At 37.3% G+C, this 57671-nt stretch carries 45 protein-coding genes, 1 other RNA gene and 13 pseudogenes (2 of these 59 only partly in view); 30 read left to right on the top strand and 29 right to left on the bottom strand.

The window, feature by feature from the left end; all coding sequences use genetic code 11:
• Positions 1 to 353, top strand: the 3' portion of a protein-coding gene (gene gstA, locus V3224_RS03780; protein WP_334468618.1) for a glutathione transferase GstA. Its footprint begins 202 nt before the window's first position; 353 of the gene's 555 nt are visible here — the last part of the coding sequence; its start codon lies off the left edge, out of view; it ends in the stop codon at positions 351 to 353.
• Between the two features lie 127 nt (positions 354 to 480).
• Here the strand turns inward: gstA and pdxY are convergent, their stop codons facing one another.
• From pdxY to anmK, 4 genes are all read right to left on the bottom strand, one after another.
• Positions 481 to 1344 (bottom strand): pyridoxal kinase PdxY, encoded by an 864-nt coding sequence (gene pdxY, locus V3224_RS03775; protein WP_334468617.1) that lies wholly within the window; start codon positions 1342 to 1344, stop codon positions 481 to 483.
• A 163-nt stretch (positions 1345 to 1507) separates the two neighbouring features.
• On the bottom strand, positions 1508 to 2782 hold the full coding sequence (gene tyrS / locus V3224_RS03770; RefSeq protein ID WP_334468766.1) for a tyrosine--tRNA ligase: 1275 nt from the start codon (positions 2780 to 2782) through the stop codon (positions 1508 to 1510).
• 114 nt (positions 2783 to 2896) lie between these two features.
• Complete coding sequence (gene pdxH / locus V3224_RS03765; protein ID WP_334468616.1) at positions 2897 to 3550, bottom strand: pyridoxamine 5'-phosphate oxidase; 654 nt, start codon at positions 3548 to 3550, stop codon at positions 2897 to 2899.
• Positions 3551 to 3585: 35 nt separating this feature from the next.
• Positions 3586 to 4698, bottom strand: coding sequence for an anhydro-N-acetylmuramic acid kinase (anmK, locus tag V3224_RS03760; protein WP_334468614.1), 1113 nt, complete (start codon positions 4696 to 4698; stop codon positions 3586 to 3588).
• Positions 4699 to 5024: 326 nt separating this feature from the next.
• Between anmK and V3224_RS03755 the strand changes: the two genes are divergently transcribed.
• Positions 5025 to 5492 carry a glycine zipper 2TM domain-containing protein gene (locus tag V3224_RS03755; RefSeq protein WP_334468612.1) on the top strand — a complete coding sequence of 156 codons (468 nt, stop codon included), beginning with the start codon at positions 5025 to 5027 and terminating at the stop codon, positions 5490 to 5492.
• A gap of 98 nt (positions 5493 to 5590) precedes the next feature.
• Here V3224_RS03755 and slyA read toward each other — a convergent pair whose 3' ends face one another.
• Complete coding sequence (gene slyA / locus V3224_RS03750; protein WP_026823660.1) at positions 5591 to 6025, bottom strand: transcriptional regulator SlyA; 435 nt, start codon at positions 6023 to 6025, stop codon at positions 5591 to 5593.
• Positions 6026 to 6930: 905 nt separating this feature from the next.
• Between slyA and gloA the strand changes: the two genes are divergently transcribed.
• Both gloA and rnt read left to right on the top strand, forming a co-directional pair.
• Positions 6931 to 7338: a lactoylglutathione lyase gene (gene gloA / locus V3224_RS03745; RefSeq protein ID WP_334468605.1), complete on the top strand. Its 408-nt coding sequence runs from the start codon at positions 6931 to 6933 to the stop codon at positions 7336 to 7338.
• Positions 7339 to 7456: 118 nt separating this feature from the next.
• Positions 7457 to 8098, top strand: coding sequence for a ribonuclease T (gene rnt / locus V3224_RS03740; RefSeq protein ID WP_032114934.1), 642 nt, complete (start codon positions 7457 to 7459; stop codon positions 8096 to 8098).
• A gap of 72 nt (positions 8099 to 8170) precedes the next feature.
• Here rnt and V3224_RS03735 read toward each other — a convergent pair whose 3' ends face one another.
• On the bottom strand, positions 8171 to 8518 hold the full coding sequence (locus V3224_RS03735) for a Grx4 family monothiol glutaredoxin (RefSeq protein WP_334468602.1): 348 nt from the start codon (positions 8516 to 8518) through the stop codon (positions 8171 to 8173).
• Between the two features lie 243 nt (positions 8519 to 8761).
• Here V3224_RS03735 and V3224_RS29740 point away from each other — a divergent pair, with 243 nt between their 5' ends.
• Positions 8762 to 8851 (top strand): hypothetical protein, encoded by a 90-nt coding sequence (locus V3224_RS29740; protein ID WP_442889808.1) that lies wholly within the window; start codon positions 8762 to 8764, stop codon positions 8849 to 8851.
• Here the strand turns inward: V3224_RS29740 and V3224_RS03730 are convergent.
• Positions 8848 to 9822 carry an IS701 family transposase gene (locus tag V3224_RS03730; RefSeq protein ID WP_334468600.1) on the bottom strand — a complete coding sequence of 325 codons (975 nt, stop codon included), beginning with the start codon at positions 9820 to 9822 and terminating at the stop codon, positions 8848 to 8850. The genes V3224_RS29740 and V3224_RS03730 overlap by 4 nt on opposite strands.
• Positions 9823 to 9891: 69 nt before the next feature.
• Here V3224_RS03730 and V3224_RS03725 point away from each other — a divergent pair.
• Positions 9892 to 9993, top strand: a pseudogene (locus tag V3224_RS03725) (superoxide dismutase [Fe]); the annotation flags it as partial.
• Here the strand turns inward: V3224_RS03725 and V3224_RS03720 are convergent.
• The gene (locus tag V3224_RS03720; protein ID WP_032115191.1) at positions 9983 to 10951 is read right to left on the bottom strand and encodes an IS110 family transposase; all 969 of its coding nucleotides are present in this window, start codon (positions 10949 to 10951) and stop codon (positions 9983 to 9985) included. The pseudogene V3224_RS03725 and the gene V3224_RS03720 sit on opposite strands and share 11 nt — an antisense overlap.
• A gap of 160 nt (positions 10952 to 11111) precedes the next feature.
• On the opposite strand from V3224_RS03720, the pseudogene V3224_RS03715 reads away from it, so the two are divergent.
• Positions 11112 to 11576 (top strand): annotated as a pseudogene (locus tag V3224_RS03715) (Fe-Mn family superoxide dismutase); the annotation flags it as partial.
• A gap of 224 nt (positions 11577 to 11800) precedes the next feature.
• On the opposite strand, the gene V3224_RS03710 reads toward V3224_RS03715, so the two are convergent.
• Positions 11801 to 12562 (bottom strand): hypothetical protein, encoded by a 762-nt coding sequence (locus V3224_RS03710; protein ID WP_334468598.1) that lies wholly within the window; start codon positions 12560 to 12562, stop codon positions 11801 to 11803.
• Between the two features lie 485 nt (positions 12563 to 13047).
• Between V3224_RS03710 and pykF the strand changes: the two genes are divergently transcribed.
• Positions 13048 to 14460, top strand: a complete 1413-nt coding sequence (gene pykF, locus V3224_RS03705; RefSeq protein WP_334468597.1) for a pyruvate kinase PykF — start codon at positions 13048 to 13050, stop codon at positions 14458 to 14460.
• Positions 14461 to 15022: 562 nt separating this feature from the next.
• The gene (locus tag V3224_RS03700) at positions 15023 to 15259 is read left to right on the top strand and encodes a major outer membrane lipoprotein (protein WP_129109293.1); all 237 of its coding nucleotides are present in this window, start codon (positions 15023 to 15025) and stop codon (positions 15257 to 15259) included.
• A 179-nt stretch (positions 15260 to 15438) separates the two neighbouring features.
• On the opposite strand, the gene V3224_RS03695 is transcribed toward V3224_RS03700, so the two are convergent.
• The 10 genes and pseudogenes from V3224_RS03695 to V3224_RS03650 form a co-directional block, all read right to left on the bottom strand.
• Positions 15439 to 16359, bottom strand: coding sequence for a L,D-transpeptidase family protein (locus V3224_RS03695; RefSeq protein ID WP_334468595.1), 921 nt, complete (start codon positions 16357 to 16359; stop codon positions 15439 to 15441).
• Positions 16360 to 16439: 80 nt separating this feature from the next.
• Entirely contained in the window at positions 16440 to 16868 is a 429-nt protein-coding gene (gene sufE / locus V3224_RS03690; RefSeq protein WP_334468593.1) for a cysteine desulfuration protein SufE, read from the bottom strand.
• Positions 16869 to 16899: 31 nt separating this feature from the next.
• Positions 16900 to 18156, bottom strand: a complete 1257-nt coding sequence (gene sufS, locus V3224_RS03685) for a cysteine desulfurase SufS (RefSeq protein ID WP_334468591.1) — start codon at positions 18154 to 18156, stop codon at positions 16900 to 16902.
• A 1-nt stretch (position 18157) separates the two neighbouring features.
• On the bottom strand, positions 18158 to 19477 hold the full coding sequence (sufD, locus tag V3224_RS03680; protein ID WP_334468764.1) for a Fe-S cluster assembly protein SufD: 1320 nt from the start codon (positions 19475 to 19477) through the stop codon (positions 18158 to 18160).
• On the bottom strand, positions 19452 to 20198 hold the full coding sequence (gene sufC, locus V3224_RS03675) for a Fe-S cluster assembly ATPase SufC (RefSeq protein ID WP_334468589.1): 747 nt from the start codon (positions 20196 to 20198) through the stop codon (positions 19452 to 19454). Before sufC ends, sufD begins: the two co-directional genes overlap by 26 nt.
• 44 nt (positions 20199 to 20242) lie before the next feature.
• Positions 20243 to 21742, bottom strand: a complete 1500-nt coding sequence (gene sufB, locus V3224_RS03670) for a Fe-S cluster assembly protein SufB (protein WP_334468588.1) — start codon at positions 21740 to 21742, stop codon at positions 20243 to 20245.
• 12 nt (positions 21743 to 21754) lie between these two features.
• Positions 21755 to 22126 (bottom strand): Fe-S cluster assembly scaffold SufA, encoded by a 372-nt coding sequence (gene sufA, locus V3224_RS03665; protein WP_180817619.1) that lies wholly within the window; start codon positions 22124 to 22126, stop codon positions 21755 to 21757.
• Positions 22127 to 22499: 373 nt separating this feature from the next.
• A complete protein-coding gene (locus V3224_RS03660; protein ID WP_334468586.1) occupies positions 22500 to 22862 on the bottom strand; it encodes a hotdog fold thioesterase in 363 nt (120 codons plus the stop codon).
• Positions 22859 to 23533 (bottom strand): annotated as a pseudogene (locus tag V3224_RS03655) ((Fe-S)-binding protein); the annotation flags it as partial. The pseudogene V3224_RS03655 and the gene V3224_RS03660, both read right to left, overlap by 4 nt.
• 197 nt (positions 23534 to 23730) lie before the next feature.
• Positions 23731 to 26118, bottom strand: a pseudogene (locus tag V3224_RS03650) (FAD-binding and (Fe-S)-binding domain-containing protein); the annotation flags it as partial.
• 214 nt (positions 26119 to 26332) lie between these two features.
• On the opposite strand from V3224_RS03650, the gene V3224_RS03645 reads away from it, so the two are divergent.
• From V3224_RS03645 to V3224_RS03625, 7 genes and pseudogenes are all read left to right on the top strand, one after another.
• Positions 26333 to 27595, top strand: coding sequence for an IS701 family transposase (locus tag V3224_RS03645; RefSeq protein ID WP_334468584.1), 1263 nt, complete (start codon positions 26333 to 26335; stop codon positions 27593 to 27595).
• A 2-nt stretch (positions 27596 to 27597) separates the two neighbouring features.
• Complete coding sequence (ydiK, locus tag V3224_RS03640; RefSeq protein WP_334468583.1) at positions 27598 to 28509, top strand: AI-2E family transporter YdiK; 912 nt, start codon at positions 27598 to 27600, stop codon at positions 28507 to 28509.
• A 254-nt stretch (positions 28510 to 28763) separates the two neighbouring features.
• Positions 28764 to 28872: antisense sRNA RprA (gene rprA / locus V3224_RS03635), an RNA gene on the top strand.
• Between the two features lie 882 nt (positions 28873 to 29754).
• Positions 29755 to 29877 carry a hemin uptake protein HemP gene (gene hemP / locus V3224_RS29735; RefSeq protein WP_442889851.1) on the top strand — a complete coding sequence of 41 codons (123 nt, stop codon included), beginning with the start codon at positions 29755 to 29757 and terminating at the stop codon, positions 29875 to 29877.
• Positions 29878 to 29955: 78 nt separating this feature from the next.
• Positions 29956 to 30189, top strand: a complete 234-nt coding sequence (locus V3224_RS03630; protein ID WP_334468581.1) for a hypothetical protein — start codon at positions 29956 to 29958, stop codon at positions 30187 to 30189.
• A gap of 11 nt (positions 30190 to 30200) precedes the next feature.
• A pseudogene (locus V3224_RS29730) lies at positions 30201 to 30437 on the top strand (TonB-dependent receptor plug domain-containing protein); the annotation flags it as partial.
• 257 nt (positions 30438 to 30694) lie between these two features.
• On the top strand, positions 30695 to 31018 hold the full coding sequence (locus V3224_RS03625) for a hypothetical protein (RefSeq protein ID WP_334468579.1): 324 nt from the start codon (positions 30695 to 30697) through the stop codon (positions 31016 to 31018).
• A gap of 39 nt (positions 31019 to 31057) precedes the next feature.
• Here V3224_RS03625 and istB (V3224_RS03620) read toward each other — a convergent pair whose 3' ends face one another.
• Together istB (V3224_RS03620) and istA are read right to left on the bottom strand one after the other, a co-directional pair.
• Positions 31058 to 31846, bottom strand: coding sequence for an IS21-like element helper ATPase IstB (gene istB / locus V3224_RS03620; RefSeq protein WP_334468577.1), 789 nt, complete (start codon positions 31844 to 31846; stop codon positions 31058 to 31060).
• Positions 31843 to 32867: pseudogene (istA, locus tag V3224_RS03615) on the bottom strand (IS21 family transposase). Before istA ends, istB (V3224_RS03620) begins: the two are co-directional and overlap by 4 nt.
• A 307-nt stretch (positions 32868 to 33174) precedes the next feature.
• Here istA and V3224_RS29725 point away from each other — a divergent pair.
• The 7 genes and pseudogenes from V3224_RS29725 to V3224_RS03585 all read left to right on the top strand — a co-directional run.
• Complete coding sequence (locus V3224_RS29725; RefSeq protein ID WP_442889849.1) at positions 33175 to 33468, top strand: TonB-dependent receptor domain-containing protein; 294 nt, start codon at positions 33175 to 33177, stop codon at positions 33466 to 33468.
• Positions 33375 to 34145 carry a TonB-dependent receptor domain-containing protein gene (locus V3224_RS03610; RefSeq protein ID WP_334468575.1) on the top strand — a complete coding sequence of 257 codons (771 nt, stop codon included), beginning with the start codon at positions 33375 to 33377 and terminating at the stop codon, positions 34143 to 34145. The genes V3224_RS29725 and V3224_RS03610 overlap by 94 nt, the downstream gene beginning before the upstream one ends.
• Positions 34146 to 34693: 548 nt before the next feature.
• Positions 34694 to 35164, top strand: coding sequence for a ChuX/HutX family heme-like substrate-binding protein (locus V3224_RS03605; RefSeq protein WP_334468573.1), 471 nt, complete (start codon positions 34694 to 34696; stop codon positions 35162 to 35164).
• 158 nt (positions 35165 to 35322) lie between these two features.
• Positions 35323 to 35457 (top strand): hypothetical protein, encoded by a 135-nt coding sequence (locus tag V3224_RS03600; RefSeq protein WP_334468571.1) that lies wholly within the window; start codon positions 35323 to 35325, stop codon positions 35455 to 35457.
• Between the two features lie 49 nt (positions 35458 to 35506).
• Complete coding sequence (locus V3224_RS03595; RefSeq protein WP_334468570.1) at positions 35507 to 35986, top strand: ChuX/HutX family heme-like substrate-binding protein; 480 nt, start codon at positions 35507 to 35509, stop codon at positions 35984 to 35986.
• Positions 35964 to 36335, top strand: a pseudogene (locus tag V3224_RS03590) (IS701 family transposase); the annotation flags it as partial. The gene V3224_RS03595 and the pseudogene V3224_RS03590, both read left to right, overlap by 23 nt.
• A 200-nt stretch (positions 36336 to 36535) precedes the next feature.
• A pseudogene (locus V3224_RS03585) lies at positions 36536 to 37135 on the top strand (transposase); the annotation flags it as partial.
• Positions 37136 to 37267: 132 nt separating this feature from the next.
• On the opposite strand, the pseudogene ppsA reads toward V3224_RS03585, so the two are convergent.
• Positions 37268 to 39220 (bottom strand): annotated as a pseudogene (ppsA, locus tag V3224_RS03580) (phosphoenolpyruvate synthase); the annotation flags it as partial.
• A gap of 435 nt (positions 39221 to 39655) precedes the next feature.
• Here ppsA and ppsR point away from each other — a divergent pair.
• The 5 genes and pseudogenes from ppsR to istB (V3224_RS03555) all read left to right on the top strand — a co-directional run bounded on the left by ppsR (position 39656) and on the right by istB (V3224_RS03555) (position 44922).
• A pseudogene (gene ppsR, locus V3224_RS03575) lies at positions 39656 to 40495 on the top strand (posphoenolpyruvate synthetase regulatory kinase/phosphorylase PpsR).
• A 138-nt stretch (positions 40496 to 40633) separates the two neighbouring features.
• Positions 40634 to 41680, top strand: coding sequence for a 3-deoxy-7-phosphoheptulonate synthase (locus V3224_RS03570; protein WP_032114916.1), 1047 nt, complete (start codon positions 40634 to 40636; stop codon positions 41678 to 41680).
• Positions 41681 to 41970: 290 nt separating this feature from the next.
• Positions 41971 to 43253: pseudogene (locus V3224_RS03565) on the top strand (helicase HerA-like domain-containing protein).
• Positions 43254 to 43532: 279 nt separating this feature from the next.
• Positions 43533 to 44174: a helix-turn-helix domain-containing protein gene (locus V3224_RS03560; RefSeq protein WP_334468565.1), complete on the top strand. Its 642-nt coding sequence runs from the start codon at positions 43533 to 43535 to the stop codon at positions 44172 to 44174.
• Entirely contained in the window at positions 44161 to 44922 is a 762-nt protein-coding gene (gene istB / locus V3224_RS03555) for an IS21-like element helper ATPase IstB (protein ID WP_334467847.1), read from the top strand. Before V3224_RS03560 ends, istB (V3224_RS03555) begins: the two co-directional genes overlap by 14 nt.
• A gap of 65 nt (positions 44923 to 44987) precedes the next feature.
• Here istB (V3224_RS03555) and V3224_RS03550 read toward each other — a convergent pair.
• From V3224_RS03550 to V3224_RS03535, 4 genes and pseudogenes are all read right to left on the bottom strand, one after another.
• A pseudogene (locus V3224_RS03550) lies at positions 44988 to 45369 on the bottom strand (lytic polysaccharide monooxygenase).
• 475 nt (positions 45370 to 45844) lie between these two features.
• Positions 45845 to 47422 carry a glutamine-hydrolyzing GMP synthase gene (gene guaA / locus V3224_RS03545; protein ID WP_334468563.1) on the bottom strand — a complete coding sequence of 526 codons (1578 nt, stop codon included), beginning with the start codon at positions 47420 to 47422 and terminating at the stop codon, positions 45845 to 45847.
• Between the two features lie 64 nt (positions 47423 to 47486).
• The gene (gene guaB, locus V3224_RS03540; protein WP_334468762.1) at positions 47487 to 48950 is read right to left on the bottom strand and encodes an IMP dehydrogenase; all 1464 of its coding nucleotides are present in this window, start codon (positions 48948 to 48950) and stop codon (positions 47487 to 47489) included.
• 209 nt (positions 48951 to 49159) lie between these two features.
• Complete coding sequence (locus tag V3224_RS03535; protein ID WP_334468201.1) at positions 49160 to 50134, bottom strand: IS701 family transposase; 975 nt, start codon at positions 50132 to 50134, stop codon at positions 49160 to 49162.
• A gap of 608 nt (positions 50135 to 50742) precedes the next feature.
• Here V3224_RS03535 and V3224_RS03530 point away from each other — a divergent pair.
• On the top strand, positions 50743 to 51165 hold the full coding sequence (locus V3224_RS03530; RefSeq protein WP_334468562.1) for a hypothetical protein: 423 nt from the start codon (positions 50743 to 50745) through the stop codon (positions 51163 to 51165).
• Between the two features lie 74 nt (positions 51166 to 51239).
• On the top strand, positions 51240 to 52589 hold the full coding sequence (gene xseA / locus V3224_RS03525) for an exodeoxyribonuclease VII large subunit (protein WP_334468560.1): 1350 nt from the start codon (positions 51240 to 51242) through the stop codon (positions 52587 to 52589).
• 71 nt (positions 52590 to 52660) lie between these two features.
• Here xseA and V3224_RS03520 read toward each other — a convergent pair.
• The 3 genes and pseudogenes from V3224_RS03520 to V3224_RS03510 form a co-directional block, all read right to left on the bottom strand.
• Positions 52661 to 54752 (bottom strand): annotated as a pseudogene (locus V3224_RS03520) (S9 family peptidase).
• Positions 54753 to 55032: 280 nt separating this feature from the next.
• Positions 55033 to 57312 (bottom strand): NADP-dependent malic enzyme, encoded by a 2280-nt coding sequence (locus tag V3224_RS03515; protein WP_334468558.1) that lies wholly within the window; start codon positions 57310 to 57312, stop codon positions 55033 to 55035.
• A 315-nt stretch (positions 57313 to 57627) separates the two neighbouring features.
• Positions 57628 to 57671, bottom strand: the final stretch of a protein-coding gene (locus tag V3224_RS03510; RefSeq protein ID WP_334468556.1) for an IS701 family transposase. Its footprint extends 931 nt past the window's final position; only the last 44 of its 975 coding nucleotides appear in the window; its start codon lies beyond the right edge, outside the window; it ends in the stop codon at positions 57628 to 57630.

Here is a 57671-nt window from a genome sequence, read left to right as displayed (position 1 = left end):
TTATTTTGCAATATATTGCCGATCAAGCCGCTGACTCAAATGATAAATTAATCGCGCCAATGGGCAGCTTGCAACGTTATCATCAGCTCGAATTGGTTAATTACATTGCAACAGAATTACATAAAGGTTTTAGTCCGCTATTTTCACCTTTAACACCGGATAATTACCGTGAGATTGTGATAAAATCCTTGATCACTAAATTTAGCTATATGGAAAATTTGTTGGTTAAGTGTAAATTTATCAGCGGTGAACACTTTACTATTGCTGATGCTTATTTATTTACTATTTATCGTTGGGCTACGGTAGTTAATATTGACCTCAGCCAATATCAACATCTAACACAGTATGTTTAAGAAAAAATTAACCAACGTAAAAGTGTACAGGAAGCATTAACTACTGAAGGTTTAATCTGATTTTAGCCTTGTTTGTTGCTCTTCAGCTTTGATTTAGCTTGAAGAGCAATGTCCTGCGATAAAATGCTTAATCAAGCTGTACCGCTTTAAAGTGATAAGCTGGATTTACCATTTTATCTTGCGCAGCAACCAGGTGTAATTCATATTTATACATTGCTTTCGTCTTTAACACCACTTCATAAACCGCTGCCGCTACATGCTCTAATGCACTAGATAACGATTTGCCGTTTAATAAATTGACCAACATTAAGCCGCTGGTGAGATCGCCAACCCCAACCGGCTGCTGTTTACCAAAATCAATAAGTGGCCGACTGATATGCCAGCAATGCGCTTTGGTCACTAATAGCATCTCAAAACAGTCGGCATGATAACCGGCACGACTGAGATGTTTTACTAAAACCGTTTGCGGGCCTTGTTGACACAATTCTCTCGCTGCTAATAGCGCTTGTTCAACATTAGTAATTGATTTTCCAACTAATGTTTCCAGCTCTAATAGGTTAGGCGCCATTATGTCGCAGATAGGTAAAGCTTCATGACATAAAAACTCAGCCACACCCGGGGCAACAATACAGCCTTTTTCAGCATGTCCCATTACTGGATCACAGAAATAGCAAGCAGCAGGGTTACTTATTTTTATCTGTTTAACAATATCAACAATCGCTTTACCTTGTTCGGCAGAACCAATATAACCCGTCAGAACCGCACCACAATGTTTTAATTGGTGGATCTTAGCAATTCCGTTAACAATATCTGTTAAATGTTCAGGGGGCATAACACTACCTGTCCATTGTGGATATTGTGTATGATTAGAAAATTGCACCGTATTCAAGGGCCAGACATCAATTCCCATCCGTTGCATGGGAAAAACCGTGGCACTATTACCCGCATGGCCAAAAACAACATGCGACTGAATTGATAGAACACTTTTCATATATCACTCATTTTATTTTTGATAATACTCGCTGTTACAAAACAAAGTCGTTACTTTCTAAACAAGCAATTAACACATTAGTAACTAATCTAATAAATACCAATAAGTTAATCGCTATGTTAGACAAAACTTATAGTGATTAAATTTACCCTACTATGCCCCATTATTGCCAATTAACTAAGCAGTAATGTTTTTTACCACGCCTGATCAAAGAATAACGGCCAAATAGACGATCTTCCGCAGTAAAAACATATTCAGTATCAATACATTTCTTACCATTAATTGCGACCGCATTTGAGCTTATCATCGTTCTTGCCTGACCACGTGACGGAACCAATTTCGCCTCGACTAATGCCTGCTGTAAATCTGCCCCTAAATTTAATTTGATCATAGGCATGCCATCTTGCGCCAACTGAGCAAAATCAGCTGCAGTTAATGCAGCAATCGTATCGGAAAATAAGCTTTCAGTGATCCGTTTGGCAGCCTGTAAGCCCTCATCGCCATGTACTAACTGGGTAACTTGCTCCGCTAATACATACTGTGCTCGTGGGGCTTTACCACTGTTTTGATCCTCACTTTGCAAGGCGTCAATTTCTTCAATTGGCATAAAGGTAAAAAACTTAAGAAAACGGTACACATCCGCATCAGCAGTATTAACCCAAAATTGATAAAACTTATATGGGCTGGTTTTTTGCGGATCTAACCAAACCGCCCCCGCTTCGGTCTTGCCAAATTTAGTTCCATCAGATTTAGTAATTAACGGCACCGTCAAACCAAAAACCTGTTTTTGATGTAAACGTCGAGTGAGATCAATGCCTGAAGTAATATTGCCCCATTGATCAGAGCCGCCTATCTGTAATTCAACATTATGTTGGTGACAAAGGTTGGCAAAATCATAAGACTGAAGCAAATTATAGGAGAACTCAGTAAAAGAGATGCCTGCATCATCGCGCTCAAGTCGTTGTTTAACAGCTTCTTTATTGATCATTTGATTAACAGAAAAATGTTTACCGATATCGCGCAAGAAGGTCAAGACATCCATTTGACCAAACCAATCATAATTATTAACTACATTGGCACTATTTTTACCACAATCAAAATCAAGAAATGGCGAAACCTGTTGACGAATTTTTTCTACCCATTGCTGCACTGTTTCATTGGTATTTAATTTACGCTCAGTGGCTTTAAAACTTGGATCGCCAATTAAACCTGTCGCCCCACCCACTAAAGCTACTGGTTGATGTCCCATTTGCTGGAAACGCTTTAAACATAGCAAAGGAACCAAATGCCCTAAGTGCAAGCTATCAGCGGTTGGATCAAATCCACAATAGAGCGCTACTGATCCCTGGGATAGTTTCTCTATTAATGCCTTTTCATCCGTCAGCTGAGCTATTAAACCCCGCTCTTGCAATTGTTCAATTAGGTTCTTGCTAACCATCAATAACTCCATCAATTTTTTTATTTCGTCGATTTTGTGGATAAATAATATAAATAAGCGCAATAGAATAAAACGCGAGTCAAATAAGTGCCAGTTAAAAATCATTTTTTCCGTTTATGGCGCCAAGCGATCAATTTGCCAATGGTCATGTTGCCATTGATACAAAAATCGATCATGTAGCCGTTTAGTGCCACCTTGCCAAAATTCAACACTGTTAAATCTGACGCGATAGCCGCCCCAAAAACTAGGTAAGGGAATTTCACCATTTTTAAATTTTTGTTTTAATTCAAAAAATTTATTTTCTAATAGACTTCTAGCCGAAATTTTTGCTGATTGTTGTGAAGCCCAGGCCGCTATTTGACTATCTTTTGGTCGACTGTGAAAATATTTTATTACCTCAAGTGGAGTGAGTTTTTCTGCCACACCCAAGAAGCAAACCTGACGCTCTAACTGATACCAGGGAAATAGTAAACTGACTTTATTGTTATGAGCGATATGTTGTGCCTTACGACTAGATAAATTAGTATAAAATATCAGTCCATTTTTATCATAATGTTTAAGTAATACAATGCGTTGGTATGGTTGTCCATCGCTGTCTACGGTTGCAACAGACATGGCTGTTGGATCGGCTAATTTTGCTTCATAAGCCTGCTTTAACCAACGCTCAAACAATACTAATGGCTGGTGGGTTAAATCCTTACGTCTTAAACCACCTTGGGTATATTCCCGTCTTAAACTAGCAATATCCAACTGAATTTTTTCTAACATTTTTTTGCCTCTGTCTTGTTACGATAGATATCATGTTATTCACTATTGGCCGGATAAATTGCGCCTAATACTGTTTCCTGGTTAGCGCCAGTAACAGAGGGTAAATTGCCTGGCAAACCCGATAAGGTACGAGCCGCTAGCCAAGCAAAAGCCAAAGCTTCGACATTATCTCCACTCAAACCATATTTATCTGTTGATGCCACCACAATATTGGTTAACAATTCGCTTAACCTTGCCATAAGATAGCTATTTTTAGCTCCTCCACCACAAACCAACAAACAATCCGCTTTGTCATAAAGCAAAACCTGATCAAAGATTGAACGGATGGTTAATTCTGCCAAAGGGGCCTGTATATCCTGGGCTGATAAATTTAAGTATGATGTCAGATATTTTTGTAACCAAGCATAATTGAAATATTCTCTACCCGTACTTTTGGGCGCTGGCCGCTTAAAATAGGGATCCGCTAGCATTTCAGCAAGCAGCGACTTATTAACCCGCTCTGAGCGCGCCCAATCGCCTTTATTATCATAAGGTTTATTTAAATGTTGATTGGCCCAGATATCCAACAGCATATTTCCAGGTCCGGTATCATAGCCTTTAATTATTGAATTCCCAAATAAAGTAGTGAGATTAGCGATGCCACCTATATTTAAAATAATACGATTTTGATCAGGATGACTAAGTACCTTGTGATGAAAAGCAGGTACTAAAGGTGCACCTTGCCCACCATACGCCATATCTCTACGACGAAAATCGCCTACTACGGTGATGTTAGTTAACGCAACAATTCTATTATTATCGCCTAATTGCAGAGTAAAAGGCCGTTGACCAGTAGGTTGGTGCCAAACTGTTTGCCCATGACACCCTATCGCGGTAATATCTGTGGCCGATAATAATTGCTGTTTTAATAGGTTATTGATCGCTTCACCATATAACGAGCCGAGCTGATAATCAATTTCACCTATTGTTGCTAAGGTGACCGCCTGACCTTGACATATAGACAAGACTTGATTTTTTAATTCAGTGGGAAAAGGAAAGGAAATCGCACCTAGCTGAATCACATTTTTGTCATCAATCTCTGCCAAAACAACATCAACCCCATCGAGACTGGTACCTGACATCACCCCTATATAGCGACCTGCTTTCATGTTTGACCTCTGATTATTTTATCTATACTTCGTTTTAGTCATTCAATATACTTATTGGCATAGTTTTTTACTTCAAATATTTAACTCATTGAAATAAAACAAAAAAGTAACAGTTTAAAAATATTTAAATTAAAAATAAATTAATTAAGCTGAATTTATTACTTTAAGAAAAAATTATTAATGTTTAGACTATATTTAGATTGTAGAAAGTAAATTAATTTTACTATTTGTCTGATTATCCAGTTCGTTTATATACAATAAATTATGATATTTGTGTATTCATGATTATTATTACACTGTAAATCAGATTTCCAAAAGGAGTAATCATGTTAAAGCAAGTTCTCGTCGGTATTTTTACAGTAACATCTTTATCGGGCTGTATAAATACAGGTAGTCTTTCTGGGGACACTTATACCGCATCTCAAGCTAAACAAGTACAAACTGTGAATTATGGTACCGTTACTCGCGTAACCCCGGTTAATATTCAAGCTGGTGGTGACGAAAACATCATAGGAGCACTGGGTGGTGCTGTTCTGGGTGGGTTATTGGGTAATACGGTTGGCGGGGGCACAGGAAAAACCCTTGCAACGGCAGCCGGTGCGATCGGCGGTGGTGTTGCCGGTCAAAATGTTCAAGGAGCACTTAACAAAACAAAAGGCGTTCAACTGGAAATCAGGTTGGATAATGGCCGAATTATCTCTGTGGTGCAAAAAGGTGATCCAAACAGCTTCCGTAATGGCCAGCGTGTATCTATTATAGGTAGTGGAAATAACATTACTGTTTCACCTCGTTAATTCAACTTAAATAGCATACGCGACTAGATTTAGATAATTAGCCGCGTATGCATTATATTATAATGCCATTTGTTCTTTTTTTATTACGCTATCATTTATTACGAATGATTATGTAACCGAATAATATTTTGCTCGAGTTTTAATATCAATGAATAAAGTGTATTTAATTCATCATGTGTAATACCTCCTAATATCTCCTTTCGGGTTTTTTCAATTACATCATCAACCTGTTTAATAAATGGCATCGATTCTTCTGTTAATTTAATTCTTTTTGCTCGTCTGTCGTTGACACAGGTGTGACGCGTGATCAATTTCTTTTCTTCTAATTGATCGAGAGTTCTAACTAGCGATGGTTGTTCAATACCTATTGCTTTAGCCAATTGAATTTGTGATTGATCAGGTGGTAACTGGCTAATGTTATATAAGGTTACCCAATGAGTTTGGGTGAGCTTTAATGGTTTCAGACGATGATCAATCAATGCCCGCCAGACTCGAACTAAACGCGCAAGATCAGTTCCTATTTTTGATTCCAATTGTTCCTCCTTAAAAATAGAATACCATCTACATCTATAATTATTAAATTGCCAATTAATATCCCAGAAACATATATCCATTTCTATTCACTAAGATATTAATATAGAAATAGGTAAATATTTATATTTATATTTATATTTATATTTATATTTATATTTAGCATAATAATATATAAACTTATATTTCATTATAAGTATATTAAGTTGACTTAATTAGTGTTCTAATCATTACCCACTTATTTACTATATAAAACAAAAGGCTATTAGTTAAATATCCTTATAAGAATAGCCTTCATCTAAATTCTATTCTATATGTTTTTATATTAATATTATTTTTAATTTGCAAAAAATAGACAATAAAAAAATAAAAATCATTATAAAACAAGTTATTATAAATATTCTTAAAAGCATTTATTCAGCTATACTTAGATACTAAGTCTATATTGATTTTTAATAAATTACCTGAAAGTTGAAAAAACTAATAAAACAACATTATATCTTAAATAAATAATACCAAATAAAATAAGCTAATAAGTCAACAAATAATTTAAAAATAAAAATTATAGCAAGGTAATAAATTAATACATCGACTATTAGCAATAATAAAAAAACAATTGTTATGCATTACTAATGCATAACTTGTAAATGAAAAATATCCGTTCAGTTTACAATATTATGATAACAAATAGCTTATAACAACATCAGCGATTAGTTATAATTGAATAGCTACTATAAAGTTAACTGAACGATATTTTCAAGCCGTCAACAGTTGACACTAAAGTAACGCAATCAATTATATTGTAAATTTTAATTAATAAACCAACTATATAAATTGAAATAATAGTCATGTTCACGTTATATTAATATCAGTAATGAATGGTTTTTAAACTTAAAAAGAGGCTTATATGCGCTTACTTCATACCATGTTACGGGTTGGCGATCTGCAACGCTCAATTCATTTTTATACTGAAATATTAGGTATGCGTCTATTACGCACAAGTGAAAATCCTACATACAAATACTCCCTCGCCTTCGTCGGCTTTGATGATGAAAGTAAAGGTGCCGTAATCGAATTAACCTATAATTGGGGTGTTGAGCATTACCAGATGGGTACCGCCTTTGGTCACATTGCATTAGGTGTTGATAACGTTGCAGATACCTGTAGTAGCATAAGACGAGCAGGCGGCAAGGTGACGCGCGAAGCAGGCCCCGTAAAAGGTAGCTCAACGATTATTGCATTTGTGGAAGATCCTGATGGCTATCAAATTGAATTGATTGAAAATAAAAATTCCAGTAATGCTTTAGGTAACTGACGCTTTTCGTCATTGATCGAGCATCTATCCATACATTTTCTATACTTAAGCCAATTTTATGCATTTTAGCCAAAATTTGGCATAATATCTTTATTCTCAAGTATAAAGTCTTAAGCAAATGTCTAATAAAAAAAATGGTGTTAACACGCTGGCAAAGCGTTTTCGAGGTTATTATCCTGTCGTTATCGATGTAGAAACTGGTGGGTTTAATGCACAACAAGATGCGCTATTAGAAGTTGCGGCTATGACGCTAAAAATGGATCAAGGGGGTTGGTTAGAGATTGATGAAAAACTCCATTTCCATGTTGAACCTTTTGCAGGAGCAAATATAGAAGCAACTGCACTGGCTTTCACTGGCATCGACCCAACTAATCCTTTACGTAACGCTGTCGATGAGTATACCGCTTTACATGCAATTTTTAAGATGGTTAGAAAAGGCATTAAAAATAATGATTGCAATCGGGCAATTATTGTTGCCCACAATGCCAACTTTGATCATAGTTTTATTATGGCTGCCGCTCAACGAGCAAATCTAAAACGTAATCCGTTCCACCCTTTTGCGACTTTCGATACCGCAACCCTCAGCGGGCTGGTTTTTGGTCAAACAATTTTAGCTAAAGCTTGTTATACCGCAGGGATCCCTTTTGATGGTAAACAGGCACATGGCGCTCTTTACGACACCGATAGAACGGCATTACTGTTTTGTGAAATCGTCAATAAATGGAAAAAATTAGGTGGCTGGCCATTAATAACCGATTAATGATCAAAGGCAGTGGTAACGCATAATTTTACTGCCTTCTAATTAACTATTTATTTTGTAAGGGTTATTTAGCTACTCACTGCCAGGCTGTTCTGAAGTGCGATACTTATCGGCAGTGGCGGTGATCAATTCCTGTAATTTACCCTGCTGATACATTTCAATAATGATATCGCAACCACCAATTAGCTCACCATCAACCCATAACTGAGGAAATGTTGGCCAGTTTGCATACTTAGGTAACTCACTACGAATATCAGGGTTTTGCAAAATATCTACATAAGCAAAACGTTCACCACAGGCAGAAAGAGCTTGAACCGCCTGGGCAGAGAAACCACAGCTTGGAAATTTAGGGGAGCCTTTCATGTATAAAAGAATTGGATTTTCTTTTACCTGGTGTTCAATTTTTTCTATTGTCGTCATTGTTACTTCCTTAAAAACTAAATCTATTATTTTGCACTACGCGAACATAACATTGATATAGAATACCATTTTCTATCAATACTTGATAACCATTTGCGGCTATCTTTATTATGTTCAATCGTATTTAATAAAAATTGATTAACATAATTATTAAGTTATCTATATAAAAAATGATAATTTCAATATGTTTATATTTTGTATTTTTCAACTGGTTGCGCGATACGAATAAAAAAGGAGTCTGTAATGTCTTTCCAATTACCACCATTACCTTATGCTAAAAATGCTTTAGAGCCCCATATTTCTCAAGAAACCACGAGTTTCGCACAAAACTAATTTGGGTACGCTAATAAAACACGGATTTGCTCAGTAATAGCACTTTTGATTACGTCCCAATTTTGTTGATAAAGGGTTATTTTTTCAGATATACGACGTTTATGTTGTTCAAACCACGCAGAAATAGCGAGAAAAATATGATTTCTTTGCGCTCGGCTCGTGCGAGCCTGACAGCGTTCAATACCACAGTTTTGTTTAACTTCTCGATGATAAACTTCAACAGACCAACGGGCATCCATGATAGATTGGACGTATTGACGGGTGGGATTCTCTTTGTTTGTTACTATGTAATCAATACGGCCGTTTTTGGCTGTAAATTTGAAAACGGTTACCCAACCATATCCTCGCAAGTGTATTGACGTTCCTTCTTCTGAGATGTCTAACTTGTTCAGTTGTTTGTTATGGTTAACAATCCTATTTTTCCTCAGCGTGTTTACCCAGATCCAACCATGAGAGCGAATTGATTTCAGGTTATCCAGGCTAGAATACCAAGCATCCATCACTACGGCTTCTGGCATGATCCCTCTTTTTTTAGCAAGAGTGAGCATTTCGGAAAAGTGCGTGTTTTTTGTTTTTCCATCAGAATCTTTATCATAAATACGATAATTGATAGGAATTGATTCAACCTTCGTCAGATCATGCCAAAGCAAATTAACTAAACCTATGCCAGCAATAACCTCATGTTCATTACCTGAATATTGATAATGGACCATCTCTATTTTTTTACTACGTGTTTTGGCAATCAATGTATCATAGGCAATTAGTACGCAAGGGCTTTTTTTGTCTATAGAAGGTTCAACTAATCGCCATAGGTCTTTAGGTCTAAAACATCTACTTTTTAGCCATCGGCTAACAGTGTCATGAGATAAAGGCGATGGGCTTACTTCTGATAACGCTAAACCAGAGTATCTTAAACTGCTTACTTGTAAGAATGTTTTATAGATATCTTTAATACATGGATAACCCGACAAAATATGAACACCCTGATTTTTTCTTGTTTTTAAATTTATACTTCTTTTTTGGAGATTGCGAAACTCGTGGAAACGTTAGAATACCATTATGGCAAACACCATAGCACTTATGTCAATAATCTAAATAATTTAATTAAAGCAACTGTCTTGAACAGTATATTTATGGAGCAACGTTATGATACGACTCATCCCATTCTTGGTTCTTTCTGAGAATCGCATTCAGGATAGTCAGCAGTTTGCGCATACAGGCAACCAGCGCCACTTTTTTGGCTTTTCCTGCTGCAACCAGCCGTGTGTAAAATGCTTTTATCACCGGATTGAAACGAGTTGCAACCAGTGCAGCCATGTACAAAGAGGTTCGAACTCCGGCCCGACCGCCAAAAATGGTTCGTCGGCCACGCATGGTTCCCGAGTCTCTATTAACAGGAGCTACCCCAACCAGTGCACTGATCTCCCTGCGCGAGAGTTTCCCTAACTCAGGGACTTCTGCCAGCAATGTAGCAGCAGTCATCATACCAATGCCTTTGATAGTACTTAGCCGCTCTGCAAGCTCGTTGAAATGATCCGTAATATGCTTATGCATATCCTCGTCAATCCGTTTAAGTTCATTTTCTAGTGCATTGATGATGTTACTGATGCTTTTTCTGTTTTGCGGGTGAGATGGATGCATCCGGTTTCTTTCAGCTACAAGCATTGCAATCAGCTGCCGTCTGCGCACCACCATAGCAGCAAGAATCTGACGCTCTGCATCAGGAATAGCCTGGATAAAACGTGACCGCTCAGGATGGCGGTTAATGACATCAGCCATCTGAGCTAAAACTCTGGCATCTATTCTATCAGTCTTTGCCAGATAGCCCATGGATCGAGCAAAGTCTCTGGCTTGCCTGGGATTGATAACGGCAACATCAAAACCTTCAGCCTGAAGAGCGCATGCAATCGCTGCCTCGAGACCACCTGTAGCTTCCATCAGAATCAAGGCTATGTTGTTCTTTTTCAGTTGATAAATGATGGTATCGAACCCGTCAGGGTTATTGCTGACTCTGAACTGCTCAATGTTATTGGTGCCTGCAATATCCAATGAAGCTTTAGAAACATCAATTCCTACACAAATTGGATTTAGCTGACTCATATTACCCATCCTTGCAAATACGTTATGAATTACGGACAACTGTTCGGGTTTCAGATGAGTGGCTAAGTGTATGCATCATTCGCTTTGCTACGGGCTATAAACCCCAGGGACAATCGGATTACATACACCTTGCCAAATCTAATCGCTATTATTATAACCAAATTTCAAGATACAAGGGACTAACTTTGAGGGTAAATCATTAGAAGAAATTATAACAACCGCCCAAGGAGGCATATTTAATAATGCCGCCCAAGTCTGGAACCATACCTTTTATTGGCACTGCTTAGCGCCTAATGCTGGTGGCGAACCAACAGGTAAAATAGCTGAGGTCATTAATCAACATTTTGCCGATTTTGAAAAATTTAAGCAGCAGTTTACCGATGCGGCGATCAAAAATTTTGGTTCCAGCTGGACATGGTTAGTCAAACAGGCAAATGGAAAGCTTTCCATCGTCAATACTTCTAATGCCGCAACACCAGTCAGCGGTGATGATAAACCATTACTGACTGTTGATATATGGGAGCATGCTTACTACATTGATTATCGTAATGTACGAGCGGAATACTTGACAAACTTTTGGTCGCTGGTTAACTGGCAATTTGTCGAACAAAATTTGTTGCCATAATTTAATGGATATGATTTGAAAAAGTGTTAAAAATTAAACAGCCATAACAGACTCCTGGCTATGGCTGTTATTAAATATTGTCACGAACAGCAATTACATAATTAATATTAAATAACATCGTAAATTACATTATTTATAATACTGGGTTAGTAAATAAACGAATTTTATTATTAATCTAGCCACTGCATCACTGTGAGTTTTTCTCTTAATTATTTGTATATTGCTCAGTTAATTGATGGATCAACATCTTCAATTGGCGCTCTAGCTAAAGAAATGCTTTCATTTGGCATTTCAGCTTCATCATTAACAGTAAGCGCTGAATTTTGCCTTAAAGTTGCCCGATATTCGGCTGCTCTTATGGCAGGAAGATTGGCTTCTTTAAAATCTTCTTGCTCTCTTTCTCTTATCAACCTATCAAAGTCATTAACATTGAAAGTAGAATTTGTGCCATTTTCTTCGCTATTTAACCATGAAAATTCACTTCTTGCTGCTGACTGAGAGGCTTGCCCTCCCTCTAATTGAGTTATATATTGCCTAACATCCTGAAATTGTTCTGCAGAGGCTCTTTCTAATTCAGGTAGCTGAAAATTGTGCTCACTGAGCGGTGAAAGGCTATGATGAACAGCATTCCCACTAGCACTTAGAAAAGTCTCTGATAGCGAATAAGTCGAAATTTCAGGATCGACATCGATAGCCATGCTCAACGTCATATTCGGCACGCGTTGATCATCATCAGATCTAATATTAGTACATTGCATTGATAACATTCGGTGGTTTGTACTTGTCGATTGGGCCGTACCCAAACCTGTTTCGTTATTGATTGCGGCCGACTGCCACTGGATATGATTATTACTAACTGTTCTGATCTGCTGTCCTAGTTGGGCGCCAATTGGTTGCGATGAAGAAATAGTAATATCACCTACCTCACCAATCTGAATAGCTGTTACGCGGTTATGCGATTGAGTATGATTAATCTGATTAAACATCAATATCCTCCTTGATTTACTTATAAATATTTAGCTAAATCCAATTTTAAAAAAATTAAATATCAAATATTTGCTTTTATTTAAGATATAATAATGTTATTCCCTTTCCAGTATACAAATAAACAGTTAGTTTATCAGTCAAATTTTATCATTTAAGATAAAATCCAACGACACTGTTATCTGCTAGTAAATATTGTGGTGATTAGCATATGTTTATATTGGTTTCTCGTTGATAGCATGAATAGTAATAACTACAATATCATAATAAGTTATATATCATTCAAATGATGCAACTGACAATATAGTGGCCAGTTGCAATAATAAGGCATGATATTTATACTTGTGCCACTTACTTTATCGTTATTAAATACCAGTGGATTTTTAGCTATTCGTTACGGCGTATAACCTATATCAAAACAAAAACCTGATATAAACACCGCAATTAATTAATAAAATACTGCTATAAAACCTGTAGATTAATTGTCATGAAAAAAACCAAAATTGTTTGTACTATCGGCCCTAAAACTGAATCTGAAGAAAAACTCTCGCAATTACTTAATGCTGGCATGAATGTCATGCGGCTAAATTTCTCACATGGTGATCATGAAGAACATGGTCAACGCATTAAAAATCTACGTGCTGTCTGTAGCAAAAAAAACCAACAGGCTGCGATATTATTAGATACAAAAGGACCAGAGATCCGCACAATGCGGCTTAAAGATGGCAACGATGTATCGCTAATCGCTGGACAAAATTTTACCTTTACCACCGACACCTCAGTGATTGGTAATCAAGATCGGGTTGCTGTGACCTACAACGGTTTACCTGATGATCTTAAACCAGGTAATACTATTCTGGTTGATGATGGCTTAATTGGTATGGAAGTTTTATCCGTTACCGCTAGTGATGTCATCTGTCGAGTACTTAATAATGGCGATTTAGGTGAAAATAAAGGCGTTAATTTACCTGGCGTTTCAATTGGCTTGCCGGCACTGGCGGAAAAAGATAAACAAGATCTGATTTTTGGTTGCCAGCAACGCGTTGATTTTGTTGCTGCTTCCTTTATCCGTAAACGCGCTGATGTAGAAGAAATCCGTGCCCATCTAGCGCAGCATGGTGGTAAAAATATCCAAATAATCTCTAAAATTGAGAATCAAGAAGGATTAAATAATTTCGATGAAATTTTAGAAGCCTCTGATGGGATCATGGTGGCACGTGGTGATCTAGGCGTCGAGATCCCAGTCGAAGAAGTTATCTTTGCGCAAAAAATGATGATCGAAAAATGCGTAACTGCCCGTAAAATTGTCATTACGGCCACCCAAATGTTAGATTCGATGATCAAAAATCCCCGCCCTACTCGTGCTGAAGCCGGTGATGTTGCTAATGCTATTTTGGACGGTACAGATGCCGTTATGCTATCTGGTGAAAGCGCGAAAGGAAAATATCCTATCGAAGCGGTAAAAATTATGGCGGCTATTTGCGATCGTACCGATCGTGTTATGCCAAGCAGCATTGATGATAGTAAAATAAACCAAAAATTACGCATTACTGAAGCAGTTTGTCGCGGTACGGTTGAAATGGCGGAAAAGTTAAACTCTCAATTGATTATTGTGGCAACCTATGGCGGTAAATCAGCAAAATCAGTACGTAAATATTTTCCAACAGCACCGATCCTTGCTTTAACAACTAATGAAGAAACTGCCCGTCAATTATTATTAGTTAAAGGCGTTATTCCGCAATTAGTCAAAGAAATTGCCTCTACAGACGATTTCTATCGTATTGGTAAACAAGTTGCCTTAGCTAATAATATGACCGAAAAAGGTGAAGTTGTTGTTATGGTTTCAGGTGCATTAGTACCAAGTGGTACAACAAATACCTCATCTGTCCATATCTTATAAATATTCTATTAGCCAGAATAAATTCCTCCAAATAAAATAGCGGGGAATTTATTTTTTCTTTTTTTAATAAAGAAAATTAGAGCGCTAATATCTAATATTGGTAATTTATAATCAAAAAACCTATTAATCATTTTTGCCATTTAGCATTTATTTAAGACGCATTCTATTAGCCAAAAATTAATATTTCCAGCCCAAAAGATCATCATCGACATGTTATTTAAAAAATAACTGTTATTGCATTAATTTTATTTTATATTTGCAATAAAAAATAATTGACAAAATAACGCCATGAGATAATTAAAAATTGCTGTTTACTCAAGCAAAATGAACAAAAAACAAACAAATTTATTGTCTTTTCTTAATTTTATTAAACAACTTGTCAGATTTTAAGTAGAAAATATTCTAATTAAGTACTAGCATAAGAATAAGTAAGTATTCTACCTGAATTTGAAAAAGATCTAATAATTCAAAGTTAGAGACAGAAATTTATTATCTGTTTCACCAGGAATGTGCAATACTTACCTTGCTACTTGGAGATTAACTAAATCTAGAGGGTAATATAATGAAGCGTACTAAAGTTGTACTGGGCTCTATCGTTCTGGCTTCTGCTTTGTTAGCAGGCTGTTCAAACAGTAGCCAAATTAACAAACTGTCCTCAGATGTACAAACGTTAAACGGTAAAGTCGATCAACTATCCAATGACGTTCAGTCATTACGTACTGATGTTCAGACTGCTAAAGATGAAGCTGCTCGTGCTAATCAACGTTTGGATAATCAAGTTCGTAGATATAAAAAATAATCCAGTTGCATTTAACGGATCACTCGATATACTAATAAGATAAGGCATCCGATGGGTGCCTTATTATTTATTACATACAACTAATTTTTAATAATACCATTATCTGATTATTAATTAATTCGCTATTTTTTATAAAATAGAGTATATCTACTCATAATACATCACCATCTAATATTAATTTAGCTCTTATTTACCCTAACCGGCATTCCTGAGCGACGTGCTACGGCTTGAGCAACTAATCTCTGATCAATACCAGGTTGTTGTAAAAATGCCTTAAACTCATTGCTATACACTAATGGCATCGTTTGCGGATCATCAGATTCACGTTTAGATAATGGTTGGTGAACTTCGATGTAATAGCTTCCATCTGGCTCTTTAGAGTACTTAATCGGTTCATTAATTACCTGTACACCAGTTCCTACCGGTATAGAGTAGAATAATGCTTGTATATCCTCAGGTCTTAAACGAATACAACCGGAACTAACACGTAATCCAATACCAAAATTGGCATTAGTACCATGGATCAAATATTGTCCCTTACCATAAGATAATCGCAAGGCATAAAGCCCCATAGGATTATCAGACCCAGCAGGAAATACCGCAGGCAAAATAACGCCATCGGCAGCATAACGTTTACGGATATTCGGCGTTGGTGTCCAGGTTGGGTTTTTAATTAATTGACTAACAGTCGTCACCATTTTAGGCGTATTGGCGCCCAATTGGCCGATACCAATAGGGTAAACCATGACTTTATTGCTTCCTTTCGGAAAATAATACAGTCGCAATTCGGCTAAATTAACGATGATACCATCACGCTTAGTCGCAGGTAATAACATTTGCGATGGAATAATCAATGTTTTACCCGCTTTAGGTAAATATGGATCGGTTCCTGGATTAGCTTCCAACATACCCAGCAAACCTATCTGAAATTCACTTGAAATAGCTTCCAGTGGAGGCCCATCATTAGACACCACATAATAATGACTATTTTCACCAATTAAGCGTGCTGTAGTGGATGGCAAGGAGTATTCAGCAGCACTGACATTGAAAGTCAGCCCGCTTAAAAACAACAAGCCGATAAAAAATAGAATTCTCTTCATACTTTTTCCTCCTAAGGAACGTACAAAGTTTATCGGATGAATAAGCGTCACTTTAATAATATCAGTAGTTAACTAAATGTTTAAGTGGTTGATTGGATAATTTTTTCGGCTCGCTGACAGATTGTTCTGATCATAGCATGCAATCCTTGGCTTCTTGATGGTGTTAAATGCTGCTCCAATGACAACTTTTGAAAAAATGTTTTGCTATCTGTGGTCAAAATTTGTTGTCCGGTTTTATTTTGAAAAATAATTATTACTAATGCAATCAAGCCCTTAACTATAGCAGCATCGCTGTCACCAGCAAATTGGATCCTACCGTCACTATCTGGCTCCATAACAATCCAAACCTGGCTTTGACAACCTGAGACCTGATTTTTCACTTGTTTTTGTCTATCGCTAAGAGGTAATAATTTTTCCCCTAATTCAATTAAATAAAGATATCGCTCTTCCCAGTTTTGACAACGTGAAAAATTATGCAACAATTTATTCTCATCAGGCAAGGCTGACATCATTCTACCCTTATATGTACTTTAAAACAGATTAAGCTAGTAATTTTTCAATATGTTGTAGTTTTTCAACCAAAATATCAATCTCTTCTTTAGTAGTATAAACCGCTAGCGAAGCTCGACACATAGCTGGTACTTGATAAAAATCCATCAATGGCAACGCACAATGGTGGCCTGTCCGTATTGCAATCGCATAATTATCTAAAAAACTACCGACATCATAAGCATGATGCTCACCTAAATTGAAGGCAATAACTCCCTGGCGCTCATCTGAGCCGTAAAGACGCAAAGAGTTTACCGTACTTAAACGCAGATTGGCATACTGCATTAATGCGGTTTCATGAGCAGATATTTGTTGATAACCAATATTATTAACATAACGTAAAGCCTCACCTAAACCAATAATGCCAACAATATTGGGTGTGCCTGCTTCAAATCGCCATGGCGCCTTTTCGTAAGTGATATTTATTATTGCTGGCTCAGATAACGTCATACTCACTTTATCAATCATGGCTCCTCCACCTTGCCAAGGTGGTAAAGCATTTAATAATGCCTTTTTGCCATATAAAACACCAATACCAGTAGGTCCATACAGTTTGTGACCGGAAAAAACATAAAAATCACAATCTAAATCTTGGACATCAATCATTTGGTGCATAATACTTTGCGCACCATCAAGCAAAATATGCAATTGTGCTGCTTTTTGCTCTGCACATTGGCGCGCATAGGCAATAATCTGTTTTGCTGGATTAATGGTTCCCAAAACATTCGACATGTGGGTAAAAGAGAGTATCCGAGTCCGGCTATCGATTAGCCTATCTAATTGTTCAAAAATTAATTTCCCATCATTATCAATAGGTAATATACGAATATCAAAACCAATCTGGCCTGCAAGCAGATGCCAAGGAACTATATTAGCGTGATGTTCCATTTGGCTAATGATAATATTATCGCCTGGTTTGATAAAACCATGTCCATAACTATTAGCAATTAAATTTATGCCTTCCGTTGTTCCTTTAACAAAAACAATTTCTTCAGAATCAGCTGCATGAATAAAATCAGCGACTTGCTGACGAACATTTTCCACCATCGCCGTGGCTTCACTACTCAAGCGATGGATCCCTCGGTGTACCGCCGCATAGTGATGACAAAGAAATTGCCTTTCCTTTTCTATCACTTGGAGCGGTTTTTGCGCACTGGCAGCACTATCCAAATAAACCAACGGTTGATCGTTGATTTTTTCTGCCAGCATAGGAAAATCTTTGCGAATGGATGCCACTGAAAATGTCATATTAAATCCCTGCCAAGCGCTGCTGAATAATATCCATTACCTTGTTACTTACAGCCTCACTATCAATAGCTTCGATGACTTCAGCTGCAAAGGCCACCATAATCATATGTTTTGCATCATTGAGATGAATACCCCGGGAACGTAAATAAAACAGCGGTTCATCATCAATCCGGCCTACTGTAGCGCCATGACTACACTTAACATCATCAGCATAAATTTCTAACTGCGGTTTGGTGTCAATTTCGGCTTGTTTACCTAATAACAAATTATTATTTGTCATTTGGCCATCGGTTTTAAGTGCCTGTGGCGCAACTTTAATCATACCATTAAAAACAGCTTTACTTTCATCCTGCACGATCGTTTTATGCAACTGGCGACTTTCACAAAATGGCTGATTATGTTCAAGATAAGTTCTGGTATCAACAATTTCTCTATTTTGTGGCAACAATAAGCTATTGAGTGTTAATCTGCTACCCGCTCCATTTAATTTCACACTGGTATGATGGCGAAGTAATGCTGAGCCGATAAAAATACCACTACTGTTTATTTGACTATCTCGACCTGACAAGATGTCATTATGGGCAAAATGGTGACTTTGGTTGTTTTCAACGCTAAATTTAATATGTCTAAAATGACTATTATCACCTATATTAGCGGTCAATCGACTGCCTGTCAGATGCGGCTTATCATCAACAGAAACAAAATGTTCAATAACTTGTGATTTGCAATTGGCACCAATCTCTAAATGATAGCGATAGTGACTAGTATTAACATAATTATGGTGATTTGAACCAGAGGTAATATTCAATATATAGAGCGGTTTTTCTACCTGTTGATTAGCGGCCAATTTAATCATTAAGGGTTGAGCGGCCAGACTCTCAGTTAAATACAGGAATATTTCATCGGTCACGATAGGCGCTGGAAGCTGTGCTTGCGCATCCATCATTTGAATTTGATAAGGGCCAAAGTTATCACTACTTAAGTCAGGGATAAGACATCCATCAAACAAAACAATTCGCCAGCCGTCAAGGGAGATAGCCAGCTGTTTTAATTGCTCAGCAGTAATTGTGTTAACTTTATCACTATTTAATTGGTATTGAGCGTTAAGTACTTTTGCCAACGGCGTATAATGCCACTCTTCATGGCGAAATGGAGGAAAACCAATTTTCTCTACCTGCTGCCAATAGGCCTGAGCTTGTTTTTCATTTGCTCTTTTACTGGCATAAAAAAGTGTCGCAAAGCTTTTTAGCACCTGTTGATTTAACTTTGTGACTTGCTGCTCTTTTTCTGCTCTTTCACTGTTGGTCAATAAGCCAGCCATAGCCTTGTACCTCCAGTTTTTTGGCCAAGGTAAAATCACCTGATTGAATAATTTTGCCTTGATGGAGAACATGAACAAAATCAGGCTGTACATAATCCAAAATACGCTGATAGTGAGTAACGATGATAAAAGCTCTTTCAGTGCTACGAAGTGAGTTCACGCCATTAGCCACAACTTTTAAGGCATCAATATCAAGACCCGAGTCGGTTTCATCTAAAATACATAACTCAGGCTCTAACGCTGCCATCTGTAAAATATCATTACGCTTTTTTTCTCCACCAGAGAAACCGACATTTACTGATCGAGTAAGTAAATCTTTCGGCATATCAAGTAGTTCAATTTTATCTTCAATAAAATCCTGAAAATCAAATCTATCTAGTGGTGGCTGCTTACGATACTCTCTTACTGCATTAACCGAGGTTTGTAAGAAAAATTGATTACTTACGCCAGGAATTTCCACTGGATATTGAAAGGCTAAAAATATACCTTCTCCTGCACGTTCTTCCGGCGATAACTCAAGCAAATTTTTATTTTTGAATAGAATTTCACCCTGTTCTACTTGATATTCTTCACGTCCTGCCAGTGTCACTGATAATGTACTCTTGCCTGATCCATTAGGCCCCATGATTGCATGTACTTCACCCGCTTTTACTTCTAGATTTAATCCGTTAAGAATTTGATTACCTTCAATACTGACATTTAAATTTTTAACACTTAACATTTCATTGGCCTTTGAATAACTGAGTATTCTTTTAATAGGAACCATCAACCCACACTATGTTCCAAACTAATTGCTAACAATTTTTGTGCTTCAACGGCAAACTCTAATGGTAATTCAGAAAAGACATCTTTACAGAAACCATTTAGGATCATCGAAATGGCGTCATCCTCACTAATACCTCGTTGCAAACAATAAAAGAGTTGATCTTCACCAATACGAGATGTTGTAGCTTCATGCTCTAACTGTGCGCTACTATTTTTTACTTCAATATAAGGAAAAGTATGCGCGCCACATTGAGTGCCAATTAACATAGAATCACATTGGGTATAATTTCTGGCATTTTCTGCCGTCGGTAAAATCTTTACTAAACCGCGGTAACTATTTTGACTACGACCAGCTGAGATCCCTTTAGAGATGATGGTAGAATGCGTATTCTTACCAATATGGATCATTTTTGTACCGGTATCAGCCTGTTGATTACCATTGGTTAATGCCACTGAAAAGAATTCCCCCACCGAATTATCCCCTTGCAAAATAACACTGGGATATTTCCAAGTAATAGCCGAACCTGTTTCAGACTGTGTCCAGGACATTTTGGCATTCTCACCCTCGCATAAGGCGCGTTTGGTGACAAAGTTTAAAATGCCACCGGTTTCACTTTCACCACCTGAAAACCAGTTTTGTACGGTAGAATATTTTACTTCAGCATCTTTATGAATAATAACTTCAACTACCGCAGCATGTAATTGATAGCTATCTCGCACCGGAGCAGAGCATCCTTCAATATAACTAACGTAACTACCTTCATCAGCAATCAAGATAGTGCGCTCAAACTGACCGGTCTTAGCTGAATTAATACGGAAATAGGTTGATAATTCCATCGGGCAACGAACTCCTTTTGGCACATAAACAAATGTCCCATCAGAAGCGACAGCAGAATTTAATGCCGCAAAAAAATTGTCTCGATTAGAAACGACCGTACCAATATATTTTTTTACTAACTCAGGATACTGTTGGATAGCTTCACCAAAAGAGCAAAAAATAATACCCAGTTTCGCTAATTCGCTACGATAAGTTGTTGAAACAGAAACAGAGTCAAAAATAGCATCTACCGCAACCGATTTACCCTCACGGACTGGTACACCAAGTTTATTGAATGCTTCTTCAACTTCGGCGGTCAGATAATTATTGCTATGCTCATCCCCACCCGCTGCCGATGAATCAGTTTCAGTTTCACAAGTGTCATCGCAACTATTGCATGATGGCGCTGCATAATAACTATACTCCTGGTAGTTTAAATCAGGATAATAGCCTTTAAGCCAGTGGGGCTCTTCCATACCCAACCAATGTTGATAAGCATCTAAACGAAACTGCAACATCCAATCAGGTTCATTACGTTTGGCTGAAATCGCTTTGATGACCTCTTCATTGAGACCTTTAGCTAATTCATCCGTTGCAACCTGAGTGAAAAACCCCTCTTTATAACGATGCTCCGCTAGCCATTGTTGAACATCATCACCAATTTCTATATTACGCTGTGACATAATTTAATTCACTTAAATACCAAAGCTTTCACCACAACCACAAGCGTGTTGAGCCTTAGGATTATTAAATTTGAATACTTGATTAAGTCCCTCACGAACATAATCAACCTCAGTACCATCAATAAATGGCATTGCTTTTAGAGGAACAAAAAGTTTGGCGCCATTATTTTCAAACAGCAAATATTCTTTAGTTGGATTATCTATCAATGCAATGACATAACCAAATCCTGCACAACCTGATTGCTTGATATTAAGAGATAATCCCTGACTAGCAGGATTTTTTTTCATTAATTTAAGAATTTGAGCAGCTGCTTTATCGGTTATGGTAAGACCCTGCCAAGTTGTTTCATTCAAAGAAAAAGTATCAACATGCTCTGCCATTATTGACCTCACGAAACTAATATTTTGACTAGATTACACTATCAATGTAGCTAGACTTTTTTTGTTTAATATTATATATAGTAATGATAACATTTCTCACTTCAACCATTTATTTTAAGCGGATATTTTTATTAGAGTGTTTTTTCAGCAAAAAGTGGCGTTTATTTTACTGTTTTTTTACGATTCTTAATTTATCAATCATATTAACATGTTGATAAACATTAAAAAAATAAAATAAACTCGCAAATTCAGCAATATTTAACATGACGAGCAAAGTATCGCTAAATCATCCAGTTTTTGTCGTTTAGTTATCTTTAAGTGCTAATCATTAAATGATTACTGTTGTCAAACGACAAATACAACTCAGTCTTAATTGTTAATCAAAGATTTTTATCGACCAGACTTGTTGCCGGCGACCTAGATGAATTGTACTACATACGCCACGTACTTTTCCTGAAGATACCGGCCTAATATGGCTAGCATTAATTTCGGTGCCAACTACTTTTTGGTTATCTTGAGTACAGAGATAACCAGCTATTGAGCCTAACGATTCGGCTAATACCACCGAAGCACCACCATGTAGTAATCCAAACGGCTGCATGGTACCTTGATCAACTGGCATTGTTGCTTCAATAGTATCGTCACTGATACTTAACATAACAATCCCTAAATGGGATAACATGCTGTTATCACTCCAACTATTAATTTCTTCAAGGGTATAAGAACGCTGCCAAATCATTTAAATATCTCCAATAACGCTTGTAAAGGATGTTTTATTGTTTCATTTTCAATTCGTTTTACTTGACTACGACAAGAGTAACCTGTTGCTAGACAACGTGTTTTGGGTAATTTTTGTAATCGATTTCCCCAAGATAAGGCATAAATTCCCTTTGAATTAGCCAGATGTTTAACCTCATGACCATAAGTTCCTGCCATGCCGCAACAACCAACATTAACATTAACATTAATAAGTTGACGACCAAAATGAGCAAAAATTTTAATCCATTGTTGGGCACTATCAGCTAATAATGACATCTTGGTACAATGCCCTAATAGATACCATTTTTCAGCCGTTAACTTCGCTGCTGGCTTTGGCGCTAATACTGTCATCAGCCACTCATTAACTAATTTAACTTCGAATTTACCCCGTTTATTACCAAGGTTCTGGCTATATTCATCGCGATAACAGAGCACTAAGGCTGGATCAATACCGACCATCGGAATTGATAATTGCGCTAAGCGGTTAAGAAAATCCGCTGTTTTTTGCGCTGTTTTGGCAAAACGGGTTAAATATCCTTTAATATGCAACGCTTTTCCATTAGCAGAAAATGGCAACAATATAGGCCGATAACCTAATATTTCAATTAAATGGATAAAATCTGCAACTACCCTTGCATCATAATAACTAGTACACGAGTTTCGCACCAATAAAAAAACGCTCTATTTTTAAGTTTAATTCAGCATAATATATAAATAGAAAAAATCTCATAAATTAAAAATAACTTATTGTAATTTAAGTAAATTTATACGTCTTAGCAAGCTACAGATTAATTATTGTTCTGAAGCCATTTCTAGAATTTTATATGCCCGTGCGAAACTCGTGTAGTAAATGGATCTTGGACGACAAAAACAAATTGGCTGCGAGTCTCTTCAGGTAAGCTTTCTAATTGTGGCAATGACAGAGACAATGCTGCATGACCAGCCAATTGTTGTTGTAAACTGGGTGTAGACAGTTGAGGAAAATCCGTTAGTCCAACCACCTTGTGACCTAGGGTTTGTATCCACCCTTGCCGTAATATAAAATTAAACCAGCGTGGTTGTTCTGCCATCAGCGGCAAAGTTAATTCAATATTGGCAACCAGGTAGTCACTAATTGGTCGCAAATAACGACTATAATAGAGGGCTAAAAATTTTGCCCTAAACGATGGAACATCAATTTTAACTGGGCATTGGGTTGAACACGCTTTGCAGGCTAAACAACCCGCCATCGCTTCTTTTACTTCATGGGAAAAATCATACTGTCCACTCTTAGCTCGCAAGGTATGGTATAGGCGTGTTATTTTTTGCGGCCAAGAGAGTTTATAACTATTAATATCTTCTGCAAATAACGCTAAGTTTACGCCTTGCTTAACCTGTAATCTTAACCATTCTCGCATTAATGTTGCTCGGCCTTTTGGCGAATGAATTCGTTGCTGGGAAATTTTCATTGAAGGACACATTGGACTATTAACGTCAAAATTAAAGCACAAGCCATTACCATTACAGGCCATAACCTGCTCAAATGTTTCCCTCACTTTGATCGGGATAGTGCGATCATAGGTTCCTCTTTTTACAGCATCGATAGGCATTAACGGGAGCGCTACATTAATAGATGAGCATATTTTTCCTGGGTTTAATTGATTAAAGGGATCAAATGCGGTTTTAATTTGACAGAGTATTTGATAAAGCTTTTCACCAAAAAATTGTGGGCCATAGGCTGAGCGAAAACCTTTACCGTGTTCCCCCCATAATAAGCCGCCATATTTAGCAGTAAGTTGAGCAATTTGATCTGAAATTTGTTTCATTAATACTTCTTGTTGAAGATCACACATATCCATCACCGGGCGAACATGTAATACCCCTGCATCAACATGTCCAAACATGCCATAAGCTAAATTATTGCGGTCAAGCATCGCACGAAATTCGGCAATGTAATCAGCTAAATGCTCCGGTGGCACGCAAGTATCCTCTAAGAACGGTATCGGTTTTTGCTAATCCTTTGGTATTAGCCAATAGGCCAACTGCTTTTTTTCTCATCGTATAGATATTTTCAATATCTGCTAATTGATGACATATATGATAATCAAGGATCCCCGAATTACCGGCTTGGATTAACTTATCCAATTGTGAACATAAACGGGTTAATTGTTGATTAATTTTTTCTTCACTATCCCCACTAAATTCAACAATATTTAATGCTGATAATTTTTTGTCATCAACATCGTTAATTAATTTACTCACTGAATGCCAGATAATATCATCACGCGCTAAATAAAGGATTTTAGTATCAACCGTTTCCACTGATAAGGCTTTGGCTGCCACCATAACTGGTGCATTACGTAACGCTGAATCAAATGAGTCATACTTTATATTAACTAATCGTCTTATTTTAGGTAATGGAGTAATATTTAGCTTAGCTTCGGTAATGAAAGCCAGCGTCCCTTCAGAGCCGGTTAAAATTCGGGTTAAATCAAATTGCGTCATAGTATCGTCAAACACGTGTCGCAAATCATAACCGGTTAAAAATCTATTTAATCGCGGAAATTTAGCCAAAATTAGCTGTCGTTGCTGACGACAATGGTGATAAACGGTGCTATATATGCGACCAATAGTTGATTGCTGCTGTGAAAAACGCTCCGCTAACTCAACTGTCATCGGATAGGTTTCTAATACCTCTCCACCAAGTAAAATAGCTTTAACACTCAGTACATGATCCGATGTTTTACCATAAACTAATGAGCCTTGACCTGAGGCATCAGTATTGATCATGCCACCCAAGGTGGCTCGATTACTGGTTGATAATTCAGGTGAAAAAAATAACCATAAGGTGCCAAAAATTGGTTAAGTTGATCTTTTATCACACCAGCTTCGACTCTAACCCATTTTTCTGCCACATTAATTTGCAAAATTTTTTGCATATAGCGCGACATATCAACCACAATGCCTTCAGTCAAAGCCTGGCCATTGGTTCCTGTGCCACCACCTCTGGGTGTAAAGGTTAATGACTGAAATTGTTTATCAATGGCAAGTTTCGCCAACAATTGAACATCGCTAGTCGAACGTGGATAGACAACAGCTTGAGGTGTAAGTTGATAAATACTATTATCTGTTGCCATTGATAAACGTTCAGCATAACTGGTGGTTAAATCTCCGCTAAAACCTCGGTCTTTTAATGTCGTTAAATAGGTTGTTATCTGCTGACTGATTTGATGAGCGCGTCCTATACGTGGGATCATTATACTAGTAACTCTTTTTAATTAGTGTTCACTTTGCAATTTATGTACTATCTTTGACTGAGAGTACATACCAGACAAAATTTGGCAATTAACATTTTGTAAACAATACAATTTCCATCATCACCCTACTTTTTTTAGATACAAAAAACATGATTAATCATGTAATAGACAATTGATAATATTCACCCATCATTCTTTATAATCAGGCTAATATATGGAAAAAGCGCAATCCCCTAATGATTTACCCAAATTCATTTTTAGCATAATTGCTATTTTATTGATGATAGCTGCATGTTTTTGGGTATTGAAACCATTCATACTTGGTTTTCTCTGGGCAGGCATGGTGGTTATTGCAACCTGGCCATTATTTAAAAAAATTGAAAGTAAACTATGGCATAAAAAATGGCTAGCAAGTATAGCGATGACTCTATTACACGAGTTTCGCAATCTCCAAAAAAGAAGTATAAATTTAAAAACAAGAAAAAATCAGGGTGTTCATATTTTGTCGGGTTATCCATGTATTAAAGATATCTATAAAACATTCTTACAAGTAAGCAGTTTAAGATACTCTGGTTTAGCGTTATCAGAAGTAAGCCCATCGCCTTTATCTCATGACACTGTTAGCCGATGGCTAAAAAGTAGATGTTTTAGACCTAAAGACCTATGGCGATTAGTTGAACCTTCTATAGACAAAAAAAGCCCTTGCGTACTAATTGCCGATGATACATTGATTGCCAAAACACGTAGTAAAAAAATAGAGATGGTCCATTATCAATATTCAGGTAATGAACATGATGTTATTGCTGGCATAGGTTTAGTTAATTTGCTTTGGCATGATCTGACGAAGGTTGAATCAATTCCTATCAATTATCGTATTTATGATAAAGATTCTGATGGAAAAACAAAAAACACGCACTTTTCCGAAATGCTCACTCTTGCTAAAAAAAGAGGGATCATGCCAGAAGCGGTAGTGATGGATGCTTGGTATTCTAGCCTGGATAACCTGAAATCAATTCGCTCTCATGGTTGGATCTGGGTAACCACGCTGAGGAAAAATAGGATTGTTAACCATAACAAACAACTGAACAAGTTAGACATCTCAGAAGAAGGAACGTCAATACACTTGCGAGGATATGGTTGGGTAACCGTTTTCAAATTTACAGCCAAAAACGGCCGTATTGATTACATAGTAACAAACAAAGAGAATCCCACCCGTCAATACGTCCAATCTATCATGGATGCCCGTTGGTCTGTTGAAGTTTATCATCGAGAAGTTAAACAAAACTGTGGTATTGAACGCTGTCAGGCTCGCACGAGCCGAGCGCAAAGAAATCATATTTTTCTCGCTATTTCTGCGTGGTTTGAACAACATAAACGTCGTATATCTGAAAAAATAACCCTTTATCAACAAAATTGGGACGTAATCAAAAGTGCTATTACTGAGCAAATCCGTGTTTTATTAGCGTACCCAAATTAGTTTTGTGCGAAACTCGTGTATTAGTAATATTATTATTTGTTATTCCTTTTGCAATACTAATTGGTAGCATTATTCAAAACAGTGGCCCACTGATTGAATGGGCAAAATCACCAACTGAAATTAGATTACCCGAGCTATTGTGGTTAAAAAACCGACCATTTATAGGTAATAAACTCTTTTATGGTTGGCATACATTGGTCGCGAATGGCGGTAATACATTAATTGCTAAACTACAACCGTATGTTGGAGAAGCAACCAGCTGGTTCTTAGCCCAAGCCATTAATGCCGGGCGTTTCGTGTTTCATCTTGTCGTAATGTTACTATTTAGTGCATTACTCTATTTGCAGGGAGAAAGTGTTATATTAAGTATTCGGCATTTTGCCATTCGCCTGGCAGGTACACGAGGCGATACCGCGATCCTACTTGCAGGCCAATCAATTCGCGCTGTTGCATTAGGTGTAGTAGTTACCGCATTAATACAAGCGATTACCAGTGGTATTGGTTTAGCTTTAGCAGATATTCCTTATGCTGCGATATTAACAATTCTTATCTTTGTATGTTGTGTTGCCCAACTTGGACCATTATTGATTATGGTACCCTCCATAGTATGGTTATTCTGGTCAGGCAATACCAGCTGGGCCATTATTATGATTGTATGGAGCATAATTGTCGCAACAATGGATGGCGTACTACGTCCTATTTTAATAAGGATGGGGGCGAATTTATCAATGATACTTATTTTGATTGGCGTTATTGGTGGAATTTTATCATTTAGCGTAATTGGTCTTTTTATTGGTCCAGTCGTTTTAGCTGTCTCACATAATTTACTAACCGCCTGGATGAATGAGGTTTCGAAACCAGCTAAGTTATCAAATAATTTAACCAAATCTAATTTATATAAGAAAGATCCTTAAATTAAAATGATTGACCTAATTAATATTCTTGTTAATCATTATACTTAAATTATTTGAAATTTGTTGCGCTAAAAATTTTCCAAAATACCGATTAATACCGTACAATTAAATTTCATTAATTTTAACATTAGTATGATTAAATAATAATCTTATATAATTATACTATAAAGTGAAATTTTTATTGAGATAATTCTTAGTGATAAAACCTTAGAGTTATCTTAATATAATGCTTATAGATTAACCTCTTTATAAATTATTGGTTTCAATATTCCTAGCATTATTATGCAATAAAAAATCATGAAACCTACAGAATATTGCTGTGTGTAGTCTTTGCCTGTCAGCCCATGATAGGCTTTTTTTTTCTATTGTAAATAGTAATATTAATGATAATCAATTGATTTATAATGATATTATTGACTTTTATTTATAAAATCTAAAGCGCATCTGCTATAAAGTAAGATACTTACCTATAAATATTCATATTTTTAATTAAGCCTGCCAAATATTGATTAATAATAAAACATGCATAAACTTTACCTGTTATTCATTTACCATTCAATTGATTATCTAATACCATATATTATTATTTGATTTCTATTATATAACAGTAAATAAACCTTATTCTATATCATAATCTGGTCTGTCATCCGCCCAGCTATAATTAAACATATAATTTACAAATTTCAACGATGTTATTTTTTTAACGTCACTGAATATAAATAAAATAGTAAAAATAACCTAAAGTTAACAATAAATAAGTGAATGGAATACCATGAAAATCAAATAAAAGTTTTGAACGATATATTCTGACTATAATATAAACAAATAAAATCTATTATTTAAAATAATAACATTTTATTATATAATTGCATTTAAATTAAAAAACATATTTATTATCTATTTTATTGCTCAAAGAATGAATAAAAAACTATAAAAAACAGATAAATATCACTGATTATTCTAATACCATCTAAAATAATAATCCTGCTTTATAAAAATTATTTATATTCTTTCAACCATCCTTTATGAGAATAATTCTATTTTATTGTTTTTAAAATAAATTTCTTAATTATTTATCATTATTTCACTTTATCACTGTTTATCTGCAGATGAAAAACCTTGATTAACAACAAAACAATAATGATAATAATTACCATTACCATTATTTAGTTATACCTCTTCGATATGAACAAACTCAGACAAAGTAATTTACTAAATTCAGATGTAAAACAAATAACAACCCAGATGATTAATACCATCAATAGCCAACATTTATTGGATCAAAAAGGAGTTGCTAATATCTACCATCAAGGTAAAATTTATCAATTACACCAGACCAGAGCAGGAAAATTAATATTAACCAAATAAAATAATCAAAACCAAGCCACCTAACTACTATCAGGCAGCTAATTTTTAGATCTATTATAACAATAGGGAAGTATACCTATGGGTCTCAAGAAAAAAACTGCCTTAAAATCAATTAATTATATTAAACATTCACTATATGGCGTACCTTGTATCATCGGAATGCTGATTCCACAGCCATCCTGGGCAAAAGCAGACGATAAAACCATTATTGTATACGCTGATCAAGCAATGCCAAATATATCCACTACCGCTAAAACATATACGGTAATTGATACTAGCAAGCCAAAATATCAATACGCATCTAAGCATTAGATTTATTAAAAAGTATTCCTGGTGTTATCCTCTCTGGCTTTGGTAGTACCAATGGCCAAAATTTAAACATGCGAGGTTATGAAAGTTCCGGGGTTCTTATAACCATTGACGGTATTCGGCAGGATATTGATGCAGGAACAATCACCGGCACATTTCTAGACCCAATGTTTATAAAAAAATCATTGCTATACAAGGTAGTAATAGCCTACAAGATGGTAGTGGAGCCCTTGGTGGTACTATCGCCTTAAAAACACTTAATGCACGGGATCTGCTGGCTCCAGAGCAATCTCATGGTGCTATTCTAACCTTAGGCTATAGCCATAATGATCAGGGATATCAATATGGTAGCTTATTATTTGGTAGAACTGACGACACTGATGGATTGATTACCTTTAGTACAAGATCAAAAGGATCGCCTCATCTCAGTGATGGCTCAATTCCTTTTAATAAGGAGGATATTCACAGTCTATTCGCCAAGGGCAACTGGGCAATCACTCCGTCATATATGATTTCAGCTCAATTACGCTATTATCAAAATGATGGAATACAACTTAGAAACCCAGAAGTTGTTAAGCCCACTAAATACAAAAATAGCCGTTATGAACGTAATAGCAGCCAATATGATATTCAATTGACACAAAAAATTTATCCGCTTCATACGGAAAATTGGCTTATAGATTGGGATCTTTACTACAGTAAGCTAATAATCAAACAAAAACCTATTAATAAAAACAATGATGAAAACCGTTCCCTTATTAGCCAAGGAAGCAAAATAACCAACCATTTTATCTGGGATCATAATCAGTTGTCAATGCCAACTGAATTCTGATCCACTTTGCTAAAGTAAAACTGATCCACCCCCTTTAATTTACTCGCTAAGTTCCGGTTTCAATTTTTTATGTAGCTGACCGCTTTTTAGCTTGTCTTTTAACCGATAACTTTGTCCACTAATCTGTACAATATGTGCATGGTGCAGCAATCTATCCAGCATAGCCGCTGTTAGCGTCTCATCGTCACCAAATGTACTTGACCACTGAGCAAAAGACAGATTACTAGTTAAGAGCACACTACCCGCTTCATATCGCTTTGCCACCACCTGGAAGAACAGGTTTGCTTCTTCCTTGCCAAAAGGTAAATAGCCAACTTCATCGATAATCAATAGTCTAGGTTTACTGATAACTCGGGTAAGATATCCTTTAAGGTCACCTTGTCGATGAGAGCTAAGCAGCTGCAACATCATGTCCGCCGCAGTTAGAAAACGGATGCTTAATCCCTGCATCGCAGCCCTATAGCTGATGGCAGTAGCAAGGTGGGTCTTACCGACACCAGACGGACCTAGCAACACGATATTCTCCTGGCGCTCAATAAAAGCCAGTCCAGCCAGTTCCTGTATTTGGTTACGGGGAACACCGCTGGCATATTTGTAATCAAACTGCTCCAACGTCTTTATCACTGGCAGCCCAGATAAACGGAGTATCGTTTGACGCCGACGTTCAGTAAGTCCTTCATACTGGTGTCGTAAAACAGACTCTAGAAAGTCAGCGAGTGTACCGTTCTTGTCGACAGTTCCTTGCGCTACAGCTGGCCACTCTGTGCTTAGTCTGTCCAGTTTAAGCTGCTGGCAGAATTTTTCGATGCGTTCATACTGAAGACTCATATCGGCATCTCCAGAATCGACTGATAGACGGACAAAGGATGTTGTAGGCTCTCGATAGGAATGGGGCGAGTCTGATGTATCGGTAAAGGAAATGTGCTTGCATGACTTTCGGCAGCGGCAACAGTGCCAAGCGTTCTTGTAGCATGCGCTCTTCCGGCGATACACCCGTAGTGCCGTGTTTACGTACATTAGCTATTGTACTCAGCCAGTCTCCAATACGTGAGTTGGCGGCGGTAGCATCCAAAGTAAGCCCTGCCTGACGAAATGACGCGGTTAGTGGAACAATGAAACTGTTCTTAAGATAGTGATTAAAAGGTTCAACCTTACCTTTAGTCTTCGCCCTGTATGGACGGCAGACTTTCGGACTGAAAGCATATTTTTCGGCAAGTTTGATAAGCTGTGGATTCCAGCGGTGTTTACCAGGACCATAAACATCACGCTCAATGATAATGGTCTTCGCATTATCAAATAGCAGCTGACGAGGCATACCGCCAAAATACTGTAGGGCTGACTCAATCCCCTCGCCCCAGGCTGCTGAATTTTGACAGGTGTAAAACCTAACAAAAGTGGAGCGACTCCAGCCTAACGTGGCAACGAATGCCATCAAAGGATTCTTCCCCTGTCTGATGATCGTGAAGTCAACCTGCATCTGTTCACCGGGTTCAGTCTCAAAGCGGACAACATCTTCAATAACGGTTTTTTTCATAGGATGAAGAAAAGCGGTCAGCAAGCTATAGCTGCCTGTGTAGCCTCGTTCACGGATCTCCCGTAGCAATACGCAGGCCGGTATCCAATCAGGTCTGGCCGCCTCTACGCGTTCGAGAATATATACCTTGAAGGGATCCAACTTACCGGGTCTAGGCGCTCTCGATTTATAACGCATATTCGCCGCCGCTTCAGTGCTACGAAGATATCGCCTCCCGGTTACTCTTGAGCATGAAAGCCGTCGCGCAATCGCACGTATAGACATACCCTGGCGATGTAAAACAGAAATTTCCACTCTGATCTCCAATGTTATCATCGGCAGTACCTTAAAACTGCCATATTTACTCTTAGTCACGAGTTTCGCACCAATAAAAAAACGCTCTATTTTTAAGTTTAATTCAGCATAATATATAAATAGATAAAACCTTATAAATCAAATACAACTTATTGTAATTTAAGAAAATTCATGTGTTTTAGTAACTTGCAGATTGATCATTGCTTTTAAGCCATTTCTAGAATTTTATATGCCTGTGCGAAACTCGTGTTAGTGGATCAGTTTTACATTAGCAAGTGGATCATTTTTACATTGGTAGCGACATCAGTTTGCTGCTCACCAATTCAACATTGGTAGCGAATTTTATCAACAACAGCAACAGTCTAATAAACAAGCTAATCACTTTCCACCAGCAACATTGCGTAATATAGCGGTTTGGTTAGAGGATGAAATAACACTAAATAAACTTCCTATTACATTTTCTGCCGGTACTCGCTATACAAACTATAAAAATGATAACGATAAACACGGCAACAACCAGGATTCCGAATGGACATCTCGTGCTGCACAATCAGTATTAGCCCAACAAATTGGCTGGAACTCTTTACCTCTTATGCCGAGGGTTATCGAGCCCCAACATTAAGTGAAATTTATAATGATTCAAGACACTTTCCCGGTAGCTATTTCAAACCCAATCCTAATTTACAGCCTGAACGCAACCACACTATTGAATATGGATTAAGATTACATTTTGATAATAAATTACTGGCTAATGATAGCTTACAATGGAGCACAGCTGTTTTTGATACTAAAGCAACTGATTACATAACAACCATCATCGACCGCCAAAGACTTGACACATTAAGCATCAACACACCATCAGTGGTCATCCATGGTATAGATAGTAGAATTAATTATACCACTCCTTGGTTCAATGCTGTTCTCGCTTACAATCGAACTCATGCGAAAGACACCACATCTGGTATGAGCATTTCATCGATTCGACCAGAAAGTTTGACGGCTTCACTTGATGTACCACTAGCAAATAGCGGTTTTTCATTGGGCTGGGTTGGACAGTTTGCCGCCAGAACCAACCGCTCCGGCAATGATAAAGGTAAAGATAAATTTTGGGATCCCATCATTCAACAAGCGGGTTATGGTACCAATGACTTTTATCTATATTATCAAGGAAATGGGCGGTTATCAGGCATAAATTCCACCCTATCATTAACCAATGCATTTAATAAGTCCTACACCTCATCATTAGGTATTCCACAGGAAGGTAGGAATATACATTTTAAAATTAATTATCGCTGGTAATTATTTTTATTAACGTAATAGCAAGTCATGAGTAATTACTTATTTATTTTACTCATGGCAATTAATTTTATTGCAAAATCTCTCTCTATCAGATCAAAATCTTGTCATAAATACGTTTTTTAGCGCAAAAAAAAACAAAATAATAAAAATCAGACAATCTACAGCAACAAGTGGTTTATAGAGCTAAAGATTTCTATTTAAGCTATTAGTAATGACAAACAGGATTTTAAATTTAACACGAGTTTCGCACCAATAAAAAAACGCTCTATTTTTAAGTTTAATTCAGCATAATATGTAAATAGATAAAACCTTATAAATTAAATATAACTTATTGTAAATTAAGTGAATTTATGCATTTCAGTAACTTGCAGATTAATCATTACTTTTAAGCCATTTCTAGAATTTTATAGGCCTGTGCGAAACTCGTGTTTAATAAATCAGAGAGACCCTACAATTTACACCTATGTCCAACATTAGGCATAGTAGGTTAGTGATAGTAATAAATAAATTATGGATCAACACAATATACCTAATAAGGAAATGAAAGTATGAACGATTCACTTTATAACCTCTACCAGCAGGCAAAACAGCAGAATAATCTGCAATCAATGGCAGAATCGGCAAACTATTTAAATGTCACAGAAGCAGAATTGATTTATGCATGTGCAAATGCTGATGATGCTAAACGGTTAAATATAAACCCAACACTATTATTACCTGAATTAGCAAATCTAGGTGAAATAAAAACAATTACCAATAATAAATATGCCACTCATATCCATATCGGTGAATTCAAAAATATTCGTTTAAACAACCTGACTGGTATTGTTCTTAATCCCAGAGAACTGGATTTGCGTATTTTTCTTGATCACTGGGCAATCAGCTTTGCCTTAACTGAGACATTTTCAGATAATATACAGCACAGTATTCAGGTTTTTGATCATATGGTAATACCGTACATAAGATCTATGCCACTGAAAAAACCAATATGGCTGTTTGGTATAATTTCGCACCAATAAAAAAACGCGCTATTTTTAAGTTTAATTCAGCATGATATATAAATAGACAAAACCTTATAAATTAAATACAAATTATTGTAATTTAATAAAATTTATGTGTTTTAGTAGCTTGCAGATTAACCATTGCTTTTAAGCCATTTCTAGAACTTTATATGCCTGTGCGAAACTCGTGTAAGTTAATCAATCAATATCAAATGACCGCCAATCCACCATTAAATTTGCGTCCTATTACTGCCTATCAACAACCACCACATATTAACGAAGCGGTAAAAAAACAACTAGAAACAGATTAGCGCAATATGACCAATGTTCATCAATTTTTTCAATTATTGCAAAAACATAATGTCAAACGGCAATGCTTATCAGGTTAATAATCATTCTCTCTATCACATCCTGCACTCCGACTTTAATCAACAAAATGAAATTATGATCTTCGTTGGTAACCTTGGATGCATGCAAATATTTACCGGATGTATTCAAAAACTGGCGGCTTATCATGACAAACAAAGCGCGCTACAAAAAATTAATGCTTTAAATATAAAATTCTCCCTCAATGTGATTGAAACTGGCATCGCTAACAGTTGGGTAACACGTAAACCAACCAAGGATGGTATAGTCACCAGCCTGGAAATTTTTGATCACTATGGCAATCAAGTCATTCAACTATTTGGTCAACGTACTGAAGGAGAACCTGAACAATTAGATTGGCAAAAGCAAATTTCAACCTTAACACGAGTTTCGCAATCTCCAAAAAAGAAGTATAAATTTAAAAACAAGAAAAAATCAGGGTGTTCATATTTTGTCGGGTTATCCATGTATTAAAGATATCTATAAAACATTCTTACAAGTAAGCAGTTTAAGATACTCTGGTTTAGCGTTATCAGAAGTAAGCCCATCGCCTTTATCTCATGACACTGTTAGCCGATGGCTAAAAAGTAGATGTTTTAGACCTAAAGACCTATGGCGATTAGTTGAACCTTCTATAGACAAAAAAAGCCCTTGCGTACTAATTGCCGATGATACATTGATTGCCAAAACACGTAGTAAAAAAATAGTGATGGTCCATTATCAATATTCAGGTAATGAACATGAGGTTATTGCTGGCATAGGTTTAGTTAATTTGCTTTGGCATGATCTGGCGAAGGTTGAATCAATTCCTATCAATTATCGTATTTATGACACGAGTTTCGCACCAATAAAAAAACGCTCTATTTTTAAGTTTAATTCAGCATAATATATAAATAGATAAAACCTTATAAATCAAATACAACTTATTGTAATTTAAGAAAATTGATGTGTTTTAGTAACTTGCAGATTGATCATTGCTTTTAAGCCATTTCTAGAATTTTATATGCCTGTGCGAAACTCGTGTATGATAAAGATTCTGATGGAAAAACAAAAAACACGCACTTTTCCGAAATGCTCACTCTTGCTAAAAAAAGAGGGATCATGCCAGAAGCCGTAGTGATGGATGCTTGGTATTCTAGCCTGGATAACCTGAAATCAATTCGCTCTCATGGTTGGATCTGGGTAACCACGCTGAGGAAAAATAGGATTGTTAACCATAACAAACAACTGAACAAGTTAGACATCTCAGAAGAAGGAACGTCAATACACTTGCGAGGATATGGTTGGGTAACCGTTTTCAAATTTACAGCCAAAAACGGCCGTATTGATTACATAGTAACAAACAAAGAGAATCCCACCCGTCAATACGTCCAATCTATCATGGATGCCCGTTGGTCTGTTGAAGTTTATCATCGAGAAGTTAAACAAAACTGTGGTATTGAACGCTGTCAGGCTCGCACGAGCCGAGCGCAAAGAAATCATATTTTTCTCGCTATTTCTGCGTGGTTTGAACAACATAAACGTCGTATATCTGAAAAAATAACCCTTTATCAACAAAATTGGGACGTAATCAAAAGTGCTATTACTGAGCAAATCCGTGTTTTATTAGCGTACCCAAATTAGTTTTGTGCGAAACTCGTGCTTAACTAAAATATAATGACAGGAGTTAAACTTAATATGAAATTAGGGCTTTTCTCCATCATCATATTTTTACTCATTCCTTATTCCCAGGCAAATGAACGCATTATTACCCTTGGTTCTGACAAATGGGATCATAATCTCAGCATTGGTTAACCCCATGATATTTCGCACCCGCTTGACCGATTCACACTCCAGGGCAAAACATTGGCGAAAACTATCGGACACATAGCGTCCGGCACCACGAAAACCTAACATAGGGTCTTCTTCATGAGGTTCATAAAGCTCACCGCCAATTAAGTTAGCATATTCATTTGATTTAAAATCAGATAAACGGACAAGCACCCGTTTCGGCCCAAATGCTGCCGCTAGTGTTGCAATTCCTTCTGTTAAGCGACAAATGTAAAACTCAACCGGATCCTGATAACCTAACATTAGCGCTCGAATTTCAGCCTGTAACTCAGCTGTTTGTTGCTCAAACTCTAATAAAGCGCGTGGATGGACCCCAATCATGCGATTAATAATAAATTCCAAACGTGCCAAACCAACGCCATCATTAGGTAAACAAGCAAAATCAAATGCTCGATCAGGATTACCGACATTCATCATGATTTTCACCTTTAATGGTGGCATTTTATCAACCTGACAACTTTTGATTTCAAATGGCAATTTATCAGCATAAACAAAGCCGGTATCACCTTCAGCGCAAGAGGCTGTCACTAATTGGCCCTCTTGTAGCCGCTCAGTCGCGTCACCGCAACCAACCACAGCCGGAATACCCAATTCACGAGCAATAATCGCCGCGTGGCAAGTACGTCCACCACGATTAGTGACAATAGCAGCGGCTCGTTTCATGACAGGTTCCCAATCAGGATCGGTCATATCGGTAACCAAAACATCACCTGCCTGCACACGACTCATTTCACTAATATCGTGGATAATTTTAACTGTTCCTGCACCAATACGTTGGCCAATAGCACGCCCTTCTACTAATACCTTTCCGGTTTTTTTTATTTGATAGCGCTCCATTACCTGCTGATTAGAACGGACAGTTTCAGGACGCGCCTGGACAATATATAATTTACCATTATGGCCATCTTTAGCCCATTCAATGTCCATTGGTCGGCCATAATGCTGCTCAATTAATAATGCCTGATGAGCAAGGGTTTCAACTTAATGATCCGCTAACGAAAAACTATTACGCTGTTTTTCGGCTACCTCTTCAATTCTCACCTGCTTACCATGTTAATGATTATCAGCATAGACCATACGCATTTTTTTCGAGCCTAATGTTCTGCGCACAATAGCTGGACGGCCCGCTTTTAATGCCGGTTTATGCACATAAAATTCATCAGGATTAACTACTCCTTGAACAACCATCTCGCCAAGCCCACACGCTGAGGTAATAAAAACTACCTGATCAAAACCTGATTCGGTATCTAAAGTAAACATTACGCCCGAAGAAGCTAAATCAGAACGTACCATGCGTTGAATACCAGCAGAAAGCGCGATACCACGATGATCATAACCTTGATGAACTCGATATGAGATAGCCCGGTCGTTAAATAGTGAAGCAAAAACACGTTTAATAGCAACCATTACCGCGTCAATACCTTGTACATTCAAAAAAGTTTCTTGCTGACCTGCAAAAGAAGCATCTGGCATATCTTCGGCAGTAGCAGAAGAACATACGGCAAACGAAATATCAGACTCATCGGCGGATAATTGCAAAAAAGCCTGCCGAATATCTTGTTCTAATTTATCGCCAAAAGGGGTATCGATGATCCATTGCCGGATTTGGCTACCTGCTTTGGCTAATTGAGTTACATCGTCAATATCAATTTCATCCAATAATTGGTATATACGCTGATTAACCCCACCTTGTTCTAAAAAATCATTGAAAGCTCGGGCGGTAGTGGCAAAACCATTCGGCACCATAACATTCAGATCAGCTAAATGTGTGATCATTTCACCTAAAGAAGCGTTCTTTCCACCAACTAAATCAACATCATTCATAGTAAGCTGGTTATACCAAAGTATATTGCATGAAGTACGGCCATTATCGGACATTGAAAAAGATCCCTTATTAAAATTCATAGGAAGTGTAAATATTTTAGTTAGTTGGCAAAAATTATCTCACTATTAAGACTAACATAGTCACGAGTTTCGCACCAATAAAAAAGCGCTCTATTTTTAAGTTTAATTCAGCATAATATATAAATAGAAAAAATCTCATAAATTAAAAATAACTTATTGTAATTTAAGTAAATTTATACGTCTTAGCAAGTTACAGATTAATTATTGTTCTGAAGCCATTTCTAGAATTTTATATGCCCGTGCGAAACTCGTGATAGTGTTGAACCAAAAATGGAATGGTGAATCGATCAAGCTCATAATAATATTTTTTAACACCAGATAATCTATCATTCGGCTAACAAATTTTTACATTTGATCTTTATTATTTTACTTTCTAAAAATAGAATTAAAGAAAAGGAAAATTAACCAATGGACAATCATCACGCCAAAAATTTAGAACGCTGTGTATTTTTTATCTCTGACGGAACCGCTATTACTGCAGAGACACTCGGGCATGCAGTTTTATCACAATTTCCGCTAAATTTTTCTTCTTACACACTACCGTTTGTCACCAGCGAAAAACGCGCTTAAGAAATAAAACAAAAAATTGATCAAATCTATTCAAAAACCCATCTCCGGCCGTTGGTTTTCTACTCGATTATTTCTCCAACAGTAAAAAAAATTATTACCAATAGTGCCGGCTGTTGTCATGATATTGTCCAATCTTTAATTGATCCGATCCAGCAAGAGATCGGCTTAAAACCCGAACCAAAGCTCAACCGTACGCATGGACTATCTAATCTAAATCAATATGATGCTAGAATTGCAGCGATTGAATATACATTAGCGCACGATGATGGTATATCACTAAAAAACCTCGATCAGGCTCAAGTTATTTTACTTGGGGTTTCGCGCTGTGGTAAAACACCCACCAGCCTCTATTTAGCGATGCAATTTGCCATCCAGGCTGCCAATTACCCTTTCACCGCAGATGATATGGATAATTTACAATTACCACTTGCATTAAAACCTTATATAAATAAACTTTTTGGTCTAACAATTAGTCCTGAGCGTCTAGCCGCTATTCGTGAAGAGCACTATGAAAAAAGTCGTTATGCTTCTTTACATCAATGTCGGATAGAATTAACTGAGGTTGAGGCTTTATTTAGAAGACATAATATTAACTATTTAAATACAACTAATTACTCTGTCGAAGAGATTTCAGCCAAAATTATTGAAATATTTGGGCCAACTCGTCGTATATTTTAACAATTTAAAATTAGCTGAGAAACGCTCATTACTTTAACGATATCTTAAACAACCATTAGATCCAGTTTATTTTCGGTTATGGTAATGCTAGTTTATTTGCCAGAAAATCGACTATATTGAATTATATATGAGATAAATATGTATAAAACCGATGAGTTAAGAACTCAACCTATTGATAGACTTATTACGCCTCAAGCGTTGGTGGATGAATTTCCGCTATCCAAAGAAATTATCAAAAATGTTACAACGTCACGGAAATCGATTGAGTCAATTTTAATTGGCCAAGATCAACGCCTATTGGTGGTCATTGGCCCCTGCTCTGTACATGATACCCAAGCGGCACTTGAATATGCCAAAATGTTGGCTAAATTGCGCGGCGAATATAAAGATTATCTTGAAATCGTGATGCGTACCTATTTTGAAAAACCACGTACAGTGATTGGCTGGAAGGGTTTAATTTCCGATCCTGACCTAAACAATTCCTGCCAAGTTAACAAAGGCTTGCGTTTAGCCCGTGAGCTACTAACTAATATTAATCAACTTGGACTACCAACAGCAACTGAATTTTTAGATATGATAACCGGTCAGTATGTAGCCGATCTTATTAGCTGGGGAGCTGTCGGCGCCAGAACAACAGAAAGCCAAATCCATCGACAAATGGCATCAGCTCTGTCATGTCCGGTTGGTTTCAAAAACGGTACCGACGGCAATATTAATATTGCTATCGATGCTATTCGTGCCGCACGTGCCAGCCATGTATTTTTATCGCCTGATAAGAATGGGCAAATGACTATTTATCAAACGAAAGGTAACCCTTATGGCCATATTATTATGCGGGGAGGAAAACGGCCTAATTATAGCGCTGAAGATATTGCCATAGCCTGTAGTCAGTTACGCAAATTGGGATTACCGGAACGATTGGTTATCGACTTTAGCCATGGTAATTGCCAAAAAATTCATCAACGCCAAATCGATGTAGCTAAAAACATTGCTCAACAATTGCAAAAAGGCTCGAGGGCTATCGCCGGCATTATGGCAGAAAGTTTTCTAATAGAAGGTACCCAGCAAGTCACTGCAGGCAAGCCACTGACCTATGGTCAGTCTATTACCGACCCTTGCCTAGGCTGGCAAGACACTGAACAATTACTAACTATACTTGCTGAAGCGGTAAAACATCGATTTTAGTCATCATAAAGGAGAATTTTTAAGTCACAATTAAATTAATTGTCAAACAAAATTCTTCCTTACCAATAAGTTATTTTATCTGGCCGGATTTACTGAATTTTTTATTATTAAAATACCAAATGCCCCACCATCAGCTATCTTTACCTATATACTTGTATAATTTTTTATTGAGTCTATTTTAACAATCGCATTTACTATTTTGTCTGGTAATTAAAAATTTAACTAAAATTTACTATCAAGCCTGGCAACAAAATTATACCCATTATGCCGACTACAGAGGATATTTTTAGATGCAAAAATCTCTCGTCATCGCTAAAAATAGTGAAACTGAATTAGCCATATTGCCTGCACTGGCAAATCGACATGGATTAATTACTGGTGCAACAGGAACAGGTAAAACTGTAACGCTACAAAAAATGGCGGAAAGTTTTTCTCAAATTGGAGTACCGGTTTTTATGGCAGATGTAAAAGGTGATCTCTCGGGTATTGGAGCAAAAGGTGTATTAACTCCTAAATTGCAATCACGCCTTGAAGCGCTTGGCGTAACAGACTGGCACCCTGCTGCTTGCCCTGTCACTTTCTGGGATGTTTTTGCAGAACTTGGACACCCGGTGCGGGCAACCATCTCAGATATGGGACCATTGCTATTATCACGGTTGATGAATTTAAATGATGTGCAAAGTGGTGTATTATAACTTATTTTTAAAATTGCCGATGACAACGGCTTACTATTGCTGGACATGAAAGATCTGCGCTCTACCGTTCAATATGTTGGTGAAAATGCGAAACAATTTCAAACTGAATACGGTAACATTGCCAGCACCTCAATCGGCGCCATACAACGTGGCTTATTAACCCTTGAACAACAAGGCGCTGATTACTTTTTCGGCGAACCTATGCTTGATATCGTTGATCTGATCAAAACTGATCCTAATGGCCAAGGAATGGTCAATATTCTTGCCGCAGAAAAGCTCTATAATCAGCCTAAGCTCTACGCGGTGTTTCTATTATGGTTATTCTAGGACAGTTAGGCAATCGGGTTCAGCACGCATTACGAGCATTTACGCCGCGTGATCAAAAGGCAGTTAAAGCTGCAGCCGAAACTATGCGAGCAAATCCAGATTTTAAAGCTGAACAGGCAATAACTGAACTTGGGGTTGGTGAAGCATTAATCTCGTTCTTAGACGAAAAAGGACGTCCTAATATAGTTCAAAGAGCTTTTGTTATTGCGCCAGACTCGCGCATGGGAGTACTAACTGCAGAAGAGCGCAATCAGCTACTTAATCATTCAGATATTTATGGCAAATATGAGAAGATGCTGGATCGCGAGTCAGCCTATGAAAAACTGACAAATCAAACAACCAATGATATATCGGCAACCAACCCAGTAAATCAAACAACAAAAAATACCGAAGATAATAGATTTGTCGGCGGCTTAAAAGATTTTCTTTTTGGTTCAACCGGCCCTAGAGGGGGTAAAAAAGAGGGTTTAGTGCAAACAGCAACGAAATCTGCAGTACGTCAAATCAGTAATCAAATTATTCGTGGCATTTTAGGCGGTAGAAAACGTTAAAAATAGCCAATAACAAACTGGCTGTAGCTTATACCAGGTTTGTTAATCAAATATCCTAATGTAATAAGTAACAAGTAGTTTTATTTACATCATAAAATAGAAAAAATTACTTGTTAATACTATTTAGCAGCCAATCGCAGTCACTGTAGTACTTTCAGCTAAATCAAGATTTTTTTAACACCATTAGTTACTGTCACCGATCATGCAAAACTGATCCACTAACGATCATCTAAAACTGATCCACTTGGTATTATTCGCACATTTTTGTACGGATAATTTATGTTAACCAAGGAGATATTTGTGGATATTCATGTTCGCTTTGCACAAGGACAAAGCCTTCGAAAAATTGCCCGTGAATTGGGCATATCCCGTAACACCGTAAAACATCATTTACAACAACAGACAATGCCAACTTATGCTAAAAGAAGTCAACAACCGACTAAATTAGCACCCTTTAAACCTTATTTGCTTCATCGAATTGAACTGGCTAAACCTGATTGGATCCCTGCAACAGTCTTATTTGATGAAGTAGTTGAAAGCGGCTATCAAGGCGGTATTACTCAATTACGCCGATTTGTTTGTCAATTTAAACCAAGCATTGTTCCCGAAGCTGTCGTCCGTTTTGAAACACAGCCAGGTCAACAAATGCAAATCGACTTCACCAGCATCCGGCGAGGTAAAAAATCACTAAAAGCGTTTGGTGCAACGCTAGGCTATTCGCGTGCGAGTTATGTAAAGTTCTTTGATAATGAACGAGCAGAATCCTGGCAACTTCTACCCTTACCAGCAAGGGTTTGCCAATCTATCCCGCAGACTGATACGCTTAATATCCGTATCGTACCGCCCCTTGAATCTGTCAGTTTGCAACACTCAATCAGCGTATACGAAGCATTGCTGGGAGGTGAACATGTTATTGCATGAACAAATTGAACACCTGTGTGAGTCATTGAAATTAAATTCTATTCCGACTCATTGGTCATCACTTGCCGAACAATGCATTGCCCAAGACAAAAGCTACGGAGAGTTTTTACTGTCCCTATTAAAATGTGAGCAACAACAACGAGATGAACGAACCCGTAATCTTTTGAGTCGGATGGCAGGATTCCCAGCACATAAAGAACTTAATACGTTCGATTTTAAGTTTGCAACGGGGATCCCCAAACAACACATACAGGAATTAAGCGCATTAACGTTTATTGAACGTAATGAAAATGTCGTGTTGCTTGGCCCAAGCGGTGTAGGCAAAACGCATTTAGCTATTGGGTTAGGATTAAAAGCAGTACAGGCCAAGAAGAAAACCCGCTTTACCACGGCAGCTGAACTGATGTTGCAACTCTCAACTGCCAAACGACAAAATAAGCTCAAACAATATCTATCACGTTCGGTGATGGCCCCGAAATTGTTGATTATCGATGAGATTGGATACCTGCCGTTTGGGCGAGAAGAAGCAAACCTGTTTTTCAATGTGATTGCCAAGCGTTATGAGCATGGCAGTGTCATATTGACGAGTAACTTATCATTTGGGCAATGGCCAAATGCTTTTGCTGATGACGCAACATTAACTGCCGCTATGCTTGCTCGTTTACTTCATCATTCGCATGTACTGCAATTAAGCGGTGAAAGCTATCGATTGAAAGATAAGCGGCGCTCAGGAGCAATGACTGAGTAAAAGTGGATCAGTTTTCGGTGATCGTTGACAGTTACTTAAGAAAAATCGTTGTAAGATGATTAAAACTAGCGAGTTTTCATATTGGCATCAATAACTTGATAAAATGCATTAGATGTATCATCTATGGTCCATACACCTAAAATGACCTGATATAACCTTAGTCCAACGAGTTGCCGTTTGCTCATCCAATTGCTTAAACGCCCCCACACCAGCACTGGCTATTTTGCCATCAGCAGGCCCTCTTTGTGGGAAACCTTTTCGACCTTCAACTGATTGCGGTTCATACTGAATTAGGCCACAACTCTTGTTTTGCAGTGTTGAACATAAGTAAGCCCGACTAGCCGGCGAATCAATATATCCATGCATAGGTTTGATTTCAGTGCCGGTACTAGCAAAACTTGAAGCACTGATTAACGTTAACGTTGCCAACAATAATTTGGTTTTCATTTTTCTTACTCCTTAAGCAATAAATTTGATTTCTGCAAAGAAATAATTAGTAATAAACACAATAACAGAGTAAAAAATTATCATCCCAGAACAAGCTCGATATCAATTTAAATTAATTATTTAACGCTTAAAAAAACACTTACAATATTTTTGACAAATAACTAATAAATATAAATAAATAATAATTATTTTTAACCGTTTTTAATAAAAATAAAAACTTAATTAAAATTTTATAAAACATGATTTTCATATTTAATGTTTAGTTAAAAAATAAAATAAATTTTCAAACAGCTATGTTATATAACATGGAAAAAATATTAATCAAATTAATTAGAATTGGTATTTTGCATTAATTTTTAAATAAAATATTTAATTATATTATTATTAAAATAACAATATAATTCTCAGTAACAAAAAACCCAGTAAAAATTTTTACTGGGTTGTTAATATAAAGTTATTTTGGCAATCGGCGTTTTTATTCCCACTCAATCGTCGCTGGTGGTTTGCCGCTAATATCGTAAACTACTCGAGAGATGCCGGCCACTTCATTGATAATTCTATTTGACACCCGGCCAAGAAAATCATAAGGCAAATGGGCCCAATGGGCAGTCATGAAATCAATAGTTTCAACCGCGCGCAATGACACAACCCAGTCATATTTTCGGCCATCTCCCATTACGCCAACAGAGCGTACCGGCAGGAAAACGGTGAAAGCTTGGCTGACTTTATGATAAAGATCAGCTTTATGTAATTCTTCAATGAAAATGGCATCTGCCTGACGTAACAGATCACAATAGGCTTTCTTCACCTCACCAAGTACCCGCACACCTAAGCCTGTGCCAGGAAATGGGTGACGGTATAATATGTCACAAGGAAGTCCTAACTCCAGGCCTACTTTACGCACCTCATCTTTAAATAACTCTTTTAATGGCTCAACTAATCCCAGTTTCATTTCTGCTGGTAAGCCACCCACGTTATGGTGAGATTTAATGACATGCGCTTTGCCGGTTGCTGAAGCGGCAGATTCGATTACGTCCGGATAAATAGTACCCTGAGCCAACCATTTTACTTGCGTTTGTTTCGCCGCTTGCTCATCAAATACTTCAATAAAAACGCGGCCGATCGCTTTACGTTTTAATTCTGGCTCATCAATCCCTGCCAATGCGCTAAGAAAGCGCTCTTCTGCGGCCACATGAATAATATTAAGATCAAATTTACCGGCAAACATGGCCATAACTTGCTGCGCTTCATTTAAGCGTAACAAACCATTATCAACAAACACACAAGTGAGCTGCTTACCAATAGCACGATTGAGTAATAACGCAGTAACCGATGAATCAACACCGCCTGATAATGCCAGAATAACCTGATCATCACCAATCTGAGCCTTCAAGCGCTGTACCGTATCTTCAACAATCGCCGCCGCCGTCCAACGAGCTTCACAGCGGCAAATATCTAATACAAAACGCTGTAGAATAGCTGCTCCTTGATGAGTGTGAGTCACTTCAGGATGAAACTGAAAACCATAGAAACGCTTTTTTTTATTAGCCATAATGGCAAATGGGCAGCTATCGGTACTGGCGATAACTTTAAAATCAGCTGGAATTGCCGTCACTTTATCGCCATGACTCATCCAGACATCTAGCAGTGGTTTACCATCTGCACCTAAGCTGTCATAAATATCGCGAAATAGTTCACAGGATTGTTGAATGGACACCTGGGCATAACCAAACTCTCGCTCGCCAGACACCTCAACTTGCCCACCTAATTGGATGGACATCGTTTGCATGCCATAACAAATACCTAATACCGGAACGCCAGCCTGAAAAACATACTCCGGTGCACGTGGGCTATTTAGTTCGGTGGTACTCTCCGGCCCGCCAGAAAGAATAATTCCATTAGGATTAAATTCACGGATCTGTGCCTCAGAAACATCCCAAGCCCAAAGTTCACAATAAACGCCAATTTCACGAATACGACGAGCAATTAATTGAGTGTATTGTGAACCAAAATCGAGGATCAAAATTCGGTATTGATGAATGTCAGTTGTCATCTAAAGATAATTCCAAAACAAATAATAATTTGACGGTTTATAGCAAAAACCGCTAATAAAATAATTAACCTAAACGATAATTAGGTGATTCTTTGGTGATGGTAACATCATGTACATGACTCTCTTGGATACCGGCACCACTAATACGCACAAATTCTGCTTTGCTTCTTAATTCATCAATAGTGGCACAACCGGTCAGTCCCATACAAGAACGAAGACCGCCCATTTGCTGATGAACAATATTCTTCAAAAATCCTTTATAAGCAACCCGTCCCTCGATGCCTTCAGGTACCAATTTATCTGCAGCATTATCGGTTTGGAAGTAACGATCGGAAGAGCCTTTCGACATTGCACCTAATGATCCCATTCCTCGGTAGGCTTTATAAGAGCGTCCTTGAAACAAGATAGTTTCACCTGGTGACTCCTCAGTACCGGCAAGCATTGAGCCAACCATAACGCAAGAGGCACCGGCAGCCAGTGCTTTAGCAATATCACCCGAGAAGCGAATACCGCCATCGGCAATTATCGGTATATTCATACCTCTCAGCGCCTCAACGGCATCGGCAATAGCAGTGATCTGAGGTACACCAACACCAGTGACAATTCGCGTTGTACAGATAGAACCCGGGCCAATACCGACTTTCACCGCGCTGGCACCTGCTTCAACCAAAGCTTTAGCCCCTTCGCCAGTGGCAACATTACCACCAATAATCGGCAAATTAGGATATTTTGCTCTCGTTTCACGAATACGTTGTAAAACTCCTTGTGAATGTCCATGGGAAGAGTCAATTAACAACACATCAACACCGGCTGCCACTAATGCCTCAATACGTTGTTCATTATTCGCGCCAGCGCCAACCGCTGCGCCCACTCTCAAGCGACCTTGCTCATCTTTACACGCATTGGGCTTGCGTTCAGCTTTCTGAAAATCTTTTACTGTGATCATACCAAATAGGTGAAAGTTATCATCAACCACCAATGCTTTTTCAATACGTCTTTCATGCAATTTCTGCAAAACCACATCACGGGATTCACCCTCTTTGACCGTGACCAAATGGGGTTTAGCTGTCATAACCGCCGTAACCGGCTGATCCAAATCCGTCACAAAACGGATATCACGGCCAGTAATGATACCAACCAATTCTTTATTATTATTAACCACAGGATAACCAGCAAAACCATTACGCTCAGCCATTTCATAAACTTCACGAATTGTGGTTTCGGGTGTAACGGTAACCGGATCGATAACGATGCCACTTTCATACTTTTTAACGCGGCGAACTTCTTCTGCTTGACGCTCAATTGGCATATTTTTATGAATAAAACCAATTCCACCCTCTTGGGCTAATGCGATAGCTAAATCTGATTCAGTCACAGTATCCATGGCGGCAGAAAGCATAGGAATATTTAAACGGATCGAGGCAGTTAATTGGGTTGATAAATCAGCAGTATTAGGCAATACATCTGAGTGTGCAGGAACTAACAATACATCATCGAATGTTAGTGCTTCTTTCTTAATACGTAGCATAAGCAATATCTCACCAGGCAGGATTTGGAAAAAGATAAAATATTGCAGCGATATTATACATGACAAAATTTATTGACTCCAGTACTTTCTCACTAAAATTCATTTTTAGCTGACAAAAACGCATAATACTATGATCAAATTTAGATTTTTGCTTGTAAATAATTTATTTATTAATCGAGTTATTTAATTAACACGAGTTTCGCACAAAACTAATTTGGGTACGCTAATAAAACACGGATTTGCTCAGTAATAGCACTTTTGATTACGTCCCAATTTTGTTGATAAAGGGTTATTTTTTCAGATATACGACGTTTATGTTGTTCAAACCACGCAGAAATAGCGAGAAAAATATGATTTCTTTGCGCTCGGCTCGTGCGAGCCTGACAGCGTTCAATACCACAGTTTTGTTTAACTTCTCGATGATAAACTTCAACAGACCAACGGGCATCCATGATAGATTGGACGTATTGACGGGTGGGATTCTCTTTGTTTGTTACTATGTAATCAATACGGCCGTTTTTGGCTGTAAATTTGAAAACGGTTACCCAACCATATCCTCGCAAGTGTATTGACGTTCCTTCTTCTGAGATGTCTAACTTGTTCAGTTGTTTGTTATGGTTAACAATCCTATTTTTCCTCAGCGTGGTTACCCAGATCCAACCATGAGAGCGAATTGATTTCAGGTTATCCAGGCTAGAATACCAAGCATCCATCACTACCGCTTCTGGCATGATCCCTCTTTTTTTAGCAAGAGTGAGCATTTCGGAAAAGTGCGTGTTTTTTGTTTTTCCATCAGAATCTTTATCATAAATACGATAATTGATAGGAATTGATTCAACCTTCGTCAGATCATGCCAAAGCAAATTAACTAAACCTATGCCAGCAATAACATCATGTTCATTACCTGAATATTGATAATGGACCATCTCTATTTTTTTACTACGTGTTTTGGCAATCAATGTATCATCGGCAATTAGTACGCAAGGGCTTTTTTTGTCTATAGAAGGTTCAACTAATCGCCATAGGTCTTTAGGTCTAAAACATCTACTTTTTAGCCATCGGCTAACAGTGTCATGAGATAAAGGCGATGGGCTTACTTCTGATAACGCTAAACCAGAGTATCTTAAACTGCTTACTTGTAAGAATGTTTTATAGATATCTTTAATACATGGATAACCCGACAAAATATGAACACCCTGATTTTTTCTTGTTTTTAAATTTATACTTCTTTTTTGGAGATTGCGAAACTCGTGATTAATTTTAAAGCAAATAAATATTACATGAATTAGGTACATTGCTTAATTTATTCTGACTAACCCGCCTCTTTTTAAAATTGATTACTTCCATACAATATGGTTAAAGTTAACGGCTTAAACGTAGGAAAGTTATGTTCTCTATCAGTAAAATAAACTTTAATACATTACCTAATTATCAATCCGATACCCAAAGAGCTACTCCCCCACTTTCGACTATCGAAAAACAACATATTCATTTCCTGGATTCACTCTATGCAAATGAAAATATTAGTTACCCGTTACACTCTTATGATGAAGCTTTAGCACTTTTAACACCACTCTACGATAAAGATTATATTGAAAATAAATCTAAAATTAATTTTGTATCAACAATGAATGAATACAATCAATAGGATGCCTATAAAAAATGTAGCTTTATCGATTGGTATACTATTCGGGATTATCAATATAGCAGCTATGCTTATTTAAATAATATACTAAAGCTAGGCACTAGTTTCAATCATCATCCTTTAGTTAAACAACTAGCTCAAGCGCTAATGCATTTATCCCTACTTGATAATTACAATAATAAATTTACCCCCACTATGCTTTATCGCGGTGAGGTAAGAAAATTTTTAGATATGATCTACTTAAAAGTAAATGATCCTTACACACCCACTTCGTTTTTCAGCACCACTAAAGAGCCCGATGGTGTAATACCTTTTCTTAAAAACATCCAAACATTAGCTGATGACGAGGTTAACGTATTATATGAAATCCAACATACAGAACCTCTAGTAGGTGCCAAGATTTCCGATTTATTAAAAGATGATCAGCAAGAAGTTTTATTCTGGCCAAAAACAGAATTTATTATCACCAATATTAAATATATTGACGATAATAAAAGTTTCACTGTTCAAATGAACACCGCCAATATTGAACAACATGAATGGGATAATTACTTATACGCTCTATTTTGATTCTATGTATAATAGAAATAATCGCTGCTAACATTTAACCATTAATTTTATTTACAAGGTGTTGCTAACTTAACATGTTAACTTCAGAAAATAGTGGAATTTATTCGGTTAGCCAACTTAATCAATCGGTTCGGCAATTACTTGAACTTCAAATTGGCAGAATTTGGCTTAATGCAGAAATCTCTAATTTTTCTCAGCCAGCTTCCGGCCACTGGTATTTCACCTTAAAAGATGAAAAAGCGCAGCTACGTGCTGCGATGTTTCGCGGCCAAAATATTCGCGTCAATTTTCGACCACAAAATGGTCAACAAGTGTTAGTTCGAGCGACTGTTACCATGTACGAGCCAAGAGGAGAATACCAATTAATTATCGAAAATATGCAACCTGCGGGTGATGGATTATTACAACAACAATTTGAGATATTGAAACAGAAACTTTCAGCTGAAGGACTATTCGCACAACATTACAAACAAGCACTACCAATGCCAGCCAAACGCTTGGGGGTTATTACTTCAGCAACAGGCGCTACATTACATGATATTTTAAATATCTTAAAACGCCGCGATCCTTCATTACCTGTCATTATTTATCCCACCGCCGTGCAAGGAGAAGATGCACCACGACAAATTATTAGTGCTATTGAGTTGGCCAATCATCGCCGAGAGTGTGATGTCCTGATTGTCGGCCGAGGTGGTGGTTCATTGGAAGATTTATGGGCTTTTAACGATGAAAGGGTCGCCAGAGCAATTTTTGCTAGTCAGTTACCAATTATTGCAGCGGTTGGTCATGAAACCGATGTAACTATTGCTGATTTTGTTGCCGATTTACGAGCCCCAACACCCTCAGCTGCAGCAGAATTAGTCAGTCGCAATCAACAAGAATTACTCCGTCAGTTACTTGAACAAAAACAGCGATTAGAAATGGCGATGGACTATTTCATGGCGCGTAAACTACGTATCTTTGGTCAATTACAACATAAATTACAGCAGCAACATCCTGAACTACGGATAACGCGCCAACACAATTATCTGATCCAATTACAACAAAAACTTGTTAATGCCACACAACAATATTTGCAGCAAATAAATCGTCAGCAATATAACCTTGAACAACGTTTAATATTATGTGATCCGCGGCCACAACTACAAAATTGTCGCCAACGTTATATTCAGCAGCAATTTCAATTAAAACAATTAATTACTCAAATACTAAGCCAATATCGTGAAAAATTTAGTGTCAGTTGCTCCCGCCTTGAAGCAGTAAGTCCATTAGCAACATTAGCCCGTGGTTATAGTATTAGCGAATCACCTAATGGACAGGTTTTAACCAAAACACAACAAATACATATTGGAGAAACATTAAAAACTCGCTTACAAGACGGTTGGCTTGAAAGTAAAATCCTATCGATCAATAAAATTGCTTAATCCAAACAAATTATCATCTATCAATATGATTTATTAGCCTTATATTAATTATCATATAAGGCGACAAAAATTTATTGAACATCAAAATCAGGAAAATATTTTTTATTATCATCTAGCATCAAGATAAAAGAATATTCCAATGCTGTATCTTTTAGACGATTAAATCGACCCGATTTACCACCATGGCCGGCTTTCATATTTGTTTCCAGCAATAAGACAGTGTTACCCACTTTATACTCTCTTAGTTTAGCCACCCATTTGGCCGGCTCCCAATATTGGACTTGTGAATCATATAACCCCGTCGTAACCAATAAATTAGGGTAACGTTGAGATTTAATATTGTCATAGGGACTGTAAGATTTTAGTCGAAAATAAGCGTCCTGCGCAGCGGGATCACCCCATTCATCATATTCACCAGTTGTTAATGGAATAGAAGGATCAAGCATGGTTGTCACAACATCGACAAAAGGAACTTGAGCGACAACGCCTCGATAGAGTTCCGGTGCCTGGTTAATTACCGCCGCCATCAATAAACCACCAGCACTTCCACCCATTGCATATACCCGTTTGGGATCACCATACCCCTTTGCAATCAATATTTTGGTTGCATCAATAAAATCACTAAAACTATTGGCTTTATTTTCAACCTTCCCTTGTTGATACCAGGCTTTGCCTAAGTCGCCGCCACCACGAACATGCACTATTACATAGACAAATCCCCTATCCAATAAACTCAAACGCGGTGAACTAAAAACCGGATCTACATTGATACCATAAGCACCATAGCCATAAATCAAAATCGGATTTTTGCTTTTTTGCCATCGATCTTTACGATATACCAACGAAACTGGCACTTTAGTGCCATCTTTTACCTGAACCCAGATACGTTCACTGGTATAAAGTGATTTATCAAATCCATTGACTTGTTGTTGTTTTAGCAATTCACGCTGTCCAGTTAGCATATTTATCTGCATAACAGATATTGGGGTAGTTAGTGAAGAATAACCATAACGTAAAGTCTCGCTATCAGGCTCTGGATTATAATCAATCCAGGCACTATATACCGCTTCATCAAATTGAACTATTTTTTGCTGTTTGGTCTGCCAATCTATCTGTCGAATATTAACTAAGCCATTATGACGCTCTGCAACAACCAACGGTTAAAAAGCGCAAAATTTTCTAAATCAGTCTCTTTATTCGGTGCAATAATTGTTTGCCAGGGCTGGTCAATTGATTGAGTAGCATATAACCCAAATTGCTCCAATTGATGGTTAGAGCGAATATAAAAATTATCACGAAAATGATCTAAATCGTACTCACGTCCCGTTTGGCGAGGGGAAAATATTTTAAGTGATTCAGCGGGGTTATTAGCATAGATTAATCGATATTCAGATGTTTCTGTACTACTAATTGCTAGTAGAATATACGCTTTTGAGCTACTTTTTGTCATGCTCAAGTAAAATCGGTCATCATTCTCCTGATAAACTTTTTTATCTTCAACCCCCCCTCTAATCCATATTGATGACAATATACTTGATAAGGTAATAATGTCTGTGGGTGGTTACGAATATAATAGAGAGTTTGATTATCATTAGACCATACAATATTACCAGAGGTATTTTTAATTACTGCATTCTGCCATTTTTTACTAGCTAACTGTCTAAATTAAACCTCAAACTGACGACGACCTTGAAAATCTTCGACAATTGCCAAATGATTATTATCTTCAGAAACAGCAATACCACCCAAGGTATAAAATTGATGTCCCTTAGCACGTTCATTACCATCAACTAATATCTGCCAATCACTATTTTGGTTGACAGGTTTACGTTGATAAACAGGATAATCTTTACCTTCTTGATAAAGGGTACGATAAATATAACCATTATAGGTATAAGGCACCGATTGATCTTGCTGCTCCATACGAGCGACCATCTCGCCAAATAATTGCTCTCTTAATACGGTGCCAGACTTTAATACCGCATTGGTATATTGATTTTCATCAGTCAAGTATTTGATAACTTTTTTATTTTTTCTCGTATCATCACGTAGCCAATAATAATTATCAATGCGGCTATCACCATGTAAAACCATTTTGGGTGGTTGCTTTTCTGCCATTGGAATTATCATTTTTTCTCCTGCCAAACTGGTAAACGCTATCATATTTAATAATGATATCAATAGCATAATGTTCAAATATCGATAGAAAAAGCGCTGAGTTAATTGCATATTTATTAGAACATCCTGCTGGCAAATTTTTAGTTATTTAATAACCCAAAATTAATAAATAAAGGCCTATGATACTAATAGATAAAACAACTATTTTAAATAAATATTTAAACAATTAATCAACAAAATTAACGGCTATATTTTATCTTGCCATAATATAAAAAACCTCTGTTGTTGTGAGTAACAGAGGCCCAAATTTGTGGTTAGTTTTATTCTATAATGGTTGAGTTTGTGCTTCCGCAGCAGCTAGCGCAACCATATTAACGATACGTCGTACCGATACAATCGGTGTTAATATATGTACTGGTTTTGCTACTCCCATTAATACCGGCCCCACAGTGACGCCATTAGAACTGGTAACACGAAGTAAGTTATAACTAATACGCGCAGCTTCCATATTAGGCATAATCAGCAAATTAGCTGATCCTTTTAATGTACTATCCGGCATAATATCTCGCCTAATGTTTTCAACTAATGCTGCATCGCCATACATTTCCCCATCAATTTCCAACTCAGGATCGGTACGTTTGACTAATGCCAATGTTTTACGCATTTTTTGTGCTGATGGACAGTCTGAAGAACCAAAACTTGAACGAGATAATAGTGCCACTTTAGGCTCAATACCAAAACGCCTTACCGCCTGTGCCGCCATTAAGGTAAGTTCCGCCAGCTCCTCAGGGGTTGGATTATCATTCACGTAGGTATCTGCAATAAAAGTATTGCCAGTTGGCAACATCAGGGCATTCATTGCACCGGCTACTGAACTATTCTGCCGGAAGCCAAGCACATTTTTTATAATGGTAAAATGTTGATTATAACTACCAGCAGTACCACAAATCATGCCATCGGCTTCACCTTGGCGGATCATCAGAGCACCAATTAAGGTTGGGTTATTGATCACTTCTCTACGCGCCATTTCCTGCGAAACACCATGGCGTTTCATTAATTGATAATATTGTTGCCAATAGGTTTTAAAACGCGGATCATTTTCATTGTTAATCAACTCAAAATCTTCACCAATTTTAATTTGTAACCCAAGCTTTTCAATTCGCTTTTCAATCACACTGGGTCGACCAATTAAAATCGGATAAGCCAAACCTAAGGATACTAATTCTTGGGTTGCATGCAATATTCGTTCTTCCTCACCTTCTGCTAATACAATCCGTTTTTTTTCTTTGCGGGCCAGAGAAAAAATCGGCTTCATAAATAGGTGGGTGCTATAGACAAACTCATTAAGTTTTTCTATATAAGAATCAAAATCTGTAATTGGTCGTGTTGCTACACCAGATTCCATTGCCGCTTTAGCGACTGCTGGCGCAATTTTAACAATTAAGCGCGGATCAAAAGGTTTTGGGATAATATAATCTGCACCAAATTTTAACTCCTGATCACCGTAAGCGGAGACAACAACGTCATTCTGCTCGGCTAATGCCAAATCAGCAATTGCCTGAACACAGGCTAGTTTCATCTCTTCATTAATCGTGGTTGCCCCAACATCCAGCGCGCCGCGAAAGATAAAAGGAAAACAGAGTACATTGTTTACCTGATTAGGATAGTCAGAACGCCCAGTGCAGATAATCGCATCAGGCCGTGCTGCTTTTGCTATTGAAGGAAGAATTTCTGGCTCCGGATTGGCTAATGCTAAGATAAGTGGTGCATTAGCCATCGATTTTACCATTTCCGCAGTCAACACACCCTGCTCTGAGCAGCCTAAGAAAATGTCCACGCCTGGGATAACATCCGCTAGAGTACGTAAACCATTATCTTCACTTGCATAAGCGGCTTTAGTTTCATCCATCACTTCATCGCGGCCACGATAAATAACGCCTTTTGAGTCACAGACAATAATATTGCTACGATTAAGACCTAATGCAACCAATAAATTCATGCAGGCGATAGAAGCAGCACCTGCACCTGAAACAACTAAGCAAACCTGGTCAATTTTTTTATTAACAATGCGTAAACCATTCAATATTGGGGCGGTTGAAATAATGGCAGTACCATGCTGATCATCATGGAAAACAGGGATTTGCATTTTTTCACGCAGTTTTTTCTCAATATAGAAACATTCTGGTGCTTTAATATCTTCCAAATTGATTCCGCCAAAAGTTGGCTGCAATGCGGCAATAACATCGATCAGTTTATCCGGGTTAGATTCGTCTATTTCAATATCAAATACATCAATGCCGGAAAACTTTTTAAATAAAACACCTTTTCCTTCCATAACCGGTTTACCAGCCAAAGCGCCAATATTTCCCAGTCCTAACACTGCGGTACCATTAGAAACTACGGCCACTAAATTAGCCTTAGCTGTATATTTGTAAGCGGTCAAAGGATCAGCTACGATTTCAAGACAAGGATAAGCAACACCGGGAGAATATGCGAGGGCCAGATCTCGTTGTGCCGTTAATGGCTTAGTCGGTGTAACTTCAATTTTACCTGGTTGGGGAAACTCATGAAAATCTAGCGCACTTTGTTTTAATTTTTCATCCATTGTGTGCCCTTAGGGAATTTTTATTAGAAAAGCATCCCCATTATAGTAATCTCTATCAATGAAATCATAACATATACAACAATTTCGGTAGAAACTAGCTAAACTTGAACATTCTATCAACAAAATCAATATAACTAAATAATATTGAAATTAAAATATAAAACTGGTGACCTTTATATTATTAATTTTTTTATAATCATAAAATTTAAGACTATTGAATTTAAAATTATAAAATTCAATGTGTTTTTTATTTAAGATAATTACCTTTTGGTTATTCCATTAATATTGTTTTTCTTACACGAGTTTCGCACAAAACTAATTTGGGTACGCTAATAAAACACGGATTTGCTCAGTAATAG

Origin of the sequence: Arsenophonus sp. PmNCSU2021_1 (genome assembly GCF_036919435.1) — a bacterium.
GTDB classification, from domain to species: Bacteria; Pseudomonadota; Gammaproteobacteria; order Enterobacterales; family Enterobacteriaceae; genus Arsenophonus; species Arsenophonus nilaparvatae.
Note: the sequence above shows the minus strand (reverse complement) of the source record. Positions and strands in the feature narration are given on the sequence as shown.

Coding starts and splice junctions, on each gene's coding strand:
- pdxY (WP_334468617.1), bottom strand. CDS start 1,344: ATGAAAAGTGTTCTATCAATTCAGTCGCATGTTGTTTTTGGCCATGCG.
- tyrS (WP_334468766.1), bottom strand. CDS start 2,782: ATGGTTAGCAAGAACCTAATTGAACAATTGCAAGAGCGGGGTTTAATA.
- pdxH (WP_334468616.1), bottom strand. CDS start 3,550: ATGTTAGAAAAAATTCAGTTGGATATTGCTAGTTTAAGACGGGAATAT.
- anmK (WP_334468614.1), bottom strand. CDS start 4,698: ATGAAAGCAGGTCGCTATATAGGGGTGATGTCAGGTACCAGTCTCGAT.
- V3224_RS03755 (WP_334468612.1), top strand. CDS start 5,025: ATGTTAAAGCAAGTTCTCGTCGGTATTTTTACAGTAACATCTTTATCG.
- gloA (WP_334468605.1), top strand. CDS start 6,931: ATGCGCTTACTTCATACCATGTTACGGGTTGGCGATCTGCAACGCTCA.
- rnt (WP_032114934.1), top strand. CDS start 7,457: ATGTCTAATAAAAAAAATGGTGTTAACACGCTGGCAAAGCGTTTTCGA.
- V3224_RS03735 (WP_334468602.1), bottom strand. CDS start 8,518: ATGACGACAATAGAAAAAATTGAACACCAGGTAAAAGAAAATCCAATT.
- V3224_RS29740 (WP_442889808.1), top strand. CDS start 8,762: ATGTCTTTCCAATTACCACCATTACCTTATGCTAAAAATGCTTTAGAG.
- V3224_RS03720 (WP_032115191.1), bottom strand. CDS start 10,951: ATGAGTCAGCTAAATCCAATTTGTGTAGGAATTGATGTTTCTAAAGCT.
- V3224_RS03710 (WP_334468598.1), bottom strand. CDS start 12,562: ATGTTTAATCAGATTAATCATACTCAATCGCATAACCGCGTAACAGCT.
- pykF (WP_334468597.1), top strand. CDS start 13,048: ATGAAAAAAACCAAAATTGTTTGTACTATCGGCCCTAAAACTGAATCT.
- V3224_RS03700 (WP_129109293.1), top strand. CDS start 15,023: ATGAAGCGTACTAAAGTTGTACTGGGCTCTATCGTTCTGGCTTCTGCT.
- V3224_RS03695 (WP_334468595.1), bottom strand. CDS start 16,359: ATGAAGAGAATTCTATTTTTTATCGGCTTGTTGTTTTTAAGCGGGCTG.
- sufE (WP_334468593.1), bottom strand. CDS start 16,868: ATGTCAGCCTTGCCTGATGAGAATAAATTGTTGCATAATTTTTCACGT.
- sufS (WP_334468591.1), bottom strand. CDS start 18,156: ATGACATTTTCAGTGGCATCCATTCGCAAAGATTTTCCTATGCTGGCA.
- sufD (WP_334468764.1), bottom strand. CDS start 19,477: ATGGCTGGCTTATTGACCAACAGTGAAAGAGCAGAAAAAGAGCAGCAA.
- sufC (WP_334468589.1), bottom strand. CDS start 20,198: ATGTTAAGTGTTAAAAATTTAAATGTCAGTATTGAAGGTAATCAAATT.
- sufB (WP_334468588.1), bottom strand. CDS start 21,742: ATGTCACAGCGTAATATAGAAATTGGTGATGATGTTCAACAATGGCTA.
- V3224_RS03660 (WP_334468586.1), bottom strand. CDS start 22,862: ATGATTTGGCAGCGTTCTTATACCCTTGAAGAAATTAATAGTTGGAGT.
- V3224_RS03645 (WP_334468584.1), top strand. CDS start 26,333: ATGGAAAAAGCGCAATCCCCTAATGATTTACCCAAATTCATTTTTAGC.
- hemP (WP_442889851.1), top strand. CDS start 29,755: ATGATTAATACCATCAATAGCCAACATTTATTGGATCAAAAAGGAGTT.
- V3224_RS03630 (WP_334468581.1), top strand. CDS start 29,956: ATGGGTCTCAAGAAAAAAACTGCCTTAAAATCAATTAATTATATTAAA.
- V3224_RS03625 (WP_334468579.1), top strand. CDS start 30,695: ATGATTTCAGCTCAATTACGCTATTATCAAAATGATGGAATACAACTT.
- istB (WP_334468577.1), bottom strand. CDS start 31,846: ATGAGTCTTCAGTATGAACGCATCGAAAAATTCTGCCAGCAGCTTAAA.
- V3224_RS03610 (WP_334468575.1), top strand. CDS start 33,375: ATGGACATCTCGTGCTGCACAATCAGTATTAGCCCAACAAATTGGCTG.
- V3224_RS03605 (WP_334468573.1), top strand. CDS start 34,694: ATGAACGATTCACTTTATAACCTCTACCAGCAGGCAAAACAGCAGAAT.
- V3224_RS03595 (WP_334468570.1), top strand. CDS start 35,507: ATGTCAAACGGCAATGCTTATCAGGTTAATAATCATTCTCTCTATCAC.
- V3224_RS03570 (WP_032114916.1), top strand. CDS start 40,634: ATGTATAAAACCGATGAGTTAAGAACTCAACCTATTGATAGACTTATT.
- V3224_RS03560 (WP_334468565.1), top strand. CDS start 43,533: ATGTTAACCAAGGAGATATTTGTGGATATTCATGTTCGCTTTGCACAA.
- istB (WP_334467847.1), top strand. CDS start 44,161: ATGTTATTGCATGAACAAATTGAACACCTGTGTGAGTCATTGAAATTA.
- guaA (WP_334468563.1), bottom strand. CDS start 47,422: ATGACAACTGACATTCATCAATACCGAATTTTGATCCTCGATTTTGGT.
- guaB (WP_334468762.1), bottom strand. CDS start 48,950: ATGCTACGTATTAAGAAAGAAGCACTAACATTCGATGATGTATTGTTA.
- V3224_RS03530 (WP_334468562.1), top strand. CDS start 50,743: ATGCATTTATCCCTACTTGATAATTACAATAATAAATTTACCCCCACT.
- xseA (WP_334468560.1), top strand. CDS start 51,240: ATGTTAACTTCAGAAAATAGTGGAATTTATTCGGTTAGCCAACTTAAT.
- V3224_RS03515 (WP_334468558.1), bottom strand. CDS start 57,312: ATGGATGAAAAATTAAAACAAAGTGCGCTAGATTTTCATGAGTTTCCC.